A 56492-nucleotide genomic window follows, 5' to 3' on the forward strand; every position below is an offset into this window, starting at 1 on the left:
TATGAATGCGGCTTTCGCGATGCGCGCCACTTACGCGAGGCATTCACCCGGCGTTTGGGCGTGTCGCCCAGCCAATACCGGACCAGTTTCAGCCTGGGGCAGGGCGGCCCGGCGCTTGCTGATTAGCGCGTGGGACGGCAGGATGCTTGCCGTTCAGGGGTAGGGATCGCGCCGCTCGCCGTTCAAGGCTTGGTGCGGCGAGTCACACCCGTGTCAAAGCGTTCAACGCCCGGCCGGGCAGGGCGGTCGAAGCGTTCCACGCCGGGGCGCGCGGCGGGGCGGTCGAATCGTTCGACGCCCGGGCGGTTCAGCCGCTCGACGCCGGGGCGATCAAACCGTTCCACGCCGGGGCGATCAAACCGCTCGACGCCGGGCCGCGCAAAGCGCTCGACCCGTTGCGGCGTGGCCGTCTTGGCGGCCGCGCTTTGCGCCGCCTCTTGCTCACGCTTGGCGATGATCTCTTCGGCGCGCTGGTGGTGCGGCGCCATCTTGCGCACCATCACCCGGCCGTCGCGCGGGAAGTAGTTGATGCGGCGCGCGTGCACGTCGCCCAGATCCTGCGCCTTGACGGGGATGCCTTCGGTCTTGAGGTAGTTCAGGACGAACTCGCCGTTGCGCTCGCCGATGTTCATCTGCTGCATGGCCGCCAGCACCGCGCCGCCGCCGAACACCTTGGCTTCCAGGCGGTCGCGCGAGGCGCCGGCCTTGAGCAGTTCGTTGATCAGTACTTCCATCGCAAAGGCGCCGTAGCGCATGGTGGCCGATGCGGGCGACTGCATGTCGCCCTCGGGCAACATGAAGTGGTTCATGCCGCCCACGCCCGTGATCGGGTCGTGGATGCAAGCCGCCACGCAGGATCCCAGCACGGTCGAGATCATCATGTTCTCGTTGGTGACGTAGTACTCGTTCGGGAGCACTTTCACTGCCGGAGATTGGAACGCGCTGTCGTAGTAGTGACGCGTCGCGCGGGCTTCAAGAGCGGCCATTGGACTGATATCTGGGCAAAAACGGCGATTGAGACACTAGAAATGCGGGAAAAAGCGACAATTGTGACAAAACATGTAAAAAAATGTCGCTTTATTCTTGCATATCCCGGCAGTCAATGGGAGAAAACTGTGTAAACACGACCAAAGCGTCGTTTATTGGAACTTCCTCCTGACGCCCGCATGCAAAAAGCCTGTGCGGATGGCAGGCAACCATCCTACACAGGCTAGTTCGGGGTCTTTCCCCGGATCACGGGGATGAAGGGGGTTCAAACGGAGGTTTAGACCCGCTGGGCGGAACGATAGGGCGGCGAAAGAACCCCGAGCCGGACCGGCCTTCCAGGCCGGTCCGGCAGATCTGCCGGTCTAGAACCGCGTGCTGCGCGTGACCGACCAGCGCGCGGACAGCGCGCCGAGCGCGGCGGACGCCACCACCGCACCGATCAGGACGGGGGCGCCGGGCAGGTGCAGGGCAAATTCGGCCCCATAACTGCGGGCCAGCCCCAGCAGGGCTTCGTTCAGCGGAGACAGCGCAACGGACGCCACGCCAATCGCCAGCAGCGAAGCCAACGCGCCGGACAACGCGCCCAGGTACAGGAACGGCCGGCGCACGAACGATTCGGTGGCGCCGACCAGCCGCGCCACGCCGATTTCTTCGCGTTGCGACAGCGCCTGCATGCGTACGGTGTTGAACACGGTGGCCAGCACCACGACCGCCACGCACGCGGCCAGGAACCCCAGGCCGATCCGGGCAAACCGCAGAATGGCTTCCAGCCGCTGGACCCACGCGCTGTCCAGTTGCACCAGATCCACGTGGTTCCACTGCTTCCAGGCCGAAGCCAGCGTGTCGGCGCGTCCGGCCAGGTTGTCGCCGTCGGCCAGCGTGACGACGACCGCGTCGGGCAGCGGGTTACCCGGCAGCACGGCCAGCGCTTCCTGCCAGGCGGGGTTGGCGCGCAGGTCGGCCAGGGCGCTTTCGCGGCCCACGACGCGCACGGCGCGCACCTCTTGCGGATAGTCGGCTTGAATGCGCTTGGCGACGTCGGCCGCGGCGCCCGCAGGCGCATCCACGCGCATGAAGACGGTGACCTCCGGCGTGACGGACATTTCCCGCGCCACCGGTTGCACCGAGACCAGGATCGCGCTGCCCAGCAGCGGCAGCGCCAGCGCCAACGCCATGACCAGCAGGTTGGCGAGCGATGAGAAGGGTTGCTTGATCAGCCGGCGCAGGGTGACGAGAAGCGCGTAGCGGTGTTGGCGCAGCCAGGCGTTCATGCCGACTCTCCCGGATGACCGATGCCCGGCTCGGTGCGGCCGGGACGGACGGGCGCCGCCGTTGCGCCATGCGCGCCATGGGTGGCCGCGCCGTCCGGCGGCGTCGCGGGCCCGTGGGAGTCGGCGAACTTGCCCGGCTCGATCCGCAGCGTGCGGGTGGCGTAGCGCGCCATGAGTTCCTGGTCGTGCGAGGCGATCAGCGTAGTGACGCCGACGCGGTTGAAGTCGCGGAACACGTTCATGATGCGTTGCGCGTTGTCGTGATCGAGGTTGGCGGTGGGTTCGTCCGCGATCAGGATCGCGGGCCGGTTGACGATGGCGCGGGCGATCGCCAGGCGCTGTTGTTCGCCGCCCGAGAGCTCGATGGGATTGAGGTCTTCCTTGCCCGACAGCCCCACCTTGTCCAGGGCGGCACGGGCACGCGACGCTGCGGAATCCCAGGGGTGTCCCTGGACGGCCAGCGGCAGCATCACGTTTTCGAACGCGCTCCGGTCGAACAGCAGGTGCGTGTCCTGCAGGATGACGCCCACGGCGCGACGCAGATAGGGCCGGGCGCGCGCGGGCAGCTTGTCCAGACGCTGGCCGTTCACCTGGATCGAACCGCGGCTGGCGGGTTCAAGTCCGCCGATCAGCTTGAGCAGGGTGGACTTGCCGGCGCCGGAGGGCCCCGATACGAAAACGAATTCTCCCGCGCTCACGCGGAAGTTGATGTCGGCCAGGATATTGCGGCCGCGACCATATGATTTGAATACGTGCTGGAATTCGATCATGGCGGCTGTCAGATGAAGCCGCCATAGTAACTCGGGGACAGTAAGGTGGCCTACATCTCTTGGCGTGGCCGGGGCAGGCCGGCTTCATTCCACCGGCTGAAACATCCGTGCGCAAAGCTGAAAGCGCGTCCCTGTTTTTCGTCAAAAACAGCGTTTCATTTCATCCAGTGTCCCTATATTTCAAGGGAATTCCCGGATGCGCCGCGTGCTTTGCGGACGCTACCATCCGCCCCATGCGTGGGTCCAACCCGGCCCTAGCTTTGGATTCCGCTTCATCCCACACGGAGATCACGATGAAAGTACTGAAACTCGCTGCCATTGGCGCTGCCCTGTTTGCTGCATCCTCGGCTGCCAACGCTGGCGCAACCTTCGATAACGTCAAAAAGAAAGGGTTTGTCCAGTGTGGGGTTTCGACGGGCATTCCGGGTTTCTCCATCGCCGACAGCAAGGGCGAATACAAGGGCATCGACGTGGACATGTGCCGCGCCATCGCCGCGACCATGTTCGGCGATGCCAGCAAGGTCAAGTTCACGCCGCTGAACACCCAGCAACGCTTCACCGCGCTGCAGTCCGGTGAAATCGACGTGCTGACCCGCAACACCACCGTCACGCTGACGCGCGACACGACGCTCGGCCTGATCGGCGTGGGCGTGAACTACTACGACAGCCAGGGCGTCATGGTCTCCAAGGACCTGAACGTCAAGAGCGCAAAGGAACTGAACGGCGCCACCATCTGCGTGCAGCCGGGCACCACCACCGAACTGAACCTCGCTGACTGGTTCCGCAGCCAGAAGATCGAATTCAAGCCGGTCGTGATCGACAAGTACGACGAAATCATCCGCGCCTTCTCGGCCGGCCGTTGCGATGCGTTCACGACCGACAAGTCGCAGCTCGCCTCGACCCGCACCACCCTCGAGAACCCGGACAAGTTCGTCATCCTGCCGGAAGACTTCTCCAAGGAGCCGCTGGGCCCCATGGTCCGCCAGGGCGACGAGCAGTGGTTCAACATCGTGCGCTGGTCGCTGAACGCCATGCTGGAAGCCGAGGAATACGGCATCACCAAGGCCAACGTCGATGAAATGACCAAGAGCCCCAACCCCAACATCCAGCGCATCCTGGGCGTGACCCCGGGCATGGGCAAGAACCTGGGCGTGGACGACAAGTGGGCCTACAACATCATCAAGAGCGTGGGCAACTACGGTGAAAGCTTCGAATCCACGCTGGGCAAGAACAGCGCGATGAAGCTGGAGCGCGGCTTGAACGCTTCGTACAAGCAAGGTGGCTTGATGTACGGCTGGCCGGTGCGCTAACGCGCGGCTGCCTGGCATGGCGGAGCACGGCTCTCCGTCATGCCTAGGGCCTGTCTGCACAGGACGTGTATTCTGGACAGGCCCTAACCCGCCTTCGGGCGGGCGGCAGAAGTGGGTGGCGCGGCTTTTCCGGCATGCCACCCGGTGTCCGACTTCTGTAGATTCATCATGACGACTCCCAACAAAAACGCCCCGATTTCGGCACCCCCCCGGCGTCTGAACTGGAACGATCCCGGCGTACGCTCCGTGGTCTACCAGGTGATTGCGCTGACCGCGGTAGCCTGGGCCGTGTGGTTCCTGGTTTCAAACACGCTCCACAACCTGTCCGTGCGCAACATTGCCACGGGCTTCGGCTTCCTGAACCGCGAGGCCGGATTCGCCATTGGCGAAACCGCTGTCGCCTATTCCCCCTCAGACACTTACGGCCGCGCCATCGTGGTCGGCCTGCTCAACACGCTGCGCGTCGCCGTCCTCGGCATCGTGCTGGCGACTATCCTCGGCACGCTCATCGGCATCGGCCGCCTGTCCAAGAATTGGCTCGTCGCCAAGATCACCTCTGTGTATGTCGAGGTGATGCGCAACGTGCCGCTGCTGCTGCAGCTGTTCTTCTGGTATGCGCTGATCACCGAGAACATGCCGGGTCCGCGTCAGGCGCACAATCCGCTGCCGGGCGTGTTCATTTCCAACCGTGGCCTCAAGGTCCCGGCGCTGGAAGGCAACTCGTTCGACTGGATGCTCGGCGGACTGGGACTGGCGATCCTCGCGATCATCATCCTGGGTCACTACGGCAAGAAGCGCCACGAGGCCACCGGCCACATGTTCCCGCTGGGCCGCTGGGCCATTGGCCTTCTGATCGGCCTGCCGTTCATCGGCTGGCTGGTCAGCGGCGCGTCGCTGACGCTGAACATGCCGGAGCTCAAGGGCTTCAATTTCTCGGGCGGTCTCACGCTGTCTCCGGAATTCGCCGCGCTGCTGGCCGGTCTGGTGATCTACACGTCGGCGTTCATCGCCGAGGTGGTGCGCTCTGGCATCCAGGCGGTCAGCAACGGCCAATGGGAAGCCGCCGGCTCGCTGGGCCTGCCGCGCGCCAAGGTGCTGCGCCTGGTGATCCTGCCGCAGGCGCTGCGCGTGATCATCCCCCCGATGACCAGCCAGTACCTGAACCTGACGAAGAACAGCTCGCTGGCAGTCGCCATCGGCTACCCCGACATCGTGTCGGTGGTGAACACAACGTTGAACCAGACGGGCCAGGCCATCGAGGGCATTCTCATCATCATGGGCGCGTACCTCACGGTCAGCCTGTCGATCTCGATCTTCATGAACTGGTACAACAAGCGCATTGCGCTGGTGGAGCGTTGATATGAGCAGCACTACGCATACCCCCAGCGAGGCCCTGCCGCCGCCCAGCAATCAGACAGGACCGTGGGCGTGGCTTAAAACGCGCCTCTTCTCGTCGCCGCTGAACATCCTCATCACGGTGCTGCTGGCGTGGTTCCTGTTGATGTCCATCCCGGCGCTGGTCGAATGGGCCTTCATCAAGGCCAGCTTCGACGCGGCCAATGCCCAGGAGTGCCGCGCAGCCGGCGGCGCCTGCTGGGCGTTCATCATTGAAAAACACCGGCTGATCCTGTTCGGCACCTACCCCTACGATGAGCAATGGCGGCCGTTGATCGCCACCATCATCCTGGTGGCGGTGATCGTCTGCAGCGGCATCCGCCGCTTCTGGAACTGGAAGCTGGCCGTCATCTGGACCGTGGGCCTGACGGCCGTGGCGCTGCTGATGTGGGGCGGCGTGTTCGGCCTGACCTACGTGGAAAACGCGCGTTGGGGCGGCCTGCCGCTGACGCTCATCCTGTCCACGTTCGGCATCGCCTTCGCGTTCCCGATCGGCGTGCTGCTGGCCCTGGGCCGGCGCTCGAAGATGCCGGCCATCAAGGCGCTGTGCGTCGTGTACATCGAGCTGATCCGCGGCGTGCCGCTCATCAGCCTGCTGTTCATGTCGTCGGTGATGCTGCCGCTGTTCCTGCCGGAAGGCTTTTCGATCGACAAGCTCCTGCGCGCGCAGATCGCCATCATCATGTTCGCGGCGGCCTACATCGCCGAAACGGTGCGCGGCGGCCTGCAGGCCATTCCGAAGGGGCAGTACGAAGGCGCGGATTCGCTGGGCCTGAACTACTGGCAGCAGATGCGCAAGATCATCCTGCCGCAGGCGCTCAAGATCGTGATTCCGCCGCTGGTCAGCATTTTCATCGCGCTGTTCAAGGACACGTCGCTGGTGGTGATCATCGGCATTTTCGACCTGACGCTGGCGGCCAAGGCAGCCTTGTCCGACGCGGCATGGCGCGGATTCGGGGTGGAGGCGTACCTGTTCATTTCGCTGATCTACTTCGTCTTCTGCTTCTCCATGTCCAAATACAGCCAGGCGCTGGAAAAACGCCTGGCCACGGGTCACGCACGCTAGCAATTTGCCGCGCGTCCGCCGCAAGGCGGGCGCGCAAAGCGATACTTACGGGAGTACAGGCATGTCGGATGCCATTATTCGTTTGCAGGACGTGAACAAGTGGTACGGCCAGTTCCACGTGTTGCGCAACATCAACCTGGACGTCGCGCCAGGCGAGCGCATCGTGGTGTGCGGACCTTCGGGTTCGGGCAAGTCCACGATGATCCGCTGCATCAACCGCCTTGAAGAGCACCAGAAGGGCCACATCATCGTGGACGGCACGGAGCTCACCAATGACCTGAAGCACATCGAGACGATCCGCAAGGACGTGGGCATGGTGTTCCAGCATTTCAACCTTTTCCCGCACCTGACGGTGCTGGAAAACCTGACGCTGGGACCCATGTGGGTGTTGAAGAAGCCGCGCGCGGAAGCCGAGGCCACCGCAATGAAGTACCTTGAGCGGGTGCGCATTCCGGAACAGGCCAAGAAGTTTCCGGGCCAGTTGTCGGGCGGCCAGCAGCAGCGTGTGGCGATCGCGCGGTCGCTGTGCATGAACCCCAAGATCATGCTGTTCGATGAGCCGACGTCGGCGCTGGATCCGGAAATGGTGAAGGAAGTGCTGGACGTGATGGTCAGCCTGGCCCAGGAAAGCGGCATGACGATGATCTGCGTGACCCACGAAATGGGTTTCGCGCGCAAGGTCGCCAACCGCGTGATCTTCATGGACCGCGGCGAGATCATCGAACAGAACAACCCGGACGAGTTCTTCGACAACCCGCAGAACGAACGGACCAAGCTCTTCCTGAGCCAGATCCTGCACTGATCCGCCAAACCGCCTTCAGGCGGTTTTTCATTGGTGCGGACTGCCAATCCCGGGAATTCTGGGCGTTCTTGCCGGTAGCCCTTTGTTACCTCCGTCACGCCGGTGGGGTATGCTACTGACCGCCATTGATCCGGAGTGAGGAGAACACACCATGTCGAATACCCCCCGCAGCGCCGTGCGCCGCGCCCTGTTGCAAGGCGCCGTGGCGCTGGCCGCGACCCTGCCTTTCAGCGCCCCGGCGGTGGCTCAGGCCGCCGATTTCCCGACGAAGCCGATCCGCTTCGTCGTGCCTTACCCGCCCGGTGGCCCGCTGGACACGATGGCGCGCATGCTGGCCGAGAAGGTGCGCGGCTCGCTGGGTCAGCCGGTGATTGTGGAAAACCGTTCGGGCGCGGGCGGCAACATCGGCGCGGACCTGGTGGCGAAGGCGCAGCCTGACGGCTACACGCTGGTGATGGGCGCGGTGGCCACGCACGCGATCAATCCGTGGCTGTTCGCCAACCTGCCGTACGACCCGGTCAAGGATTTCGCGCCGGTGACGATCGTGGCGGCGGTGCCGAACGTGCTGGTGATGAATGTGGAGTTCGCCGAAAAGAACAAGATCGAGAAGCTGGCGGACCTGATCGATTACGCAAAGAAGAACCCGGGCAAGCTGAACTACGGTTCGGGCGGCAACGGCAGCGCGGGCCATCTGTCGGGCGAGCTCCTGAAGGCGCGCGCGGGCATCAACGTCGAGCACATCCCCTATCAAGGCGCGGCGCCGGCGCAACTGGCGCTGCTGTCGGGCCAGTCGGATTTCATGTTCGACAACCTGGCGGCGTCGGCGCCGCTGATCAAGGACGGCAAGGTCAAGGCGCTGGCCGTGACGACGGCGCAGCGTTCGTCGTTGCTGGCTGACGTGCCGACGGTTGAAGAATCGGGCGTGAAGGGCTTTGACCTGGGCACGTGGTTTGGCGTGTTCACGACGGGCGGCACGCCGGCGCCGGTGGTGGCCAAGCTGAACAAGGCGTATGCCGACGCGATGGCGCAGCCCGATGTGAAGCAGCGTCTGCTGACGATGGGTTCCGAGGCGGGCTCGATGACGCCTGAGGCGTTTGCCGCGTTCGTGAAGGCCGAGATGGCGAAGTATCAGGAGATCGTGAAGATCTCGGGCGCCAGCCTGAATTGATGGCGCTGGCAACGGGCGTCTTTAACCGGATGCCTGTTGCGATGCAGTTTCAACGCCCGCCGGGATGCTTTCCTGACGGGCGTTTTGCTTTCTGTTGATGCCAGCCGCCGCGCATGCCTACCAGCCCATCGCGTAAGCCGGCCGGCGCGGGTCCGCGCCGCCCCAGCGCACGCCGCTATCCAGATCGTGCCGGACCATGCAGACGGCGCCGGCCCGCCAGCTATGGCCGTTCCACCATTTCACGGTATGGCCCATTTCTGCGAGCGCGTCGCCCGCGCTGCGTGGGATCAGGTCTTCGATCATCAGCCGGCCCGGCATGGCGTTGTGCGGCTCGAACGACGACGGGAAGCTGAAGCTGGCAAAGCGCGGCGCCTCGACCGCCTGCTGCACGTCCATGCCGAACACCTCCATGTTCAGGAACGTCTGCAGCATGGCCTGGCACTGCACGTCGCCGCCCGGCGTGCCGAAAGGCATGACGTACTGGCCGGGCCGGATGGCGAGCGAGGGGTTGGGCGTGAGCCGCGGCCTGCGGCCCGGTCCGATGGCGCACGGATGGCCGGCCTCGGCCCAGGATTGGCTGCCGCGTCCCGACGCGCAGATGCCGGTGCCGGGAATGACGGGCACGTTGTAGGAGCCATCGCTGGGCGTGGCCGAAAACGCGTTGCCGTCCTTGTCGACGACCGCCACATAAGACGTATCCAGGCGCGGATCCGTGCGCGCCATGTCATCGGGCCCGGCCTCGCGCAGGTCGATGTCCCGCGCGTGGGGAAGCCGGCCCGCCGGCGGCATGTCGGGGCCCGCCCGATCCAGGGCGATCATGGCGAGCCGCGCGCGCGCATAGTCCTTTGACAGCAGCGCCGCTTGCGGCACCCGCGCATGGCGCGGATCGGCGTAATGCACCTCGCGATCGGCGAAGGCCAGTTTGATGGCTTCGGTCAGCAGATGCACATAGGGGGCGGAGTTGTGGCCCAGCGCGCGCAAGTCGCAAGGCTCCAGGATGTTCAGCATCTGCAGCAGCGAAGGGCCCTGGCACCAGAAACCGCAGCTATGCACCTGCGTGCCGTTGAAGTCGGTGGACAGCGCCGGCTCGACCTCCACAGCAAAGCCTCGCAAGTCCTCGTGGGTGATCAGCCCGCCTTCGTCGCGGTGATACTTGACGATCGCCGCAGCGATGTCGCCTTCGTAGAATGCGCGCCGCGCGGCGGCCAGGCCCGCCTGGCGGCTGTTTCCGGAATGCGCGCGCTCTTCGTCCGCCATGTACTGGATGCTGCGCGCCAGGTCGGCCTGGCGGAATAGCGATCCCGCCTCGGGCGGCTTGCCGCCGGGCAGGTAGATGGCCGCGCTGGAGGCCCACCGCGCGTAGTTCTTCTGGTTCTCGGCCAGCACTTCGGCCATCAGCGGATACATGACGAAGCCGTCTCGCGCCAGCCGGATGGCGCCGGCCGCGACCTCGCCGAAACGCATGGTGCCGAATCGTTCCAGCGCGGTGATCCACGCGTCGGGCGCCGCCGGCATGACGGTGCGCAGCACGCCCGCTGGGATCGTGCCGCCGTGCTTTTCCAGAAACGTCTCCAGCCGCGCGGCCTGCGGCCAATAGCCAAGCCCGGAAATGCTCCACACCTTTTGCGCCTTGGCCTGATAGACCAGGATAGGCGCGACGCCGCCGAAGTTGACGATGTCGCTCTGGACCACGCCCAATGCAATGCCGGCCGCCACGCCCGCGTCGACGGCGTTGCCGCCGGCCTGCAGGACGTCCATGCCTGCCTGCGTGGCCAGATAGTGGCCGGCCGAGATCATGTGATTCAGCCCGGCGAGCGCGGGGCGCATGGAGGTGGGGGCGCTTCCCGCGGTCAGGTCCGGGGCGTAGGGGGAATGGGACATCGAAGACTCCGGTCGGAAGAGGGGGCTTGCGTGCCTGCGCGGGCTCAATCGGTCATTGCGGGGTGATGCCCAGCTTTTGCGTCACGTCCTGCCAGCGCTTGAACTCGGCGTGCAGGAAGCGGCTGAATTCGTCGGGCGAGGTGCCTTGCACGATCACGTCGCGTCCTTCCATGGCGCTGCGCACGTCCGCGCTGGACAACGCGGACTTCGTGGCCTTGTACAGGCCGTCGACGATCTCCGGCGGCGTGCCCTTGGGCACCAGCAGTCCATACCAGGAACCGCCCACCAGATTCGGATAGCCGCTTTCCTTGGCGGTGGGAATCTCGGGCGCCCGGTTCAGGCGCTTTTCGCTGAAGATCGCCAGCGCCTTCAGCTTGCCGTTGCGGATGAAGGTCAGCGTGGTGCCCGGCGTGTCCAGCGTGTATTGCACCTGGCCGGCGATGACGTCGTTCAACAGCGCGGCGCTGCCGCGGTAGGGGACATGCGTGGTCTTGATCCCGGCATCCATGTTCAGTTGCTCGGAGAAAAAGAAATTGGCGGTCATGATGCCCGGCGACGCGTAGTTGATCTCGCCGGGATGGCTGCGCGCGTACTCCACAAGTTCAGGCAGCGTGTTGGGCGGAAAGGCCGGATTCGCGACCAGGATGAAGGGGCCGCCGCCGACCAGAGTGACCGGGATCAGGTCGTTCATCGGATCGTATTGCAGGTCCTTGACCGTAAGCGGCGCCCCGGTCAGCGGCGACGCCGTGGCGAACAGCACGGTGTAGCCGTCAGGCTCGGCCCGCACGACCTGCTGGGTGGCGATGGTGCCGCTGGCCCCCGCGCGGTTCTCGACCACGACGGGTTGCTTGATCTCCTGGCTGAGTTGCTGCGCCAGCATGCGCGCCACGGTGTCCGTGCCGCCGCCCGGCGGGTAGCCGACGATCATGCGTATCGGCTTGGCGGGCCACGCCTGGGCCGACGCCGCAAAGGGCAGTACGGCGGCCAGCAGGCCTGCAAGGCCGCACAAGGCAGCGAGGGCGCGGCGGCGCGCGGGACGTGTGGCGAGTGCTCGAATGATCATGGATGACTCCTGGATGCTTCTTGCTGGCCGGTGCCCTTGCAGATCCCGGCCGTTGTCGGATCCCGCGCCGCCTTGATGCGTGACAGCCCGGCTGCGGCGGCGCAGCCGGGTCATTGCCGGCCTATTTGTTGGCGGCCAGCCCCAGCTTGCGGACGATCTCCGCTTCCAGCGCGTACTGCTGCGCGGCATAGGCGGCGTAGTCCTTGCCGTTCATGTAGACCAGTTCCTGGCCGTATTGCGTCAGGATCTGCTTGAAGGCCTCGGATTCGGCCACCTGCTTGAAGACGGTATGCAGCTTGGCGACAACGGCGGGCGGCATGTCCTTGGGACCGGCAATGCCGAACGGCGCGTTGGCGGGCGGCGTGCCGTCAAGTTCGTGCAGCGTGGGCGTGTCCGGATACTGGGTGCTGCGATGTTCGCCCCAGGTCACCAGCATGCGCATCTTTCCCGATTGCACCTGCGGCTGCACGGTCGTCGAGCCGGCATATGCCGTCACCTGTCCGCCCATCACCGCCGTCAGCACTTCGGATTCGCCCTTGTACGGGATGTGGCGCCAGGTCACGCCGTTGCGTGCGGCGATGTCTTCCATCATCACGTTGGACGCGCTGCCGACGCTGGCCGTGCCGTAGGTGACCTCATTCGGATGCTGTTTCGCATAGCGGATGAAATCTGCCCACGTCTTGTGCGGCGAGCCCGCGGGCACCGCCACGCCCAGCGTGTAGCCGCTGAGCATCATGACGTAGGTGAAATCGCGTGTCGGGTCGTAGCCCATGTCCTGGATGTGCGGCATGCGATAGACCGGGCTGGGCAGGACGGCCAGCGTGTAGCCATCGGGACGCGCGGTCTTGATGGCGCGTGCGCCCATGGTTGCGCCGGCCCCGCCGCGGTTTTCGATGACGATGGCCTGGCCCAGTTCGGGCGCGGCCAGCTCGGCGAATTTGCGGATGACGGTGTCGGTGGAGCCGCCCGCCTGATAGGGCACGATGATGTGAATCGGCTGCGCGGGGAAGGGCGCGGCCGTGGCCAGGGGCGCTGCCAGAACAGCGCCGGCAAGCGCCAGCGCGCGCGGCGCGCGGGCCGCGCAAGCCAGCGCGGCGGTCAGGGTGCGGAGCAGTCGCGGGATCATGATGTTCTCCATTCGAATCAGGCAGTGGCCCAGGCCTGCGCGAACGCGCGTTGGAAGTTGCCGCCGAGTACGCCGGCGATCTGGCTGTCCGTCAGTCCGGCCTCGTGCAGCGCGTGGGTAAATGCGGGAAATTGCGCCGGCGTCGGCGTTTCGACGGGGTAGCGCGCTTCCATCACATCGCCAAAGGCATCAGAAAAGTCGCCGCCCGACTTCGCATATTTGGTGCGCGACATCACCATCACATGGCGCACGGCTTCGTAGGTGTCGACCGATGGAAAATCCGTGCCGATGCCCACGTGTTCATAGCCGACCAGTTCGCCGATGTACTTCACGTTCGCGACGAAGTCCGACAGCAGCGGCTGCTGGCGGGGATCGCCGCGCCAGCTCAGGTAGGCATGGATGCTGCATCCGACCACGCCGCCCGTCGCGGCGACCGCCTTGATGACGTCGTCCGACTTGTTGCGCGGCCGGGTGATCACGGCGTTGGCGTTGGCGTGGGTCAGCAGCACGGGCCTGGTGCTGTGCCGGGCGGCGTCCAGACAGGTCTGAGGCGCGCAATGGCTGAGATCGATGGCGATGCCCACGCGGTTCATCTCCGCAACCATCTTTACGCCCAGATCGCTCAGGCCGGCGTTGCGCTTTTCCAGGCATCCGTCGCCCAGCAGATTGGCCTCGTTGTAGGTCAGCTGAATGACGCGCATGCCCAATTCATAGAACAGGGCGACGCGGTCGATCTGGTCGCCCAAGGGTTTGCCGTTCTGCCAGCCCATGATGAGCCCCAGCTTGCCGGTCTGCTTGGCACGCGCAATGTCGTCGGCTGTTTCCACCAGCAGCCAGGACGAGTCCGGCGCAGCGCAGCGTTGGCGCCAGGCCATGCAGTCGCGCAGCGCCTGCTCGAAGTCCGCGCCCATGTCGCTGACGGTGACGTTGATGGCGCTGACGCCGCCGGCCAGCATGTCGCGGGTGCTGCCGTCGCTGAAGAAGACCAGACCGTCGACGACGGTGGCGCGGCGATGCAGGTCGGCGATGTGACTATCCATGGAAGAACTCCCCTTTTGTTGTATGCATGATTTCAATGTGTGCCCGTCAGGTCCCGTAGCGGCCGTAGCGGAACGGGTGCAGGTCGATGGCGGGCGTTTGGCCCTGGATCAACTGCGCCATCAACTCGCCCGCCGCCGGGCCGATGCCGAAACCGTGGCCCGAGAAACCGGAAGCAAGGTAGAGCCCGGGCAGGCCGGGCACCGCGTCCATGACAGGCATCGCGTCGGGCGTGACATCGATGTAGCCGGCCCAGGACTGCGCAATGCGTGCTTCGCGGAATGCGGGAAAGGCATGCACCAGCCGGCGCCAGGCTTGCGCCACGCCGCGACTGGACGGCGATGGATCCAGCACGCGATGCCGCTCGAAAGGCGATTCGCGGTCGGGCGGAAAATGGTTCGGGATCTTCAGTTCCTCGAAGAAGCGCTTGCCGAAACGCAGCCGCACGAAGCTGCTGTTGGCCCGCCACGCGCTGAAGAAATGCGGCATGAGGCGGAAGGTGTCGGGCACCACGTCCGCCATCGACGCGCCGAACTGCGACACCGAATAGCCGCCATCGGCACGTTTGCGACAGGTGAAGTCCTTGCCGTTGATCGCCGCCTGCGGTCCCGCGTCGAGCGGCGTCGTGCGCAGCACGGATCCACGCACCTTCAACTGCGGGAAGTCGGCGCCCAGATTGCCGCAAAAGAGCCGCGACCAGGCGCCGGCCGCCACCAGCACCGCCTGCGTGGCAACGCGGCCGTGCTCCGTGATCAGGGCGCTGACGCGGCCCGCGCTGCGCTCCACGCCGCGCACGGCGCAGTGCTCAACAATGTGTGCGCCCGCGGCGCGCGCCAGCGAGGCGATACCGCGCGTCGCCATCTGCGGTTCGGCGACCCCGTCCGTCGGGCTGTACATGGCGCCTGTCCAGGCACGTCCCGTCGACGGCAGCATGTCCTGCACCGTGCGGCGATCCAGCAGGCGCGCATCCACGCCATGCGCGCGTGCCCCGTCCAGCCACGCCTGATGGCCGGCCGCGTCCGCGTCGTTTTCCTGCAGATAGAAGATGCCGCTGCGGCGGAAACCAACGTCCACCTTTTCCTGGATCTCTGCCCATAGCCGGTTGGCGCGCTGCGCCAGCGGCACTTCCGGCAGATCGCGGCCCAGCGTGCGCACCCAGCCCCAATTGCGCGACGACTGCTCGCAGGCCAGCGTGCCTTTCTCGAACACGGCGACCCGCAGTCCGGCGCACGCGAGGGAATAGGCGGTGCTGATGCCGATGATGCCGCCACCAACGATGGCGACGTCGACCGAGGCCGGCAGCGCCGCGTCGGACGGGCCAGAAGCTGAAGCGGGCATTTGAGCGGCGGAGGGCGCCGGCGTTTGAGGCGGATGCGGTTGCATGAAGATCCGGTTTGATTAAATATCTCTATTCGATAACAATCTACGTATAACGATAACGGCGAGTATTTTTATACTGCTCGCCGGATCCGGCTACAACGTAAGGGTTTCCCTAGGCTGCTGACTTTCCGGCTCCCCGCGGGCAAACTCCGTCCCTGCTACCCAAACCGAATCCGAATGTCTGAACCTTCCGCCTTGTTGATCCAGTCGCTGGAAAAAGGGCTCGCCGTGCTCGAGTCCTTCCGGGGGCACGCCTCTTTGAGCCTTCAGGAGATGGCCCGCGAAAACGGCATCACCATCGGCTCGGCCCAGCGCGTGGCCTACACGCTGGAAAAGACCGGCTACCTGTTCAAGGATCCGCGCAGCAAGCGCTACAGCATGACGGTCAAGGCCGTGGGGCTGGGCTACAGCTATCTCTACCGGCAGCCCTTGTTCCAGCATGCGCATGCGGTGCTGCATCAGGTCAACCAGGAGTGCGGCGAGATCGTCAATCTGGCCGTGCCCGACGGCGACAACATGGTGTTCGTCATGCGCGTCGCGCCGGCCAGGCACATTCCCGAGTACCTGCCGGTGGGCACGCAGATTCCCTGCGTGGCGACCGCGTCGGGGCGCGCGCTATGGGCGTTGCTGCCGCCGGATGAACTCGATCTCAGGTTGCGTAGCGTGACGTGCGCGAAGTACACGCCGCACACCACCACCGATATCGACCGGCTGCGCGCGTTGATCGACGAGGCAAGACGGAATCAGTACGCCTATGCCGACGAAGAGTTCTTCGCGGGGGATTTGAATGTCGCGGCGGTGATTTATGGCGACAACGGCGATCCGCTGGGTGCGGTCAACATATCCGTGCCGAAGCCGCGCTGGTCGCTGGCGCGTGCGCGGGAGGAACTGGGGCCGCTGGTGATCCGGGCAGCCAGGGCGATCAGCAAGCGCAATTGAGGCCGACCGCCCGGGATGCCGGGAATTACCAGCGATAGCGCAACGTCGCCATGACCGTGCGTTCTGCGCCCCAATAGCAACTCACGGCTGTTCCCAGGCAGTTGGCCACGTAACGCTTGTCGAACAGGTTGGACACGTTCAACGCGACTTGCGCGCCAGCGAGCGTGGGGCTGGCGCGGCCCAGATCGTAGCGGATCGCGGCATCGACCAGCGTCACGGCGGGGATGGCGTAGTTGTTGTTCAGGTCGCCATAGAAGCCGCCGCGGTACGTCACCCCCGCGCCCAGGCCCACGCCCTGCAACGGGCCGTCGCGCAGCGTGTAGTCGGCCCACAGGGCGGCCTGATGGCGCGGCACGAAGTTGAGCTGATTGCCGCGCTGCGCGGGATTGTTGCTCTTGGTGATCTCGCTGTCGCTCAGCGCGTACGACATCGTCAGATCCAGGCCGTTGTCGAAACTGGCCTTGCCCTCCAGCTCCAGTCCCTGCACCTGAACCTGGCCGGTCTGCACGACAAAGCTGGTATTGACCGGGTCCGGCGTGCTGACGTTGTTCTGGTTGATCTGGAACGCCGACAGCGTCACGAAGCTGGCGTAGCCGTTGGGCTGGAACTTGATGCCGGCCTCGTACTGCTCGCCGGTCGTCGGCTTGAGCGGCGAGCCGTCGCGCATCACGCCGGTCACGGGCTGGAAAGACGTGGAATAGCTGAGATAGGGCGCCAGGCCGTTGTCAAAGCGATACGTGACGCCAAGCCGGCCGGTGAAGCGGTTGGCGTCGGCATCGCGCGAGGTCCATGCCCACTGCCCGGCGCTGCCGCGCGCGCCGGTATCGGTGGTGCCCTCGGTCCAGTCGTAACGGCCCACCAACGTGAATAGCAGACGGTCAAGTTCGATCTGGTCCTGCGCGTACACGCCCAACTGGTTGCGCGTCATGTTGATCTTGGTGGCCGTGGGCGGGCGCGTCACCGGTGTGCCGTAGTCGGGGTTGAACACGTCGAACAGCGGCGACGCTGGCGGCAGCATCAGCCCCAGGCTGCTTTCGTTGTAGCGGGATTTTTCCCGCAGGTAATCCAGGCCGAAGGTGAGGTCGTGGCGTGTGGGGCCGGCCGTGAATTTGGCGTTCACCTGATTGTCGATCTGGAACGCATGCGATGTCTCGGGGAAGGCCCACGCGTAACGGATCGCCTGGGTCTCGGACGCCATCGCGCCGATCTGCACGCGGCGGGTGTTGGTGTCCACGTTGGTGTAGCGGGCGCTTTGCCGCACGCTCCAGGTGTCGTTCAGGCGGTGGTCCAACGTGTAGCCCACCATGGTCTGCTCGTTGGTGAAGATGTCGTAGCCGGGTTCGCCCACGAAGCGGTCGCGCGGAATGTAGCCAGCGCTGCTTTTCTCCAGCGTGCCGATGACCGGCAACACGGGCGCGCCGCCGCCGCCGTGGCTGGTGATCTTCTGGTACTGCACGTTCAGATTCAGGCTGGTGTCGGACGACGGGCGCCAGGTGAAGCTGGGCGCGATGAACTGGCGTTCATCGTCGACGTGCTGGTACTGCGTATCGCTATCGCGCAAGGTGCCGGTCAGGCGATACAGAAATTTGCCTTCGTCGTCGGCCGGACCGGAAAAGTCGAAGGAGCCCTGGTACCGGTTGAAGCTGCCCGCCTGCAGGACGACTTCATTGATCGGCTCGGCGGTGGGTCGCTTGCTGGTCATGTTCACCAGCCCGCCCGGGGCGCTCTGGCCGTAAAGGCCGGACGACGGTCCCTTCAGGATCTCTATCCGTTCCAGGCCATAGGTGTCGATGCGCGGCTGCGCGTATCCCCGCGCGCCGAAGGGCAGAAGCAGGCCATCCAGATAGCGCGCCGGGGTGAACCCGCGGATGGTCAGCCAGTCATAGCGCACGTCGTTGTCGCCGTACTGGGCGAAGATGCCCGGCGTGTAGCGGACGGCCTGCGCCAGCGAGGTGACGCCACGCCAGTCCATTTCATTGCGGGTGATGACGTTGATGGTCTGGGGCGTGTCGATCAGGGCCGCGTCCGACTTGGTGCCGGACCGGCTGCGCGTGGCGACGAAGTCGGCGCCGGAGGTCGGCGACGCATCGCTCGATCCCTGCACCACAACCGGCGACAACGTGGAGACATCGGCGGCCGCCGAAGGAGCGGGTTGCGCGCCGACGGACGCGGACGCCGCAAAGGCGGCGAGCAATGCCAACGGCAACGGCTTGACGGAGAAGGACACGGGGTTACCACCTGATCAATTTATAATTAACAAGAATCATTCTTGTGCGACGGCATGATTCCAGAACACCCGCCGGATGTCTGACGATTTCGCGGCGCCCATTGACGGTTTTGCTGCACTCGGCGCAATTGCGCTTGTTTCCCATGTCCGCTGAGCTCTCGCTTGACCCGTACACCGCTCCCGCCAAGCCTCACGAATGGTGGCGAGGGACACTTCCCACCGTGCCCGCGACGCAAGACTGGGAAAACGTCATCCAGTGCGTGGTGCGCGTCGAGGAAGGCGTCAGTGTGGTGGTGCTGGACGGCTGCCCATCGGCGGCGCTGACAATTCCCGCGCCGGGCGCGCCGGTGTTCGGCATGCAGGTATGGCTGGAGGGCGACGCCGTGCTGGCGTTGGACGGCGGCAAACCGCTGAAGGTGACCGGGGGCGCGGCGCTGCTCTTCAACCACGAACAGCCGTTGGGTTGGACCACGCACCTTTACGCGAATCGGCGCGTCCGGATGCTGGATATCCGATACACGCCTGATGCGCTCGCCCGGGCAGGCGACTCGGCGCCCATCACCCTGCTGACCCAACGGTTTCGCCACGACGTCAGCGTGCCGACCCACGGATCGTTGGTCGCAATGCTGGACGCGCCGGCCAGCCTGCTGACGTTGGCCACCGACATTTCCCGCAACGCGCCGACGGCGCCCGAGGCGCGACGGATCTGGTACCGCGCCAAGTCGCTCGAGACGCTGGCTGCCTTTGTGGAATTGCTTTCCGTGCAGCAAGTGCTGAAGGGACCCGCCGCAGAGGAGCGTCAGCAGGTGCAGCAAGCTTGCCGCTTGCTGCGGGAACGCTGCTCGGAACAGTGGCCGCCGGGGCGTGTTGCGCGGATGGTGGGCTTGTCCGAAAGGCGGCTGCAGGAATTGATGCGCGAAACCGTCGGCCGTTCGGTGCACGCCTATCTGAGCGACGCGCGGCTGGTTCGCGCCTCGGACCTGCTGCGCAGCGGCATGAGCGTCACGCAGGTGGCCGGCGACTTGGGCTACTCAAGCCTCAGTCATTTCAGCAAGATCTTCAAGGCGCGATACGGCGCATCGCCACGCGCCTGGTAAGGCGCTGAATATGCTCAGCGGCACGTCGATCAATCGATGCGCATCAAACCGCCGGCCCCTTGATCAGCCACTGCAGCATCCTCCGCAGCGAATCCCGGTCATACTCCGCATCGATAAGCCGGTACTGCTCCGGATCACGATTCACCCACGAATCGGTCACCGTCCACGCATCGCCGTCCTGCTCAAGCCGCAGTGCATAAATCCAGTTGCCGGTCCAACTGCGATGCAAACGCAGCCAGCCGTCGTGCAGGTAGATGAACCATTTGTCTTCCATCTCCTTCGGCACGAAGCCCTGTTGCAAGCGGGCGTACTCGTCGGCGGTAAAACGCCCCTGAAAATGCAGCGGTTCACGCTGCGCCGGCGCGGGCAGGTGCTTCCAGGAGTCTGGGGTGGCGATGGGCATGTGTGGGCTTCTGTTCTATGCTGGATTTTTCGCATACTACCAAGGCCCCGCCATGCACCTTCAAGCCGCCATTCCGATCCTGCGCATTTTCTCCGTGGAAAAGGCGCGCGACTTCTATCTGGATTTCCTGGGGTTCACCTGGGACTGGGAGCACCGCTTCGAGGCGGGTTTTCCGCTGTACGCACAGGTGCATCGCGGGGATCTGGTGCTGCATCTGTCCGAGCATCATGGCGACGCGACGCCGGGGTCGGCCGTATTCGTGCGGATGCAGGGCGTAGATGAATTCCACGCGGAGGTCAGCGCCAGGCAGTATGCCTACATGCGGCCCGGCGTCGAGGAGATGCCTTGGGGGCGCGTGATGGCGGTGATCGATCCGTTTGGCAATCGGCTCAGCTTTTGCGAGTCACAGGACTAGCGGCCTGCGCCTAGACCCCCAGATAGCGGTGCGCCAGGTCGGGCTGCGCGGCCAGTTCGGCGGGGCTGCCTTGCCAGACGACGCGGCCTTTTTCCAGGACGTGGTGGCGGTCAACCAGGGTCGCCATTTCCTTGAGGTTCTTGTCGATCACAAGAATGGTCTGGCCTTCTTCCTTCAAGCGGCGCAGGCAGTTCCAGATTTCCTGGCGGATCAGGGGCGCGAGGCCTTCGGTGGCTTCGTCCAGGATGAGCAGGCGCGGGTTGATGAGCAGGGCGCGGCCGACAGCCAGCATCTGCTGTTCGCCGCCGGATAGCGTTCGAGCGGATTGGGTGCGGCGTTCTTTCAGGCGCGGGAACAGGTCGAAGACGCGGCCGACGTGCCAGCCTGCGTGCGTGTTGCGGGCGGTGGCGACGAGGTTTTCTTCGACGGTTAGCGATCCAAACACGCGGCGGCCTTCGGGGACGAGACCGATGCCTAGCTGCGCGATGCGGTGCGGGGCCATGCCGGTGATGGGTTTGCCGTCGAGCAGGATGGCGCCGCCCTGCGCGGGCAACATGCCCATCAGCGTCTTGACGGTCGTGGTCTTGCCCATGCCGTTGCGGCCGATCAGCGAGACAACCTGCCGAGGCGCGATGTCCAGGTCGACGCCAAAAAGCACTTTGCTGGCGCCGTAGCCGCCTTGCAGTTGGTTCACTTGCAGCATCAGTCCTCCTCGCCCAGATAGGCGGCGCGCACGTCGGGATGGCGGCGCACCTCGTCGGGCGTGCCGGTGAAGATGGTCTTGCCGTAGACCAGCACGGTGACGCGGTCGGCCAGCGCGAAGACGGCGTCCATGTCGTGTTCGACCAGCAGGATGGCGTAGCGGCCCTTCAAGGTCTGGAGCAGCGCCGTCATGCGTTGCGATTCCTCGGCGCCCATGCCGGCCATCGGTTCGTCCAGCAACAGCACGGAGGCGTCCAGCGACAGCGCCATGGCAATTTCGAGCTGGCGCTTTTCACCGTGCGCCAGCGCGGACACGCGCACGCCGGCGCGTCCGGCCAGACCGACACGTTCGAGCGCATCGCGCGCCGGTTCGCGCAGCCGGGCCATGCGCCGCGCGTTGCGCCACAGGTTGAAACCGCCCGGGCTGTGCGCCTGCACGGCCATGGCGACGTTGTCTTCGGCGCTGAAGTCGGGGTAGAGCTGGCTGATCTGAAACGAACGGGCCAGGCCCGCGGCGGGGCGCCGGTAGGCGGGCATGCGTGTGATGTCGGCGCCGTCAAGCCAGATGCTGCCGGCATCGGGCAGGATTTCACCGCTGATCTGCGATAGCAGCGTGGTCTTGCCCGCGCCATTGGGGCCGATGAGGGCGTGCAGCTCGCCGGGCCGGACCGCGAGGTCGACGCCCTGCGTGGCGTGTACCGCGCCAAAGGATTTCTGCAGGCCGCGGATCTCCAGTTTAGGGTGGGTCATTGCTTGCCTCCCACGAGCCAGCCGTACACGCCGCGTTTGCCGAAGAGCACCACCAGCACCAGCACAGGTCCCAGGATCAGCATCCAATGCTCGGTCCAGCCGGTGGCGACCTGCTCCAGGCCGAGGTACACGGCCACGCCGAGCACCGGGCCGAAGATCGAACCCATCCCGCCCAGGATGACCATGGCCATGAGTTCGCCGGACTTCTGCCAGGCGGACATGTCCGGGCTGACAAAGAGCGCGTAATTGGCCCACAGCGCGCCGGCAAGCCCGGTCCCGGCAGCCGACAGCACGAACGCCGTGAGGCGATAGCGCAGCGGCGCGAGGCCCAGGGCGATGCTGCGGCGCGGATTCTGCTTGATGCTCTGCAGTGCCATGCCGAACGGCGAATTGACGATGCGCCGGCACACGATGATCCAAAGGGTCATGAGCGCCAGGCACACGTAGTAGAAGGTGGCCGGATCGTTCACGTTCAGCCCCGGCAACGTGTTGCGCGCATCGATCGACAGGCCGTCGTCACCGCCGTAGATCATCAGTCCGACAAGGATGAAGTACAGCATCTGCCCGAAGGCGAGCGTGATCATGATGAACTGCACGCCGGACGTGCGCAGCGACAGAAAGCCCACAACCAGCCCGGCCAGCGCGGCAACCGCGACGGCGAGCGGCCACATGACCAGCGCGGCATTGCTGCCGCTCCAGCCAAAGATCGTCTCGCCCATGTTGACGTGGAAGGCAGCGATGCCGATGACGTAGCCGCCTAGCCCGAAGAATGCGGCGTGGCCGAAGCTGACCATGGCGCCGTAGCCCAGGATCAGATCCAGACTGACAGCTGCGATGGCATAAATGAGAAATCGCGTCATGAGGTTGACGAGAAAGCTCTCGCCCGTGTCTTGCGCGATGGCCGGCACCAGTACAAAGAGCAACAGCCCGATCGCGTTGACGACGACGCCGCGGGTGATGCGCGGTCTGCCAGCAGAGGAAATGTCTGACACCCTCGACGCGTCGTCACGGTTTGGAGTGCCGCCTCGGGTGTCGGACACCGATGCGCCCGCGCCGCCGGTGTCAGATAGCGGTCCGGCAGCGGGATTCGTTGAAGTGGGTCTGGTCATGAATATCTTTCCTAGCGCTGGGCCGGCACCAGTCCGCGCGGCTTGAACAGCAGCACGATGGCCATCAGGATGTAGATGCTGGCGGACACGAGGCTTGAACTCGCGGAGTCCGAGAGCTCGGGCGGCAGCAGGCGCGACATCCAGAAGGGGATGTAGGCGCGCCCCAGCGCATCGGTCATGCCGATCATCAGCGACCCCACCAGCGCGCCGCGCACGGAGCCGACGCCGCCCACCACGATGACGACGAACGTGGTGATGAGAATGCGCTCGCCCATGCCGATCTCCACTGCCAGCAAAGGCGCGGCCATGACACCCGCAAAGCCGCAGAGCAGGGCGCCGAGCGTGAAGATCAAAGTGAAGAGGCGCTGGATGTTGACGCCCAGCGCGTCGACCATCTCGCCGTCGTCGGCGCCGGCGCGCACCAGCATCCCGACCCGCGTACGCGAGATCAGCAGCCACAGACCCACCGCCACCAGCGCGCCCGCACCGATGAAGGCGAGCCGCATGACGGGATAGTTCAAGCCGGGCAGAAGCGCGACGGATCCCGACAGAAAAGGCGGGATGTCCATGAAGGGCGGGCTGCGGCCGAACAGCACGGTCACCAGTTCATTGGTGAACAGGGTCAGACCCAGCGTGGCCAGCACCTGATCCAGGTGATCGCGCCGGTACAGGTGGCGGATGACCAGCAGTTCGACGATCAGCCCGTACAGCGCCGCGCCGGCCAGCGCAGCCAGCAGGGCGGCCGCGAACGAGCCCGTGGACGCCGCCGCGCTGGCCGCGCAGAACGCGCCCACCATGTAGAACGAACCGTGCGTCAGGTTGATGACGTTCATGATGCCGAACACCAGCGTCAATCCCGCCGACAACAAAAACAGCAAGGCGCTGTACTGCAGGCCGTTCAGGACCTGCTCCAGGAACATCAGCATTGCGACTCCTTCTCGGGAGAGCCTGAATGGCTAGGCCGCGCGGCGCCAGCGAGCCCGGCGCCGCGTGCCTTGTGCCGCGTCATGGCATCTTGCAGTCCGCGGCATGCACGTCCGTGTGGTCGCGGGCAAGCACCTTCAGATTCTTGTAGACCAGCTTGCCGTCGGGACCCGCTTCAATGTGCAGCAGATACCAGTCTTGGATCGGATGCTGGTTCGGGCCGAACTTGAATTTGCCGCGCACGCTGGGAAAGTCCGCGCGCCGCAACGCATTGCGGAAGTCGTCGGGTTTGCCGGTGATGTCGCCGTCCACGGCTTTCAACGCGGAGCCGATCAGATTGGCGGTGTCGTAGGCCTGGGCCGCGTAGGCGGTGGGCGCGCGGTTGTAGGCCTTGGTGAAGGCTTCGACGAAGTGCTTGCTCTGCGGGTTGTCCAAGTCGGCGCTCCACAGCGAGCTCAGGTAAAAGCCCTTGCCCGCGGTGCCGGTGGCGGCCAGCATGCGGTCGTCCATCGAGTAAATGGGCGTGATCATCTTGATCTTGTCCGCCAGGCCCGAGTTGGAAAACTGCTTGGTCAGGTTGATGCCCGCGCCGCCCGGATGGAACTGGAAGATGGCGTCGGGATTGAGCGAGCGGATGCGCGCCAGCTCCACCGAGAAGTCGGCCTGCTCGAGCTTGGTGTAGATTTCGTCGGCGATCTCGCCTTTGTAGGTGCGCTTGAAGCCGGCGATGGCGTCTCGGCCGGCCTGGTAGTTCGGGGCCATGATGACCACGCGCTTGGCGTCCAGCTCATTGGCCGCCATGCCGGCGGTGTCGGCGTACGAGTCGTTCTGGAACGCCACCGAGAAGTAATTGGGGTTGCAGGCCTTGCCGGCGAAGTTGGACGGGCCGGCGTTCAGGCTGACGTAGAAGGCGCCAGCGTTGAGCACGGTAGGCCCGACGGCGGCCATGACGTTCGAGAAATTGATGCCGGTGAACAGCCGCACGCCGCCTTGCACCATCTTGTCGGCGATCTGCTTGGCGTTGGCAGGTTTGAGCGCGTCGTCCTCGACGCGCACGTTGACCGGCACGCCGCCCAGCTTGCCGCCGCCTTCCTTGACGGCCAGCATGAAGGCGTCGCGCTCGTCTTCGCCGATGTAGCCGGCAGGCGTGGACAGCGTGCCGATGAATCCGATATCCACAGGTTTCTGCTGGGCGCTGGCCGCGTACGAGGCCAATGAAAGCATGACGGCGGCTGCGCCGCGGATGGTGCTTTTGTGCATGGTTGTCTCCTCTTGTTCTGATGCTTGTATGCCGCGTGCTCTTTGGCAAGCGGCGTTTTCCCTGCTGTGTCTTTTGCTGCGACTATTGCTGCAACTATTGCTGCGTCATTCTCTGCAGCTTTTGCTGCGTCCTTTATTGCCGCGCCGTCTATTGCGGCGCGCTTCCCGCCAGGCAGTTCTCCACCTTCCACCCATACAGCCACTGCAATGCGTCATAGAACTGGGCCTGGCTGCGCCCCGTCCACAGCATGTTGCGCACGGTGCGCTCCACGCCGCGCGCGTGATAGAGCCTGCCCATTTCGCGTGTCGACCACACCACGCGCGCACTGCGCGGGATGCGAACCGATTCGTACAACCGGAAGGCGGCGGGCAGGTCGTGCTCGCACTGCCTGATGGCCTCGCCCAGCGTCACGGCGTCTTCCAGCGCCATGCAGGCGCCCTGAGCCATGTATTGCGTCATGGGATGCGCGGCATCGCCCAGGATCGTGACGCGGCCCTCGCCCCACTGTTCCACCGGCTCGCGATCGGCGGTCGCCCAGCGCTTCCATGACGTCGGACGGTCCAGCATCTGATGCGGCGTCGGGTGTATGCCCTGGAAGTACGACAGCACCTCGTCCTTGCTGCCTTCCCGCACGCCCCATTCTTCCTGCTCGCGGCTATGGAAGGTGACGACCAGGTTGTATTGCTGCCCGCCGCGCAGCGGATAGTGCACCAGGTGGCAATGCGGCCCGGCCCACAGCACCGGGGCGTTGATGCGCAGCTCCCGGGGCATGTTCTCTTCTTCGACCACCGCGCGGTAGACCACGTGACCTGTGACGCGCGCCGGATCGCCCACCATGCGCTCGCGGATCACGGACTTGACGCCGTCTGCGCCCACCACCGCGTCGGCGCGGTAGCGGTTGCCGTGCGTGTCCACGACTTCCACGCCGTAATCGTCCTGCGTCATGCTGGCGATCTGCGTAGACGTGCGGAACTGGATCAGCGGGTCCTGCTGCACGGCCTCCAGAATGGACAGATGGATGTCGGCGCGATGAATCACCGCATACGGGCCGCCAAACCGTGCTCGGAACGCTTCGCCGGTGTCGATGCGCACGACCTCCCTGGCGTCCACCGCATCCATCATGATGATGTGGTCGGTGAAGACCGCGCGCTCGCGCGCCGTGCGGCCCACGCCCAGGGCATCCAGCGCCGCGAAGGCATTGGGGCCAAGCTGGATGCCGGCGCCGATCTCGCCGATGTGCGCGGCCTGCTCCAGCAGTTGCACGGCAATGCCCTGCCGCGTCAGCGCCAGCGCAGCCGCCAGCCCGCCAATGCCGCCGCCCACGACGATCACGGTTTGCGTCTTCGGGTTTGCCGCCTGGTTCGTAGTCATGTCGGAATCTCGCGGGTCAGTCGTGGCCGCCCAGGAAGGCGCCCTGTTGCTTCAATTGCGCCTGCAGCGCGGAAATGGAAACGTCGCCGGGCGCAATGCCGTCGCGCAGCGCCATCGCGGATGCGGTGCCGGCGGCTTCGCCCATCACGAAGCAGCTGCCGCTGACGCGCGCCGCCGACTGCCCCTCGTGCGTCATCGACGCGCAGCGGCCAGCCACCAGCACGTTGCTGGCCACGCCCGGTCCGCGCCGCGGCACCATCATGCGAAACGGCAGCTGGTTGTAGCCGCGCGATTCGGGGATGGGCGGCCACACCCACTTCACGTCGCCCGCCGTGTGCATTTCCAACGGCCAGCCGTTCACGCCGATGCTGTCCGGAAAATCCGCGCAGCCCAGCACGTGCTCCTTAGTCAGCACGGCCTCGCCGACGATGCGGCGCGTTTCGCGGATGCCAAGCTGCGGCGCGATGTCCAGCACATAGGCCTGTTCAAAACCGGGCACCTTGGCGCGCAGAAACGCCAGGTAGTTCATGATCTGTCGGCGGCCTTCCAGCTCGCCTGCCGACAGGGACTCCGCGTCGGTGCCGTCCGCCGCGCTGCCGTCCGCATTGGCAAGCTGCGTGACGTTGACGCGCCATTCGTAGTCGTGCTTTTGCGGCCGCACGATGGCACCTTTGCGCGGAAACGTGAATTCACCGCTGGCGGCTGCGTCGTCCATCAGCGCCGGGATGGTTTTCCAGGCCTCCTGCGCACGCGCGCCGTCCACATTGCCCACCTTGAACATCAGCGTGGGGTAGAGCATGTGGCCGTGGGCGTCGCCCTTTTCAAACGGCAGGCCCCCCCAATTCGCGATATCGGCGTCGCCCGAGCAGTCGATGAAGATCTTTGCGCGGACGGCGCAGCGGCCGGACTTGGTTTCCAGAAACAGCGCATCGACCCGGCCCTGATCGTCACGCGTCAAACCCGTGGCGAGCGCGTGGAACAGCACCTGCGCGCCGCTGTCATGCACCAGGCCATCCGCCGCGCACTTGAAGGCCGAGATGTCGTAGGCCTGCGCGTGGATCTTGCCCAGGATCAGGTGCGGATCGTTCAGCCCGTCCATCGCGCGCATGCGGTCCAGCAGGTCGTCGGTCATGCCGTGCACCACCTGCCGGATGTCGCCGTGGATGTTGGCGTGCAATCCGCAGAAGTTGGATACGCCCGCGGCGGTGCCCATGCCGCCCAGGAAGCCGTATCGCTCCACCAGCAGCACGCTCGCGCCGTTGCGCGCGGCGCTGGCGGCCGCCAGCACCCCGGCGGGGCCGCCGCCCAGGACGACGACCTCGTACTCGCCATACAGCGGCACCTGACGGGCGGGTTCGGTGATGACCATCTGACTCTCCTTGCGTTCATTGCAGCCGGCGTGCGGCGTCCTTCTTGGCCCACTTCTTGGCCCACTTCCTGGCCGCTTATCGGCACAGTTATTGGCCCTTGATCCCCAGCTTCTTGATCAGGGGCTCCCAGCGCTTCAATTCGTCATCCATGTAGCCGCGGAATTGCGCGGGCGTATCGCCCACCGGATCCATGAACTGCGCCTGCAGCCGCTTGGCCACCTCGGGATCGTGAATCGCCTGGATCAGCGCGTCGGACAGCTTCTTCTGCACGTCGGCCGGCGTCTTGGACGACACCACAAAGCCGATCCACGCCGAGCCCTCGATCCCCTGCACACCCACTTCCGCCAGCGTCGGAATGTCGGGAAGCAGCGCGGACCGCTTGGACGACGTCACCGCCAGCGCCTTCAACCGGCCATCCTTCACCATCGGCATCACCGCAATGGGCGGCAGCGCGGCAAACTGGGTGTCGCCCGACAGCAGCGACGTCAGCGCCGCCGGCGAGGACGGGTAGGGCACGTGCGTGGCGCGCGCGCCGATCTGCTGCAGCAGCAGTTCGACCGCCAGATGCGACACCGTGCCCGCGCCCGGCGACGGGAAGTTGTACTTGTCCGGATTCTTTTTCAGCGCGTCCAGCAGCTGTCCAATGTTGCCGATGCCGGCCGAGGCCGGGACGACCAGCACGTTGGGCTGATGCACCGCCAGCGTCAGCGGCGCCAGGTCCGTGGCGGGCGCGTAGGGCAGCTTGTCGAACAACAGCGTGTTGTTCACCAGCGGGCCGGTGATCGACACGCCGAAGGTGTAGCCGTCCGGCTTGGCGTTGGCGATGGCGAACGTGCCGATGTTGCCGCTGGCGCCCGGCTTGTTTTCCACAACGATGGTCTGGCCGAGGATTGCGCCCGCCTTTTCGGTGACGATGCGGGCCACCTGGTCGGGGCTGGAGCCCGGGCCGAATGGCACGACCGCCTTGAGCGGCTGCGTCGGCCAGGCATCGGCGGCAGTTGCATTGGCGGCCAGCGGCGCCAGCACGGCAAGGCTTAGTGCCGCAATGCGTCGCGCCACTGCGCGGCCAGGCAGCAAGGTCGAAGCTTCAAGCATGCGCGTCTCCCACGTCCTTCATGGTGTCGAAGTAGGTCTGTTCATTGGCGATGAAGGCGGCGACCATCGCGCGATAGGTGGCGTCCACCACCTGCTCCAGGTTGGAGAAGCCCTGGTTGTGGCGCTGGGCGAGCGCCCGGGCCTTTTCAAATACCTGGGCTTGACGCGCGGGCGCGCTCACTTGAAAGGCGTCGCGTTTGAATCGCGCGGCGTCCTTCACGTACATCGCGCGTTCGGCGATCAGCCGCACGATTTCATCGTCCAGCCGGTCGATGTTGGCGCGCACGTCGGCCAGATTGGCGCACAGCGGGCGATAGGCCGGATCGGTGTACTCGCGCAGCGGCGCGCCGTGGGTGTCGGGTTCTTTGCTCACTGGGTGTAGTCCGGTTGCTGTGCAGGCGCGGCCTGCTGGAAGGCGGGTTGCGCATTGCAGTGTTCGACGATGCGCAGGATGCGCGGATAGGCGGACAGGTCGCAGCCCATGCGCTGCGCGTTGGCCACCTGCGGCACCAGGCAGCAGTCTGCCAGCGTGGGCGCGTCACCAAAGCAGTACGCGCCGTGCCCGTGACGCGCCAGCAGCGCTTCCACTGCCGTCAGGCCTTCGCGGATCCAGTGGTGATACCAGGCGTTCTTCTGTGCGTCCGTCGCGCCCAGCACTTCCTGCAGATAGCGAAGGATGCGCATGTTGTTGACCGGATGGATGTCGCACGAGATGGCGTGGGACAGTTCCAGCACGCGCGCGCGCGCCAGCGCGTCGGCCGGAATCAGCCGCGGCTCGGGATGCGTGGCGTCCAGATAGTCGATGATGGCGAGTGACTGCGAAAGCTGCACATCGCCGTCGATCAGAAGCGGCACGCCGGCCGACGGATTGCGCGCCACATAGTCTGGTGCTCGCTGCTCCTGCTTGCGCAGGTTCACGGGCAGGTATCCGTAGGACAGACCTTTTAGCGCAAGCGCGATGCGCACGCGGTAGGAGGTCGAACTGTTGAAGAAGTTGTGCAGTTGCATGGATGGGGCGTTTCGTGAGGACGGTTGGCCGTGGGCGGATCTTTCAGGGACGTTCGGGGCAGGAACGTTGGTGCCGGAAACACTCATTCGGCCGTGATGCCGGTTCGGGCGACGACGTCGTCCCAGCGCTTGGCGTCACGGGCGATGAGGGATCCAAAATCGGCAGGCGTTGACGTGGCCGGCACCATGCCCTGCGCATCGAATGCCGTGGCGGTCGCGGGCGTCTGCAAGATGGCGTTGATCGCCTGGTTCATGCGGTCGACGATGGCGGGCGGCGTGCCTTTGGGCGCCAGGACCCCATACCACATGTCCACGTCGGCCCCCTGCAGTCCGGCTTCCGTCAGCGTGGGCACGTCCGGCAGCTGCGGCAGGCGCTTCGGGCTGCCGGTGGCGATCACCTTGAGTTTGCCGCCCTTCACCTGCGGCAGCGCCACGTGAACGGGTAGGAACATGTAGTCGAGCCGTCCGCCGAGCATGTCGGTGACGGCGCCCGCCGTGCCCTTGTACGGCACGTGCAGCAGGCTGGCGCCGGTGCGGTCCAGAAACAGCGCCATCGAAAGGTGATGGGGCGTGCCCACGCCGGGCGTGCCGTAGCTCAGTTTGCCCGGCGCGGCCTTGGCCGCCTGCACCACGTCGGCGACGGTGTTGGCGGAATTGGACGGATGCGTGACCAGCAGCAGCGAGCCCCACGAGGTCAGGCCGACCGGCGCAAAGTCCTGTTGCGGATCAAAGCGCAGCTTGCCCTTGTAGAGGCTGCTGTTCATGACGAACGTGTTGACCGTGACCAGGAATGTGTAGCCATCGGGGTTGGCGCGCGCGACCTTTTCGCTGCCGATATTGCCGCTGGCGCCGGCCAGGTTCTCGACGACGACGGGTTGCCCCAGCGTCTGCGGCAAGCTGGCCGCCAACTGGCGGGCAATCAGGTCGATGCCGGTGCCGGGTGTGAAGGGCACCACAAGCGTGATGGGGCGGTCGGGCCAGGCGGCGTGGCTCGCCGCGGCCGCAAGGGACAGCGCCGCGGCAGCCAGAACACGTAGCAACTTCAACATGGGTTGTCTCCTTGTTTGTCGCCGGTCATGCGCCGGCTTTGAAGGGCGGCGGGTCTTGGGACCCGCTCGCCGGGGCACTGAGGTCCGGCTACTGCTACACGTAAGGCGCGCGCTCCTTCAAGGCGACCGGGTCAAAGCCCGCCACCTCCTTGTAGCGACGCGATATCCCTTCCAATTCCTCGCGGCTGATGACGTCCTCGATCCGCGTATAAGGCTTGTCCGCCGAACGCACGTGGACTTCACGCAGGATCGCGTCCGGCGGGTTGCTGCGATTGGTCAGCACGACGCGCGTCGTGGCTTCGACTCGGGCGCGGTCGTACTGCTGCAAGGCATCGGGCGTCAGGCCCAGGCGCTTGAACTGGCCGGTCAGGTAGCGGGCGTCCACCACGGCCTGGCCCGCGCCGTTCGAGCCGCGCGGCACCATCGGGTGGGCCGCGTCGCCCAGCAACGTCATGCGGCCCCGCGTCCACGTGGGCAGCGGATCCTGGTCGACCATGGGGTACTCCAGAATCGAGTCTGCGTCCTGAATCAGCTTGGCCACGTCGAGCCAGTCGAAGTGCCAGTCGGCAAAGGCCGGAAAGAAGTCCTCGAGCCTGCCGCTGCGGTTCCAGTCGCGCACGGCAGGTTGCTCGGCTTCGATCTCGGCGACCCAGTTCACAAGCTGGTTGCCGTCCGCGTCAATGCTGTCGCGAATCGGGTAGATCACCATCTTGCCGGTGGACAGCCAGCCGGCGCGCACCATGCTCGCGCCCGACAGAAAGGGTTTGCAGCGCGTCGTGCCACGCCACATGTTCACGCCGGAGTAGCGCGGCGCGCCTTCCTGCGGGTAGAGCTGCTTGCGCAATACCGAGTGAATGCCGTCGCAGCCGACGGCAATGCGGCCGCGCACGAACGGCAGCGCATTGCCGTCGTTGTCTTGAAAGCTGGCCGTGACGCTGTCGGCGTCCTGCGTCACGCCCGTGCAGCGGGCGTTCACCACGACGCTGTCCTGGCCCAGACGGTCGCGCACGGCATCCAGCAACGCCATTTGCAGGTCGCCGCGGTGGATGGAGTACTGGGGCCAGTCGTATCCGGCGTCGGTGCCCGCCGGTTCGCCATAGATGAACTGGCCGTGCCGCGTGTAGAACACGGACTCACGCGTGCGCACGGCAATCGCGTCCAACGCGGGCAAAAGGCCCAATTCATCCAGTTCGCGGGTGGCGTGCGGCAGTAGATTGATGCCCACGCCCAGCGGCTTGATCTCTCGCACGGCTTCGAAAACGCGGCAGGAAATGCCTGCCTGATGCAGGCTCAGCGCCAGCACCAGGCCGCCGACGCCCGCGCCGACGATGATGACATCGGTGTCGGTGCGCATCGTCACACCATCTGCACGCTGAGCGTGCCCAGGCCGTCGACGCCGCCGACCATCCGGTCGCCCCGCACCACGGGTCCCACGCCTTCGGGCGTGCCGGTGTAGATGAGGTCGCCGGCTTCAAGACGGAAGTACTTGGAGAGGTACGCGATGGTTTCGGCAATGGACCAGATCAGCTTGCCGATGTCGCTGCGCTGCTTGTCCGCGCCATTGACCTGCAGCCAGATGCCGGCCTTCTCGATGTCCTTTACCGATTGCGCGGGATGCAGCGGGCCTATGGGCGCGCTCTGGTCAAAGGCCTTGCCCAGTTCCCACGGGCGGCCGGCCTCGCGCATCTTCATCTGCAGGTCGCGGCGCGTCATGTCCAGGCCGACGGCGTAGCCATACACGTGCTGCATGGCCTCGTCGACGGAAATGTTGGCGCCGCCCTTGCCGATAGCCGCGACGAGTTCGATCTCGTAATGCAGATTGGCCGTTTCCGGCGGGTAGGGCAGTGAAAGCGTGCTGCCTTCGGCAACGGGCACGACGGCGTCGGCGGGCTTGCAGAAGAAGAACGGCGGTTCGCGGTCGGGGTCAAAGCCCATTTCGCGCGCATGGGCGGCGTAGTTGCGGCCAACGCAATAAACGCGGCGTACAGGAAAGCTGTCCTGGCTGCCGGCGATGGGCACGGCGACGGGGGAGGCGGGGGCAAACACAAACGACATGGAGCATCCTTTGAAGACGGGATGGAGAGTCAGGCGCGCGAGGTGGGCGATCGGCACGCGCCGGTCAGGCGACGCGTTCTTCGCGCCACAGGCCCAGCGCGTCCTGCACCGGGCGGTCGGAATAGCTGAAGAGCGTGGCGTCTTCCAGCGCGGCAAGCTGCACAGGCATCCAGGACGGCGCGACGAAGACATCGCGCGGTCCGAAATGGAATTCCTGGTCGCCGATGCGCGCGGTGCCGCGACCCTCGACAACGCTGTAGACGGTTGAGTCGGTCGTGCGCGTGGTCTTGCCCTGAAAGCCCGCGGGCAGGAACTGCATGAACGTGGCCATCGTGGGCATGGGGTAGCCACCCGTGGCGGGATTCAGGTAGCGCAGCTTGACGCCGTCCCACGGGTCGAGTTCACCGTGACGGTAGAGCGCATCCAGCGCTTCGCGGCTGCGTTCGTACGGGTAGTTGAAGATGGGTGAGGTGCCGCTCGAAACCTGGTGACGCACGGGCGCCATGTTGTGGCCAAAGCGGGCCATGCTGTCGCCTTCGGGCCGCGTGACGGGCTGGGTGGCGGACGGATAGTTCTCTGCAAAGCCCGCGTCCAGAAAGCGCAGCAGCGGAATGTCCAGACCATCCAGCCAGACCACGGGCTCGCCGCCTTCGACGGTTTCCGCATTGCCGTGGTCATGCCAGGTCCATGATGGCGTGATGATGAAGTCGCCCGGGTGCATGGTGGTGCGTTCGCCGTTGACGGCAGTGTAGGCGCCGCGCCCTTCCACGATAAAGCGCAGGGCCGATTGCGTGTGACGGTGGCTTGGCGCGATCTCACCCGGCAGGATCAGTTGCAGTCCTGCGTACAGGCTTTGCGTGATGCTGGCCTGGCCCGGCAGACCCGGGTTTTCCAGAATCAACACCCGGCGCACGGCTTCTTCTGCCGTGATCAGCGATCCGGACGCCATGACGTCGTCGCGTACATCGTCATATTTCCACAGCGCTGGCACGCAGCGCGGCGCGGGCTGGCGGGGCACCAGGTTGTGCAGCGACTCCCACAGGGGCGCCATGTGTTTCTTGGCGATGCGCGCGTAGTAAAGGGCGCGGTCCGAGGCAGCGCTGTCCGCGCCGGTGGAATGACCGTCGTGCATGGTTGTCTCCTGTATGTCCGGCTATTGCCGGCTTCTACGGGCGGCCGCCGCGTGGGTTCGCAGCTGGTCCTGGTATGGAGACGATTATGCGAGCAGGAGCTATGCAGTTTGAAATGAAATTATCTTATTATCCATACCAATAACCATATACATACGAGACAAACCTCCCACCAAGAGGGCCTGCATGGACTGGACCCACCGCCTGCGGCTGCGCAATCTGAAGATGCTGCTCAGCCTGGCCCAGACCCGCAACATCAGCCACTCGGCCGCCATGCTCAATACGACGCAGCCGGGTCTATCGAAGTGGCTGAAGGATCTGGAAGACGACATCGGACTGCCGCTCTTCGAGCGCCACGCGCGCGGCCTGCGCCCCACGCCGCATGGCGACGTGCTGATCGCGCATGCGCAGCGTGTGGAGTCGCAACTGGATCGCGCCAGCGCGGACATGGCGGCGCTGCGCGAGGGCGGCGGTGGACGCGTCGTGATCGGCGCATCGGGCGCGTCCGCGTCCGACACGGTGCCGCTGGCCGTGATGAAGCTGCTCGAGCGCATGCCGCAGGCGCGCGTCAAGCTGGTGGAGGGCACGACGGATCGCCTGCTGGCGCAACTGGCGCAAGGGGATCTGGATATCGTCGTGGGGCGCTCGGCGCCCGAGCATCACGATCCGGCGATCCGCTTCGAGGCGCTTTATCTGGAGCCCATCCACCTCGTGGCGCGGCCCCGCCATCCGCTGTTCGCGGTGGAGCAGCCAAGCTGGCAGGATCTGCTGTCCTATCGCTGGATTCTGTGGCCCAAGGGCACGCCCATCCGCAACGCAGTAGACGCCGCGCTCGCCGCAGCAGGCCAGGCGCCGCCGCCGGACCATATCGAGTCGAACTCGGTGACGGTCAACCTGACCCTCATCAACAACAGCGACATGATCGGCGTCGCCTCGCACCGTGCCGCGCTGCGGTTTTCGCAGATGCGGGCGATGCGCATCATCCCCGTAAGGCTGTCGGGATTCGGCTCGGTGGCGATGTATTGGCGCGAGGATGCGTTCCGGCCGGTTGCGGTTGAGGAGGCCATGGCGGCGCTGAGAAATACGGTGGCCGAGCACGCGCCAGGAGTGACCCGGCTATGACTCCCGCGCCCGCCTCCGGCCTGAATGCCCTGATCGAACAGTGCCAGCGGCTGGAAGCGGCGCTGAACGCGGGCAAGGACCCGGGGACGGCGGCGTCGATGCATCGCTTCGTCGCGGAAATGGAAGCGGAAGAGGGCCGCGCGCCGCCAGGAACGTGGTCGCCGCTGGTGCTGTCCGTGCTGGTGATGGCGGGCGGACTGGGCGTCGGGATTGAACTGTTGAGTCTGCTGCTGCGGTTCGTGGGACCGGCAATGGCAGCGTTCGCGCTGGTGGCGGTGTGCGCGGGAACCGCGCTCGCGCTAGCGATCGGGATGGTGCTGATGATGGCGGGACGGGTGCAGGGCGTGGTGCTGTTGAAGCGGGTCTGTATCGGGTTGATCGTTGTGGGTAGCTTCGGCGGGATCGCCTGGACGCAGGGCGACGTCAGGGCCGTGGGGCCGGTGGTTGCGGTGCTTGGCGGATTGGGCGCCTGGCTGGTGATGAATTCGTCGGGGTTTTATGTGTTTGTGGGGTATCGGGTGGCGTTGCGGTGTTTGGCGCGGCGGGTATAGCGATTACGAGCCATCTGTGTTGTCGCTTGAAGGGCGCCGCGCAATGCGCGGCATCTCCTAGCGCCCAAGCGCTTCCGGCGGTGGTGGCGCACCGCGGACGTTGAAGACGCGGCACACCGCGTACCAGCACAGCGCGGAGAACATGTTGTAGGGAAAGAGCACGAACCACAAGGGCAGCAGCCAGGTTTTCTTGCCTTGCAGCTCGCCCGGTTCGCCTGTGCGCCAAGGCGCGTAGTGGCGCCAGGCTTCGGCTGGGGTCATGCAGATACGGTGGAGCGGGGCGTACCACCAGTTGGGCTCTCCCGGCGCGGGCAACCTGTCGGGGCCTTCTTCCATGAACTACCGGATGTATTCCCACACCTGTGCGACGTATCGCGGGTCTGGGTCGCTGCTGTTGTTACTGTCAACGCAGAGGACGACACGGTCCTTCTCTTGATCGGCCGCAGGCTTGGGGCCGAAGGCGAGGGCAAAGTTGGTGGTAAATCCAGCGCCGCCAAATTCATTGCGTACGAATACGCCACCCTCAGTCTGCGCCCAGTCGAACTGGATTAGGGTCTTGTTGCGCAGATAAATGACTTGTTTGAGTTTTAGGTTGAAGTAGAAATTGGTCAAGCGCTTGATCAAAAAGATTCGGTACCAAAGAAATGGGGCAAAGACAAAAGAACTGATGAGGACTATAAAGGCCAAGTAGTAATCAAGTCGGTGCTCAAACGCGAATATGTCTGAGTCTGTCCAGATATACGTGTTGACGCCGAGGAGAACCATAGTCAGCGATGTGTACATCTTTGCCATGAACACGGAATCGCCAATCCATGGGTTGCGCAACGTCAATACATTGCAATCAGCGCTGACAAACTGATCATGAATTGCCGGATCGATGCCTACTTTTCGCTCTGGAGAATAGGTCCAGGTAATTGCCATCGTTCAGGCGATTGCGTTTATCTCGTCCCAAATGACTTAATGAAAAACTGGCTGTCCCACGTGTGAAAGTACAAGGTCGCGAATCACGGTGCGGTTCTCGACTCGGCATCCATTTCAGCCGGCCACTGCACTTTGGGCGCGAGGCGCAGGCTGATGTTGTACCAAGGCACGTCATTGTGATCGCGTGGCGGATCTGGAGGTGGAAGCGCTGAAGGACCTTGCTGCATGTATGTGCAGATATATGCCCACGCAAACTCGTCCGCGCCCATTGTGCTCAGGGGAAAGCGATCAATGACCTTATTGGTCCCGGGCTGGACGATGGAAAGAACCACACCCCCTTTCAAGATGAGCGCGCCTTGCGGTGTGACGGCGCGTTTGTGCCAGCGCTCGGCGCGCACTTGGCACCAGTCGTATGCCGCGGGAGCGACGTGCCAGCGCTCAAACGGGTTCCACCATCGATAGTGAAAGTTGTAGGCGTATAGCCGTTGGCGCGCACGATTGAACCTAAGCGGAAGGTCTCGAGGAGGTGAGATGTCCACCCGAATAGACAATGAAGCCATCCATACACACGCTGCCACGCAAAAAAAGCCTGTCCAAACAATGAAGGGATCTTTGAATGTATAGAACTGAGGCGGCGCAATTAAGATGTATAAGCCTATTACTGCAACTAAAATTCCCAGCCAGAATAGAATTCCTCGTGCGAGCGCAGAGCTTCTCGATACTTCGAGGTATATATCATCCAAATGGTTAGGAGCATTTCCTTCGAGAGCAAGCGGTGCGGTCGGCTTGCAGAGCGGAGCGGGCAAGTCTGCTATCCAGCCACTGCATGGAGGGAATAGTTTGGGGCCTGTCATTGCTAGTGTTTCCCTTTTTGTGTATCTGTTTTATCTTCTTGGCAAAGCAGGTGAGCGAATCCCGCGCTGTCACTTTTATCGGGCCAGAAACGTGCTTCTAGCTTTACTGCATGTACGCTGTGGTTCATACGCAGCGCGATGGCGCCCTCAATTATCAAAGTCCCAGATTTTTTATCCGCATGGATGATTGGGGCCGTTGTATTCAAGAAATAGTCAGGATTTTTTACGGGCGTCGATGATGGGATTTCGGCCAGCTGTTTGTCGCTCACGTCGGCAACCATAATTTGCCCTTGCGGGTCGCCGGGGCGATAGACTGTTAAAGTCCATTGGTAGCGAGATGAGGTTTCGTCATAACCCGGAAGGGCTATCCGATAAACAATATATTCTCCAATCCATATTCGACCTCTTTTCCAGTCCGTCTGGCCATCCACGGGAAATGGGGCATCCCCTTTGAGATACAGTTCAGTCTTTACCTCGATCTCAGCTGTCATCCCGAGCACTGCGGCATTAAGAGCCCCAACGGCAGTATCGAAGTCTGATTCTGTGGTCCATCGTCTATGTTCGCTTGGTGAACCCCATCGACTGTATCGAGCCCACATTTCGAGAGACGATGATTTAGCTTTTCTTGCCTGGCTAGCCAAGGCATATGCAATCAACCCTAGAGCTATGGCGATACCGACAGGCCCTAGCAGACTCGCTTCGAACGCAATCGCTCCGAAAATTCCTGCGACCGAAGAGATAGCTGCGGTTGCTGTAGCAAAGCCATAAAGAACATGAGATTTCGCATCTCCGTCGGATCGTGCACGCATGGCGGCGAACATATGTTGGGCTCCATCCATTAGCCCCGAAACCGCCGCGATAGCGCCTCCGAATTGCGCGATACGAAGCCCAAGCATGACGGTCTTCGCACCTCCTCTCGCGTGAACAGTGATGGTCATATCCGGCCGCAGTAATTGAATCCCCACGCCAACGACCTCCACGCCCGCACCCATCACCCCAATCGAGGATGACCACACGGCCGCCAATGCCTCGGCACTGCCACTTCCGGGCGTGGTGTGCAACGCGGCATAGTTTTTCTGCAGGCTGTCTTGCTGAAACCACAGGCTGCCGAGTCCAAGCAGCAGATTCGCACCTGTAGGTGCTGCTGAAACGACTGCAGTGCGCATCTTCTGCATCGCTCCCTTGGCGAGATCTCTCGCTTGCTCAGCGCCAATCGCGAGCGATCCCACCATTTGAACAGCGCGGTTCTGGAGCGTGGCAGCGCCTACCCTTACGTTGCGAACGGCTCCGCCGACGCCTTCAGTGGCGGTGCGTCGCAGCTCTTCAAGACGTTTCCCTAGCTCCTCGGCACTTTCCAGCGACCAAATTATCAAGTCGATGGCCTTGCCGTGGTTGCCGGGAACCGCAATGGCAATGAAGCCGCTCACCACCATGGCGCGAATCTTTTTCGCTGCCGGCTTGCGGAAGTTCTCGTCAATGTGCGCGACGAACTTATCAATGCCTTCCTGCAGCGTCTCGTTGAGCAGCGAAAGATACTCGCCGAGTTGCAGGGATACGATGATCTGAGTCACGTGCTGACCCGAATATCGGAGGAAGGCTGCACTGTGCAGATGTCCGACCAGCGCGTGCGTTTGGGAGGCTAGTTGCTGTCCCAACGCGTTACTGGCGTTGCCCATGGCGGCAAGCATCTGTCCGATGGCCTCTTGCACGGGCGCGACCATCAGAGTCTTGCCTTCTGCTGTACCGATGACGGTCTTGATGGTGTCGTACGCCTTGCCAACGTCATTGCCCGTCAGCGCGGTTTGCAGCTGGTTCAGCAGAGCCATGTCCTTCGCCACCAGAGCCTGATACAGGTGGCTCTCTCGATTTTCCAACTGTGCTTTCCACAGCCGTTGCGTCGCGCCCAATTTCTCATCGCCTTTCTTTATGACTTCCGTGGGGCCACCGGCAAGGCAAAGCGCGAGCATCCGGATAAAACCCTCCGTCGAACGCCAGGACGTGGCGCTGTAGTCATACTGGACGGCAAGCTGGAAAGGACTGGATAGGTATTCTCTGGCGTACAACTCGCCAACTCGGTCGACAGCCTTTTGCCAATTGTCCTGCGCGGCCAGATAGGTTTCCTCGAAGGTGGCTCGAGCCCGCTCGTCGTAGCGCTCCTCTAGGCGTTCTTTTGCCTCGTCCTGTTTGTTCTTTGCTATGCGCTCGGCTTCTCCTGGGATATGCACCTGCGGATAGCCCACCTTTAGTCCCGCGATGCTGTTGTTGTGCCTACGACGATTCTCTTCCGCTGCCTGCGCCTCTTCCTCTGCTTCCGCCTTAGCCCAAACGGCCTGCAGTTCCTTGATGCCAAGCAGCGCCTGGGAAGTAAAGAACTCAAATCGTCGCTGCGGCTCGGCGCGCCACTCCTGCATCTCTCTAAACAAATTGAGGCGTTGCGCATTGCACTCTTGCACCACGCCGATTGGATCGGGCAGAACCAACGCCAGGACGCCTTTTGGAAGTTTTTCCCGCTGAACGATGGTCCGGACGTGGCCTTCCGTTGCCCCAAGCCGATGATTGCGCGAGTAGAACCCGTGAACGCTATCGAAATCGCCGGGGCCGACCTCGGCATACTCCAACACGGAGTCCAACCCAAGGTTGTCTTCGGTCATTGCAATACCGACGCTGGTCGGGTCGTCGCGTGCGCTTTTCAGATCAAGCTTGTAGAAGCGGTCCTTCGGATCCGGCCCGCCGGCGGCCTTGCCACACAAGTATTGATTCAGGACACTCTCGGGCCAGGGATCATTTGCGATGGCGATCCATGCGGTTGAGAATTTCCCGGTGTCGATATTGATAAAGGATGCGGGGACGTCGTGATCCTTGTTGACGCAGTCCTGGCTCAGGGGGCTGGGCTCATCCCGTGGGACTTGATAGGGACGAAACTGGCGGAGCGCGCCTTCAGGCGTAACCTCGTAGGCCTGCCACTCCATCTCATCAAGCAGTACATAAAGGTATCCCTGCCGCAAGATGCGAGGCTGGTCCAACTTCATCTGAACCGTTGCTGGCTTGTCGCTGCCGTTAGGCTGTTGGCGGTATGTTTGTCCGGGTGCCGGCGCGTACGCGGCGCGCAAAGGAAGAATGGGTAGGCCAGTGCGCTCGCATGCTTTGCATGCGTCCGTCGGATTGGGCGCAGCATGGCTGATCGTTCTGCCCAACGTCGTGCTGATGCTCATGAATAGTTCTCCGTCCTGGGCAATGAGGCAAAAATTCGCTTCCACGCGGCGTTGTCGTACGCTTGGAAGCAGTCTTCCAGAGCGTGTTTGCCTTTGACTGCGTCAAGAATGTCCCGTTGGATGTCTGGATGCTTGGGCAGTAGCGGGTGAACGCAAACCCGATACAGGCTGAGCGCGAAGATGTCGCGCTCATTCCGCAGTCCTAACTGTTGGGCGTCACGGATCAGCCGAAAGGCATGCACACCCGCCTGCGGGGGTAGAGGACTCGAGCCATTCCAGCGCCATGGTGCGAACGAAAGTGCCTGACCTTGGGCTAGCCGCCACATGCCAAGAAAGTCACTCACCAATTGCGCCGCATGCTGGGTATGGCGAACCAATTCCGTGTAATCCTCGCTTGCCGTCGCCGGCTTGCTCCGGAGTACGGAAAAGCTCCCCCAGCTTGTTGGGAACAACCAGGCACTGATCGGCGCGAGCATGGCCCCCGCTTGGGGGCCGAGTGCGCCGGCCAACAACTCCAGACGCACGGGTTCGAACCACGGGGTTGTCGCTTTTCGTACGCTGGACGAGGTGATTCGGCATTGTGTGGCAATGTGGTGTGCAGTTGGCCCCAGGCGTTCTGGGCTGGCCAGCCACCCGCAGACATAACGCTTGCCGTAATCGAGGTCTTCCTGCGTCTGGAGCGCACTGAGTTCCAGGAGACGCTGCGGTGCCGCAGCCCCGGGAGTACCAAGCTGCACCAGGGCTGGACAGAGCCCCGGCGCGTGCGCCAGGTCTGGCCTCAAAACGCGGGTCACCGCGTCTGTGCCCAGCTCGTGCACCAGTGACTCGATGGCTAACGGCCGCGTCGTGCCGCATGCTGCCAACGGGTCAACAAGCAGATAGAGATAATCGCCAGGCGAGCGGATTTGCTCGGCGAACGTGACGACAGGCGCCGCAATCATCGGTTGCGCTCCGCACAATCCGCGTCCAAGCCTTCAAACGCAACCCCGGACAGGGCGAGGGTGTTACCACCGCCACCCCCCTTCTGGCTCATAGGCCCCTTGATCACGATGGCGATCCCGTCAAGCGTGATCCCCGACCCATCGATCCGTATCGTTCCCCCCGGCCCTTTCAACGTCAGGCTCTCCGCCGCCTGCACCTCATAAACCTTCGTACGCTGCAGGATCGCCTCCCCGGCCTGCAATTCCGAGCGCCCCTCGACCGTATGCTCCTGATGCCCGCCAATACTTACCCAATGATTCGCCGCGGTCTTATCGCGGCGGTTATTGCCCACTTCCTCGGTACGGTCCTTGGTGGTGTAGATCGTGTGATTGCGCCCCACGGTCAAAAAGTCATCCCGCCCGATGTCGTGCCGCCGGTCCTGGCCGATGTTGACCTGCTCGTCGTTGCCCACCGTCTCCTTGCGGTCGTGGCCGATGGTGATGGTTTCATCGTTCTCGACCTGCTCGCTGCGGTCGTGCCCCACAAACGTCGACTCGTCGTTGTTGACGTGGATGTTCTGATCCTTCTGCGCGTGGACGTAGATTTCTTCCTGATCCTTCTCATCCTCGAAGCGCAGTTCGTTGTACCCCTCGCCTTTGTGGGTCTTGCTCTTGATCGTCATTCGCGTCTTGTGGCGCGGCAGTTCGTAGGGCGGCAACTGCAGGCGGTTGTAGACGCGGCCGGTGATCACGGGCTGGTCGGGGTCGCCGTCGAAGTAAGAGACGATGACTTCCTGACCGATGCGCGGGATGGCCATGTGGCCCCAGGTGGCGCCGGCGATGTTCTGCGAGACGCGAATCCAGCAGGAGCTGTACTCGTCCTCCTTGCCGAGCCGGTCCCAGGGGAACTGGACCTTCACCCGGCCGTATTCGTCGGTATAGATTTCTTCATTGGGCGGGCCGACCACCACAGCGTTTTGCGGACCGTCGATGCGGGGTCTGGGTAGCGGTTCCGCGCGCCATTCGGCGTCGTCCGGGACCAGCTCCGCCTCGTAGCTGTAGTGCGTTCCCAGCTGGGCTTGTGCGCTTTCCTCGGCCTGACTTGTGTGCTGGATGCCACGGTGGACGATGCGCACCGGGCGCCAGCCGCGGTTCAGATCTTCGCGCGGATGACCGGTCAGGCTAAATGAAATGCCCGGCTGGAGCCGCGGGTCATCGCCTTCAACGAAAGCGACGCGCGAATCGTGGCGATGGCCGCGCAGGCGGTTCTCGGCGAACGGTCTGCCGGCTTCGTCGAACTTGGCGCGCGCCGGGTAGTCATAGCGTTCATAGCGGCGGCCCTGATGGTCCAGATCTCGTCCGTCACGGCTGTGCTGGTGGGTGTAGCGCGGATGGTGAAACGTGTAGTCGCGCTGGGTCTGGCGCGCGGTGCGTACGTTCTCGGTGTAGGAAAATCGCCGCAGCGCTGGCTGCGGCTGGTCGCCGCCGGGTGTGGGGTTGTACAGCACCGGCTCGTCGCCCACGCGGCCGTGTATGAATAGCCGGTCGCTGTGGACCAGTTGATGGCCTTCGGCACCATGACGGAAGGAATAGAAGAAGCCTTCCTCGCGCATGATGCGCTCGACAAAGTCGTAGTCCGTGTCGCCCGCTTGCACGCAGTATTCGCGCGCCAGATGTTCGGTGGTGCCGCGCAGTTCGTAATCCTGGGTAAGACCATGCGCCTTGAGCACCGCCTCGGTGATTTGCGGCACGCTCTGGCGTTGGAAGATGCGCCAGTCGGAACTGAGCTTTAGCCGCGCCAGGCGCGGCTCGACAATCGCCGAGTAGCGCGTACGCCGAAAGCCCGTGTCGCCCTGGACGAACGACGAGACCGCGCCGTGGACGTAGCGAACGGGCGCGGCGCCGTGCCAGATCGTAAGCAACGCGGCGCGGTCCAGCACCACGCCAAAATCGATGGCCGGGTTGCCGCTGGCCAGGTCCACTTCCAGCAGGAAGGTCTCGGACAACCCCTCCTGCAGCGTGAATTCGACGACCTCAAAGGACTCGTCGCCGATGGCGAATGTAAAGCGCAGATCAGATTGCGTGGGCATGGTGTCTTTATCTCCGTTTCGGTGCGAGCCGGGTCACTGCTTGAGGATGCTCTCTAGCGAATCCAACACCATCTGCGTGGCGGCGCCGAGTTTCAGGGAGAAGTACAGATAGGCGCCGGCGATAACGGCCGCCGCCACCGCCCAAGGCGTCCACAGCGGCCACTGGCGGTGAAGCTTGCGACGAAGCCTGGCGATGTTGGCGGGTGCGTCCACCAGCCGCTCGGGCGCGTCTCCTCGCAGTTGCCGAAGCTGCTCATGCAGCTTGGTGATGATGGCGTTGAGCGTGTCTTTGTTGTTGTGCTGCTGGCCATACTTGCCCTGGTATCCCAGGCACAGGCACAGATACTTGAACTCGAGCGCATCGCGGTACTTGGCCGCGTCCATTTGCATGCGCGCCAGCACCGTGAAGAACTTCTCGCCGCCCCAGGTTTCGTTGTGGTGGTAGCTGAGCAGTGACCGGCCCTTCCAGCGCGATCCCACCCCCCACGGCGTGGCCATCACCGCCTCGTCGATGAAGGCGCAAAGGGCATAGCGGAATGACAGCTGCGTCGCCCCGTCGTAGCCAAGCTGCCGGACTTCTTCGGACAGCGCAGTGATATGGTCCCGGACGTTCTCATAGAGCCGGCTGACCTCTTCCTGCGGCAGGTCCATCATGCGGCGTAGGCGAATCACCAGACCGAAGAGCGGTTGGGCGATGTCCACCAGCGGGTTGATGCTATGGCCACGCAATTGAAACTGCAGGTCCTCGTCCGCATTGATGCGAAAGACGCCGTCGTACAGGACGCTTTCTGGGTCACGAACGATGGGCTCACGCGGCGCGCGCATGAAGTCCTCGGGCACCTCGGGCAGGGCGGAACGATTGGAGGGCTTGTCGGTACGGTCGTTGCCGACCACCACGGTTTGGCTCATCTCATTGACTCCGAATGGCCCAGAACTGCAACTCCAGCTCCGGGAAGTCGCCGGTGATGTGGAAGCCGAAGCCGGTTGACCCTTGTGGCATCAGGCGCTGCCAATGCGGATGGGACCGGTCGAGCTGGAAGTAGGTGAAGCCGGCATGGAAAGGCAGATGGCGCGGCGCGACGGGCAATGTCATTAGCGGAACGCCGGGCAACTGCAGGCGGATCAACTCCTGCAGCAGTTGATGCGACGCCACCTTGGCCTGGCGCACGAACTGTTGCCGCATCTGCTCCAGGGGCATGCGCGCACGGACCGCCAGGATGAAGTCGGCGCTTTGCAGCAGGCTGGGGTCGTGAATTTGCGCGGTGTAGACGCCGTGTCCCTGCATGTCCAGCGGTAGCGACACGGCGCGGGGCTGCAGCACGGTGCTGAGCACGCGGCGCAGGGTTTCCTTCAGCATGCGGAACGAGGTCTGCGGCGAGTCGTGCTGATACGCGGGATAGTCCTGCGGCAACCGGCCCTCGTCGGTGAAGGTGGTGAGTTCGCCGCAGGCTTGACCGCACGCCAGATACGCATCGACCGGACGGACGTCCGCGTCGCGGGCCAGATGCCGGAACAGATGCTGCCAGCGGTTCAGCGACTGCAGCAGGTTGAAGTCGGTGATATCCGCGACCCCGGATTGGCCCGGAGATCCGATCCGGTGCGCGATGCTTTTCGCGCGCTCGTGCATCAGCGCGGCGATCTCTTCCATGAAATGCGCCAGCGGCCGAATGGCCTGCAGATACATGCCCGTGATGTGAAAGTCGCTGTCCAGCAGCAGGCTGCCATCGGGGCGGCGGTCCAGAATGCGGGTCAGCGCCAGACCGGTGAAAGCGCTGCGGTCGTCGCGCTCCAGCGCCAGTTGCAGGTTGGGCACGGCCAGCGCGATGGGCGTGTGATTGCCCTGATGGCTATGGGTGTCGCGGATGTCTTCCGTGCGATGGATGTAGCGGGCGTTGCCCAGCGTATCGGGCCAGCGGACCTCGGATATCCCGTCGGATCGCAGCGGCAAGGTCAGATACACCGTCTGGTTGGCGGCGGTCGCATCCAGAATCGACAGCGGTTCGGGTGGCGGCTGGTCGTGCGGGATGTTGAAGGCGGTGCCGTCGGGCATGATGCCGCGGGCCCGCACGATGGAGATCTTGCCGAACGACAGGAACTCCTGATTCAGCTCCAGCTCGGAAAAGCCGTAGCAATATCGGCTGCCCATGCGCACGTTGATGTAGTGCTCAAGGTATCGGTCTGTCTGCTGGAAATGCTGGGGTTTGACGAATTGCCCTTCGCCCCAAACGACGGGATTGCGGCTGGTCATGGCTGTTTTCTCGCTTGATTGCGCGGGCGCGGAGCGGTCCTTTCGGGCCGGTAGTTTTCGTCGGTGATGGCGACGCGCGTGTCTTGCAGGGTGACCAGCAAGGCGTACCTGCGGCTGCGCGGTTCCACCCGGAAGACGTCGTACCAACGTTGCGCGTCGGGTGCGTTGAAGGCTGCGACGACGGCGACGTAATGGGTGTCTTCGTCCAGCTCGTGATAGTTGATGAACTTGAATTGGCCGGGCGCGAGCATGTAGTCGTCGGCCGTGATGTAGGTGCTTCCTAGCGCCTTCTTTGGGGCGTTGCGGACCAGGTCGGGGTCGGCGTTCTCCAGCAGTGAATCGTCCTTGAGCTGAATTACGCGAAAGGCGATGGGCGTGGCGTTGACGTGATCCTGGACCGCAAGCGCCGCTGCGGGCGCTAGGGGCACGCCATCGCGATACTGGCCCAATGCGACATCGAGGTCGGGGCTGGTCGCGCCAACGCCAATCTCCGCAGCCGAATCCTGCGCGTCTTCACTTTTGCGCAAGTGCCATTGCACAGGGAAGGGGGCTCGGCTCGTCGCCACGCTGTCTGCCCACAGGCGTTCAAGCGCGGGACTGACCGCGACGGAGCGCGGCTTGAATGTTTTGGTGAATCCGGACCTGACCAACGTATTCGGCCGGTCTTCAGACGCCGCCGCCGTAGAGGCCTCTTGATGCAGGTGGTCGAGCAATGTCTGCAGACTGTGGACCAGGTCTTCGCGGGATTCGCCCTGCACATTGACCGAGAACGACCGGTCATCCGACACAGCCGGGGCCGGATCGACGTCCGGCTCGGCGACGGGATTGGGATTTACGTCCTTGGCGGCGTACAGACTCAGCGCCACCTGCGTCGGCTGATCTTCGGGCGGGCCTACCTGAATGCTGGGATCCATCAGGACCTGACCCGTCTTCGTGAGCACGTTGCCGACCGTGGTGCAGCCGGACAGCAACGCCCCGATGCACAAGAGTCCAACTGCTGGCCTCATGGCTCTTCCTTGCGCAGCGCCTGGTCGTAGGCCTGATCAAAGACTTCCCAGAACAGTTTGTCGAACCCCTGCTGCCGGCTGGATTTGAGCTCTTCGTAGTAATGCCGGTACATCTGCCATGCCCAGTCTCCGGGCAGTGCCTCGGAGTGCTGGCCGGACCGGTACCGGGCGAAGCGGCGTTCAAGCTGGTCGGGCGCGAATGCCTGCAGCAATGCGTTCAGGCCCGCGGTAACGGCCTTGAGCATGGCACGATGCTGTTCACCGATCTGCTCCAGCGATTCCTCGACGGCGGCGGTGGGCGACAGGTGAACCATGCTGCGGTCCCGAGAAAAAAGCGCGCGCACGGTTTCCGGGTAGGTCTGCGCGAGGCGCAGCGGATTGTCTTCGATAGGCTGCAGGGTGCGTTTGGCCAGCGCCAGTCCCTGGCCTTCCGGTGTACGGTGCAGCGCGGCGAGTCCGCGGATGAGCGCGGCGAGGGTGGTGCCGGCCTCGAACAGCAAGGCATGCGCGGCGTGCGGGTCCAACGCTCCTACCGGCGCGCCCAGACCCTCGACCAGCGGCCCCACAAGGCCCGCCGCATCGCCAGTCTGACTGAACTGACTCTGGATCCATTGATCGGATGCGCCAGGGGCTGCAGAAGAAGGGGGGGGTCCCGACATGGGGCGATCTCCGAAGGCATGCAAAGGGGAGCCGGATACGGCTTCGAATCGGGTGGTGGACAGGTCGGCCTGCGCGGCCAATTGGGTTTGTCCGTAGTGCCGGGAATCCAGCACAGCGGCATCGCCGGACGAGGCGGAATCCGAGCGAGCCGCCTCTTCAAGCGCCAGCAAGGGATCCAGGCGTCCCTGCGACGGCGTCTCCGACAAGGCGTGGAACTCGCGCCAACCATGCTCGTCGGCCTGGTTTGGCGTAGGGACATCGTTGCGGTGCTTGGGAAGGGCGTCGATAGGTTCATTCGACGTCCCCAGCAACTCGGTCACATCATGTTCAGCCAGATGCCGGGCAGGGTCTGGCAGGTTGTAGGTCTCGTCATCCAGGTTGACCGTCAGGCGATAGGGACCGACATGAAGGATGTCTCCCCCGCGCAGCCGGGCGCCGACAAGTGCGCCCAGCGGATCCGTCTGGTCGTTCACTCGCGTCTGGCCGCAGCGGTCAATGACGAAGTAACTGCCGTCCTCGTAGCGAACCTCGCAGTGAATGGACTGCACGCGGCCAGACCGGTCATGCAGGATCCAGTCCGCCCCGTTGGCGCCGATCGTGCCGCCAGCGGTGTCAAACATGCACCGGGGCTGGCTCCCTTTCTGCAGGACTTGCGGGTTATCGACCACCAGGGCGAGACGATGATTGGAGGATGTCGGTTTCATGTGCGCAGAGTGACTCTGACGGGCGGCGGAAGGGGCGTGGCCGGCTGTTCGAGAAAGCTGGTCCACCCCAATTGGGTGCCGTCGGCGTGCCGAAGATTGAAGGGAGGAACTTCGTCCTGACGCAGGCCAAGTTCGAGGTCGCAGGGCACCGGGTCACGGAGCAGGAACACGACCAGCTGGCGCAGGCGCTCGAAGTTTTCGCCTGCCGGCAGGAATTCCCGGAAACGGTCCTGGCTCAGGCCCGATATCACGATGACGAAGCTGCAGTGCCGGGTACGGACGCTGTCGCCGATCTGGAAACTTTCGCTGAGCTGGCCGTTGCGCCGGCCGAGCCGGATGCGGTCGGCGTCGTCGATGAGCGTGTGGCGCAGTTCGAAATCGCGGATCTGCACGTCCTTCAGATCGAAGCAATGCGCGATCAGCCCGGCCAGCATGGTCGGCGAGCGGCTGCGCAGGACCACGGCGCCTGCGAAGCTCAGCAGCCGGCTCCAGGCGATTGGCGTGTCGCCGCGGGTCGCGTCATGCTTCAGGCCGATCAACGCGAAGATCCGCCGCGAGAACTGATCGTCCGCACCGCGCCGGAAGCGGATGTAGTACCGGTACTTGCGCCAGGCCTGGTGCAGCAGCGTCAGCAGGCGATGATTGAAGAAGTCCAGGAATGCCGGGCGGATGCCCACGCCTTGGCCGGCCTCGTAGGCCAGACGGTCCAGGTAATAGCTGGGCAGCGGGGAATCCGTGCCGTGCATGCCGAAGAACGTGGCCTGCACCCGGTACTGGTGCGGAACGTGATTTTCCAGCCGTTCGGCCAGGGCGACGTCGGAGGCCGGAAAGCCAAGCCCGGCGTGATTGCCGAGCAAAACGCGCTGGTGATCGGCATCGAAGCTGTCGGGCGATTCCAGATCGTCCTCGTGCAGCGCATGCAGGCGTTCCAGAAGGCAGAAGAAGTCATGCCTTTTGGCCTCGGCCAGCAATGCGTCGCTTAGATCAGGGGCTGCGTGCCGCTGCGCATGGGCCATGCGTAGTGCTCCTGATTGGTGGAGTTGATCGCTTCCAGCACGTGGAACGACGACAGGCTGGCGTACAGCGACAGGAAGTGGCTGAGCACCGTGCCGAACAGGTAGAGATCGCCCTCGCAGGAGAAGCCGTTCTGGTCCAGCTTCAAAAGGGTGCGGGTGCCCCGGATCGGCAGGCCCTTGTACATCCGGTCAATGGGCTTGCTGACCACTTCCTGCAGGCCGTCCAGGCGCTTTTGCGTGGTGCGGGCGCGCTGAATATCGTGGTGTGCCGAGAAGTCGTAGTTGCCGATGATCGCCTTCAGCGGTTCGGCCGACAGCAGCGACAGGTAAGTGGGCGAGAGGTTGGAGATCAGGCTCCAGTGCAGATCGCCATCCAGGACCGGACGGTACGGCGGCGTGGGCGTGGTCAGGTTTCTGAAGCGGACAAACGCCGGGGTGTCCCGCAACCCCTCGCGGATATCGCCCACGCCCAGCGCCAGCGGGTAATCGCGGTTGGTGCACGTCAGCGCGAGCGACACCGTCTCTTCCCGCCCGATGTATTGGTGATCGTCTCCGCGCACGAAGGCGATGCGGTGCTCGACGCCGGAATCGACCAGGGATGACGACAGGCGCGTGCGGTAATACAGCGTGGTGCGGCCGCGTTCGTGTTCGATCTGATGGCGCAGCGATTCGAAGGGTTCGTAGGTGCGCAGCCATTCGCCGGGTTGCGCGCTGTCGCCGTTCTTCCATCCATCGACCTTGTCGATACTGAAGATTTCGTACGCATCGGCCCGCTGCCCGCCGGGCATGAGGCGGTGCTCGGCAGCCTTGCCGGTCAGGCGGATGGGTTCGGCATCGTGTTCGAACAGGTTTACCGCGGGCGTGCAGTACAGCGCGATGTCGCCCTTGCGTACGCGCACGTCCGCCGGCATGGGCCGCGTGAAGTGGAACTCGATGCGCACGTTTGTCGTGGGCTGGTCCGGCCAGAATTCGAGCAGGTTCGTCAGGGAGAAAAAGTAGAAGCGCCTGGGAAAAAGAAAATATTCCTGGAGGATGCGGTAGCCATCCATGGCGTTCTTGGGGTACGGCAGCAATGCAGCGTCGGAATGGAATCCGGGAAAGCCGATCTGATTGACCGGTATGTGGCGCACCGTACCTGCGGACTCCATGCGGATCTCGCCCAGGTACTTCGCCAGCCACAGGTAGAGCGTCTGCGCGCTGTAATCGCTGCCGCTCAGATAAAAATCCAGTTTGTCGCAGCCAAAGGTGTTGGGCGGGTTCTGGCTCAGGGTGGCGAGGTCGACGCGGACAATCGACTTTTCAAGCGAATGGCCGTCATTGACGTCCGCAACGTCGAACGGGAATATCAACACGTCCTGGCAGGTGCGGAACCGGCACTGCACGCCGTCCACGGGCCGCGACTGAATGCCGGTGCCGCGCGGCACGGTCTGGCGGCCGGTGATGGAATGGTCGGTGGGTTCGAACTGCATGATGGTGGCGCTGGGCAGCGGCCGCAGATAGTTGGGCCATAGCATCTGCAGCATCGAATGCGTCAATTCAGGAAAATCGTCCTCGATCTTGAGGCGCAGCTTTGCGGTCAGGAAGGCAAAGCCTTCCATGAGGCGCTCGACGTCGGGGTCGGTCGCTTCCTCGCCAAGAAACGGCGCCAGCTGCGGGTTGTTGCGTGCGAAGACGCGCCGCAAGCGGCGCAGGTAATCCAGTTCCTCGCGGAATTTTCCCTTCAGTGGCATCCGGTCAGCCTCCCATGGCTACGTGCTAGGTCACCCTGACCTGTCGGCCTTGATGGTGAAAGAGCAGGCTGATTTCCACCTGCTCTTCCAGGTTGTTCACCGGCACCCGGCAGACCAGCCGAAAGCCGAGGTTCAGCGACGCGTCCGTCCCGGGAAGCGGTCTGACTTCGACAACGCGCGCGCGTGGCTCGTAGGCGGCCACCGCGGCGTGGATGTCCAGACAGACCTGTTGGCGCAGGTCGACGGCGCCGATGGCCGCGTCGTTCAGATCGCGCAATCCCAAGCCAGGGCTGCTCTGCGAGCTGCCCTGGCGGGAATTGAGGATCCATTCCAACTGGCGCTTGATGGCGCGGATACGCTCGGCCGCCATTTCCTGGCGGGTGCGGGTGCGCCGCGGCGGAAGGTCCGGATCGAGGCGTTCGAACAGGCTTCCGCGCCCTGGGGACCGGGGCATGGCTCAGCTCCCTGTCAGTCCTTATCCAGGCGGCCGACCAGCGACAGTTCGAAGCTGGCGCCCATGTACTTGAAGTGCGGGCGAACCGACAGCGCAACCTGATACCAGCCAGGATTGCCGGCCACGTCTTGCACGACGACCCGGGCGGCGCGCAGCGGACGGCGGCTTCGGACGTCGCTGGTGGGGCTTTCCTGGTCGGCGACATACTGGCGCAGCCAGTTGTTGAGTTCGCGCTCCAGGTCTTGGCGTTCCTTCCAGCTGCCGATCTGCTCGCGCTGCAGCACTTTGATGTAGTGCGCCAGGCGATTGATGATGAACATGTAGGGAAGCTGCGTGCCAAGCATGTAGTTGGTCTGCGCGGCCAGGCCTTCGGGCGTCTTCTGGAACACCTTGGGCTTTTGCACCGAGTTGGCCGAGAAGAACGCGGCGTTGTCGCTGTCTTTGCGCATGGTCAGCGGAATGAAGCCTTCGCTGGACAGTTCGAATTCCTTGCGGTCGGAGACCAGGACTTCCGTGGGGATCTTGGCCTGCAGCTGTCCCAAGGATTCGTACAGGTGCATGGGCAGGTCTTCCACCGCGCCGCCGGACTGCGGGCCGATGATGTTCGGGCACCAGCGGAACTTGGCGAAGCTGTTGGTGACGCGGCTGCCCATCAGGAATGCGGTGTTGCCCCACAGGTAGTTGCGGTGATCGCCGTCGATGGTTTCTTCGTAGGCGAAGCTGCGCACGGGGTTTTCCAGCGGGTCGTACGGCTGGCGCAGCAGGTAGCGAGGCATGGTCAGGCCCAGGTAGCGCGAGTCTTCGGATTCACGCAGGCTGCGCCATTTGGCAAAGCGCGGGCCTTCGAAGATGTCTTTGACTTCCTTCAGGTTGGGCAGCTCTTCGAAGGATTCCAGATTGAGCATTTCGGGTCCGGCCGCGCCAAGGAAGGGCGCATGCGCCATGGCGCCGACGGAGGCCAGGTAGCCCAGCAGCTTGATGTCGGGCGCGGAGGGACCGAAGTTGTAGTTGCCGATCATGCAGCCGATCGGCTGGCCGCCGAATTGGCCGTAGCCCGCGGTGTACACATGCTTGTACAAGCCGCTGCGGGTGATGTCGGCAGCGCTTTCAAAGTCTTCCAGCAGTTCGTCCTTGGTGACCGGCACGAACACGACCTGGATGTTTTCGCGGAAGTCCGTGCGCTGCACGAAGTCGAACAAGGCGCGCCAGATGGATTCAAGCTGCTGGAATTCCGGCTGATGAAGAATGGCGTCCATTTGCTTGCTGAGCTTGCGGTCGATCGCGGCAAGCATCTGGTCCACCAGTTGCTTGTTGATCGGTTGCTCGCGGGAGTCGGACTTGAGCATCTCGGACACGAATGCGGCGACACCGCGCTCGGCGACCGCATAGCCCTCCTGGCTGGGCTCGATGCGGGTCTGGGCCATGATTTGCGCCAGCAATCCCCCTGGGGGCTGGCTGGCGGCGTGTTCCTGGATCTCGGCGGTTTGGGCTTTGGTCATCGGTGCGTCCTTGAAAACCTGAAGAGTGCGGTTGAGACGGTGCCGGGCATCACGCCTGCGGCGCCGCCAGGAGTTGGTCGAGTTCCTGGGCCAGCTTGCCGCGTGCGCTGTCGTCACCCAGCAGGGTCTGGATCTGCTTGCGGAACGCCGGGATGTTGCCCATGGGGCCCTTCAGCGCTACGAGCGCTTCGCGCAGTTCCAGCAGGCTCTTCAGTTCGGGGACCTGGCGGGCAATCGCGTCAGGACCGAAATCCTTGATGTTCTTGAATTGCAGGTTGACGCTGAGCGTGTCGCTTTCGCTGCCTTCTTCGAGCGTGGCCGGGACGTCGACTTTGAGGCTGAGGCCGGCTTCGGCCATGACTTCGTTGAAGGTGTCCTTATTGATCTGGACAGCGGGGCGATCTTCCAGCGGCGTTTCGTCGGCATGCCCCTTGAAGTCTCCGAGCACCATCACTTTGAGCGGGAGTTCAATTTCCTCTTGCTCGTCGCCTGTGGCGGGGATATAGCGGATATTGATCCGTTCTTTTGGTGCAACTGAACCGACTTTCGATGCCATGGGTCACTCCTTTTAGATATTCAAACGACGCTAGCGCATGGAGATATGAAGCAAAAAAAAGCTGCCTATTCTGATCCGCGGGTTAAAGCTTCGAACATATGAAAAGTTCGAAAAAGCTGTTGCGATTGTTCGGATTCATATGGGAAATATGCGCGGCAATAAGAAAAGAAAGTCGGCCGGCTGATATTCGAATTAGTCCGATTGATGCGCTCCTCGGGCTGTGGTTTCTTAATGCGCTCGGTTTCTGTAGCGCTTAAACAATAAATGGTGAGAAAACCCATGGCCACGAGGAATATCCGGCATGATTTCCGTTGATCTGTCTGCCTTGCTTGACCGATTGCACCCGGTGGCGCGACACGCGCTCGAGGAAGCCGGCAGTCTCTGCATCCGCCAGCACGGCGCAGAGGTCACGGTTGCCCACCTGCTCTATAAATTTCTGGAACAGCCAAAATGTGATGTGCGCTGCGTTCTGGCAAATACGGAATTCGATCTGGATGCGTTGCGCGAGGCGTTAGCCAGCACGTTTCCGAAACTCGACGCAGGGCTGGGGCATGCATATCCCTCGTTTTCTCCCTTGCTGCTCGAATTGATGCAGGACGCCTGGCTATTAAGCTCGGTGGAATTGGAGCAAACCGAAATACGGACTGGCGCGCTGCTGCTGGCCGCGTTGCTGAATCCGGGGCGATACCTGCCGTTTCCCGCGATCCGGTTGTTCGAATCGATTAATCGCGAAACGCTGCGCAAACGTTTTCGCGAATTGCTGGCCGGTTCGTCGGAAGCGCCCGTCCTGGAAGATGTCTCGCCAGCGCAATCGGCAACGGCGGCCTCCGACAGCGCGCTCAGCAAATACGGCCAAGATTTCACGGCCCAGGCGCGCGCGGGCAAAATCGATCCGGTTTTGTGCCGGGACGCCGAGATCGATCTGATGATCGACATTCTTTCGCGCCGCCGCAAAAACAATCCGATTGTGGTGGGCGAAGCTGGCGTCGGAAAAAGCGCCGTGGTCGAGGGCCTGGCACGGCGCATTGTCGAGCAGCGCGTTCCTGCGCCGCTGCGCGACGTGACGTTGTGGGGGCTGGATCTAGGCGCCCTCCAAGCCGGCGCCTCTGTCAAAGGCGAGTTCGAAAAGCGCTTGAAGGCTGTCATCGACGAGGTCAAGCATGCGTCCAAGCCCATCATCCTGTTTATCGACGAGGCGCACACGCTGATCGGGGCCGGTAACGCGGCAGGCGGCAGCGATGCGGCGAATCTCCTGAAGCCCGCTCTCGCGCGCGGAGAACTGCGCACGATCGCCGCCACGACCTGGTCCGAATACAAAAAATACTTCGAAAAGGATCCCGCGCTCACGCGGCGTTTTCAACTGGTGAAACTGGACGCGCCCAGCGTGGAGCAGGCCGTGCATATCCTGCGCGGCCTGCGTGGCATTTATGAGGACGCGCATCAGGTCTATATCGCCGACGATGCGCTGAAGGCTGCTGCGGCGTTGTCGGCACGTTATCTCTCTGGCCGCCAATTGCCGGACAAGGCGATCGACGTTCTGGACACGGCATGCGCCCGAGTGGCGACGGCGTTGGCCGAATCACCGCGACGCCTCGCTTCACTGGAAAACGAACTGCGGCAGGTGGATGCCGAGGCCGACCAGCTCTGGCGGGATGCCCGCGCCGGACGAAAGCCGGATACCGGCAGGCTGGCCGCGCTGGATGTCGCGCGGCAGCAGATTCAGGACTCCATCGAACAGATGCAGGCCGCGTGGCAGCGGCAGAAGACGCTGATTGACGAGATCATTTCCCTGCGCGCGGGCGAGATCCAGGAAGACACGTCACAGCGGCTGGAAGCGCTGGTCGCGCAATTGGCCGACCTTCAACGCAGCGGCGCCTTGTTGTATGCAGACGTGGGCGCCGAGCAGATTGCTCAGGTGATTGCGGACTGGACCGGAATTCCCGCCGCCACAATCAACAGCGACCAGTTCCACCGCCTGGACAAGCTGCCCGAGACGCTACGTCAACGCGTCAAGGGGCAGAACGCCGCCATCGACACGGTGCACCGGCGCCTGTTGACCGCCATGGCCGATCTGCGGCGCCCCGGGACACCGATGGGCGCCTTCCTGCTGGTGGGGCCAAGCGGGGTGGGGAAAACAGAAACTGGCTTGGCCGTCGCCGACGCGTTGTTTGGCGGCGAGCAGTTCCTGACCACTATCAACATGTCGGAGTATCAAGAGAAGCACACCGTGTCGCGCCTGTTGGGGGCCCCGCCGGGATACGTCGGTTACGGCGAAGGCGGTGTACTGACCGAGGCCATCCGTAAGCGGCCCTATTCGGTGGTGCTGCTGGATGAAGTCGAGAAGGCGCACCCGGAGGTGCTCAACATCTTCTATCAGGCCTTCGACAAAGGCGAGCTTGCCGACGGCGAAGGCCGTCGCATCGACTGCCAGAACGTGCTGTTCTTCCTGACCTCGAACCTGGGCTTCGATCAGGACGGCGGCCCGCTTGCCGACCTCGACACCGAGGTGCTGCGCGAACACCTTGCAAGATTCTTCAAGCCGGCACTGTTGGCGCGCATGCAGGTCGTGCCATTTTGCTATCTGGACGAGGCCACGCTTGCCGAAATCGTCGAAAGCCGCCTGCAACGCATCGAAAGACAGTTCAGCGACCGCTACAGCGCGAAATTGACGATCGAGACATCAGCACGGGATGAATTGCGCGCGCGTTGCCTGCGTCACCAGAATGGCGCACGGCTGCTGGATGCCAGCATCGACGGCGACATGCTGCCGCCGTTGTCGCTGGCTG

General features: G+C 63.9%; 51 protein-coding genes (2 of these 51 running past the window's edge). 12 read left to right on the forward strand and 39 right to left on the reverse strand.

The genetic code is table 11. From position 1 onward, the window contains the following. Positions 1 to 126, forward strand: partial view of a GlxA family transcriptional regulator gene (locus HV681_RS05885; protein WP_175122197.1) — the end only. 858 nt of this gene lie to the left of the window's left edge; the window shows 126 of its 984 coding nt (coding positions 859-984); its start codon lies beyond the left edge, outside the window; it ends in the stop codon at positions 124 to 126. A gap of 56 nt (positions 127 to 182) precedes the next feature. Here HV681_RS05885 and cheD read toward each other — a convergent pair whose 3' ends face one another. The 3 genes from cheD to HV681_RS05900 all read right to left on the reverse strand — a co-directional run bounded on the left by cheD (position 183) and on the right by HV681_RS05900 (position 3028). Continuing rightward, positions 183 to 986 (reverse strand): chemoreceptor glutamine deamidase CheD, encoded by an 804-nt coding sequence (gene cheD, locus HV681_RS05890; protein WP_175122198.1) that lies wholly within the window; start codon positions 984 to 986, stop codon positions 183 to 185. A gap of 363 nt (positions 987 to 1349) precedes the next feature. Then, entirely contained in the window at positions 1350 to 2258 is a 909-nt protein-coding gene (locus HV681_RS05895) for a cell division protein FtsX (RefSeq protein WP_175122199.1), read from the reverse strand. Continuing rightward, entirely contained in the window at positions 2255 to 3028 is a 774-nt protein-coding gene (locus HV681_RS05900) for a cell division ATP-binding protein FtsE (protein ID WP_175122200.1), read from the reverse strand. The genes HV681_RS05895 and HV681_RS05900 overlap by 4 nt, the downstream gene beginning before the upstream one ends. Positions 3029 to 3321: 293 nt before the next feature. Here HV681_RS05900 and HV681_RS05905 point away from each other — a divergent pair, with 293 nt between their 5' ends. The 5 genes from HV681_RS05905 (at position 3322) to HV681_RS05925 (ending at position 8769) form a co-directional block, all read left to right on the forward strand. Further along, a complete protein-coding gene (locus tag HV681_RS05905; protein ID WP_105240917.1) occupies positions 3322 to 4338 on the forward strand; it encodes an amino acid ABC transporter substrate-binding protein in 1017 nt (338 codons plus the stop codon). 168 nt (positions 4339 to 4506) lie between these two features. Beyond that, positions 4507 to 5697, forward strand: a complete 1191-nt coding sequence (locus HV681_RS05910; RefSeq protein WP_175122201.1) for an amino acid ABC transporter permease — start codon at positions 4507 to 4509, stop codon at positions 5695 to 5697. A 1-nt stretch (position 5698) separates the two neighbouring features. Continuing rightward, on the forward strand, positions 5699 to 6799 hold the full coding sequence (locus HV681_RS05915; RefSeq protein ID WP_175122202.1) for an amino acid ABC transporter permease: 1101 nt from the start codon (positions 5699 to 5701) through the stop codon (positions 6797 to 6799). A 61-nt stretch (positions 6800 to 6860) separates the two neighbouring features. Continuing rightward, positions 6861 to 7601, forward strand: coding sequence for an amino acid ABC transporter ATP-binding protein (locus HV681_RS05920; RefSeq protein WP_056559723.1), 741 nt, complete (start codon positions 6861 to 6863; stop codon positions 7599 to 7601). Between the two features lie 151 nt (positions 7602 to 7752). After that, positions 7753 to 8769, forward strand: coding sequence for a Bug family tripartite tricarboxylate transporter substrate binding protein (locus HV681_RS05925; RefSeq protein WP_175122203.1), 1017 nt, complete (start codon positions 7753 to 7755; stop codon positions 8767 to 8769). Between the two features lie 117 nt (positions 8770 to 8886). On the opposite strand, the gene HV681_RS05930 is transcribed toward HV681_RS05925, so the two are convergent. The 5 genes from HV681_RS05930 to HV681_RS05950 all read right to left on the reverse strand — a co-directional run bounded on the left by HV681_RS05930 (position 8887) and on the right by HV681_RS05950 (position 15215). Further along, positions 8887 to 10650 carry a gamma-glutamyltransferase family protein gene (locus HV681_RS05930; RefSeq protein WP_175122204.1) on the reverse strand — a complete coding sequence of 588 codons (1764 nt, stop codon included), beginning with the start codon at positions 10648 to 10650 and terminating at the stop codon, positions 8887 to 8889. 52 nt (positions 10651 to 10702) lie between these two features. After that, positions 10703 to 11713, reverse strand: coding sequence for a Bug family tripartite tricarboxylate transporter substrate binding protein (locus HV681_RS05935; RefSeq protein WP_175122205.1), 1011 nt, complete (start codon positions 11711 to 11713; stop codon positions 10703 to 10705). 121 nt (positions 11714 to 11834) lie between these two features. Further along, positions 11835 to 12839, reverse strand: coding sequence for a tripartite tricarboxylate transporter substrate binding protein (locus HV681_RS05940; protein ID WP_175122206.1), 1005 nt, complete (start codon positions 12837 to 12839; stop codon positions 11835 to 11837). Positions 12840 to 12856: 17 nt separating this feature from the next. Continuing rightward, entirely contained in the window at positions 12857 to 13879 is a 1023-nt protein-coding gene (locus HV681_RS05945) for a dipeptidase (protein ID WP_175122207.1), read from the reverse strand. Positions 13880 to 13925: 46 nt separating this feature from the next. Next, the gene (locus HV681_RS05950) at positions 13926 to 15215 is read right to left on the reverse strand and encodes an NAD(P)/FAD-dependent oxidoreductase (protein ID WP_254594892.1); all 1290 of its coding nucleotides are present in this window, start codon (positions 15213 to 15215) and stop codon (positions 13926 to 13928) included. A gap of 219 nt (positions 15216 to 15434) precedes the next feature. Between HV681_RS05950 and HV681_RS05955 the strand changes: the two genes are divergently transcribed. Beyond that, complete coding sequence (locus HV681_RS05955) at positions 15435 to 16196, forward strand: IclR family transcriptional regulator (protein ID WP_175122209.1); 762 nt, start codon at positions 15435 to 15437, stop codon at positions 16194 to 16196. 25 nt (positions 16197 to 16221) lie between these two features. On the opposite strand, the gene HV681_RS05960 is transcribed toward HV681_RS05955, so the two are convergent. After that, positions 16222 to 18423, reverse strand: a complete 2202-nt coding sequence (locus HV681_RS05960) for a TonB-dependent siderophore receptor (protein ID WP_175122210.1) — start codon at positions 18421 to 18423, stop codon at positions 16222 to 16224. Between the two features lie 143 nt (positions 18424 to 18566). Here HV681_RS05960 and HV681_RS05965 point away from each other — a divergent pair, with 143 nt between their 5' ends. Continuing rightward, positions 18567 to 19520, forward strand: coding sequence for a helix-turn-helix transcriptional regulator (locus HV681_RS05965; RefSeq protein ID WP_175122211.1), 954 nt, complete (start codon positions 18567 to 18569; stop codon positions 19518 to 19520). Between the two features lie 43 nt (positions 19521 to 19563). Here the strand turns inward: HV681_RS05965 and HV681_RS05970 are convergent, their stop codons facing one another. Further along, a complete protein-coding gene (locus HV681_RS05970) occupies positions 19564 to 19923 on the reverse strand; it encodes a hypothetical protein (protein WP_175122212.1) in 360 nt (119 codons plus the stop codon). A 52-nt stretch (positions 19924 to 19975) separates the two neighbouring features. Between HV681_RS05970 and HV681_RS05975 the strand changes: the two genes are divergently transcribed. Next, positions 19976 to 20338 (forward strand): glyoxalase superfamily protein, encoded by a 363-nt coding sequence (locus tag HV681_RS05975; RefSeq protein WP_175122213.1) that lies wholly within the window; start codon positions 19976 to 19978, stop codon positions 20336 to 20338. Positions 20339 to 20348: 10 nt separating this feature from the next. Here the strand turns inward: HV681_RS05975 and HV681_RS05980 are convergent, their stop codons facing one another. The 14 genes from HV681_RS05980 to gtdA all read right to left on the reverse strand — a co-directional run bounded on the left by HV681_RS05980 (position 20349) and on the right by gtdA (position 34164). Beyond that, the gene (locus tag HV681_RS05980; RefSeq protein WP_175122214.1) at positions 20349 to 21041 is read right to left on the reverse strand and encodes an ABC transporter ATP-binding protein; all 693 of its coding nucleotides are present in this window, start codon (positions 21039 to 21041) and stop codon (positions 20349 to 20351) included. Continuing rightward, complete coding sequence (locus tag HV681_RS05985; protein WP_175122215.1) at positions 21041 to 21790, reverse strand: ABC transporter ATP-binding protein; 750 nt, start codon at positions 21788 to 21790, stop codon at positions 21041 to 21043. The genes HV681_RS05980 and HV681_RS05985 overlap by 1 nt, the downstream gene beginning before the upstream one ends. Continuing rightward, on the reverse strand, positions 21787 to 22749 hold the full coding sequence (locus tag HV681_RS05990) for a branched-chain amino acid ABC transporter permease (protein ID WP_175122782.1): 963 nt from the start codon (positions 22747 to 22749) through the stop codon (positions 21787 to 21789). Before HV681_RS05990 ends, HV681_RS05985 begins: the two co-directional genes overlap by 4 nt. A 161-nt stretch (positions 22750 to 22910) precedes the next feature. Continuing rightward, positions 22911 to 23825 (reverse strand): branched-chain amino acid ABC transporter permease, encoded by a 915-nt coding sequence (locus HV681_RS05995; protein ID WP_175122216.1) that lies wholly within the window; start codon positions 23823 to 23825, stop codon positions 22911 to 22913. Between the two features lie 79 nt (positions 23826 to 23904). Then, a complete protein-coding gene (locus HV681_RS06000; protein WP_175122217.1) occupies positions 23905 to 25083 on the reverse strand; it encodes an ABC transporter substrate-binding protein in 1179 nt (392 codons plus the stop codon). Positions 25084 to 25231: 148 nt separating this feature from the next. Next, the gene (locus HV681_RS06005; protein WP_175122218.1) at positions 25232 to 26455 is read right to left on the reverse strand and encodes a 3-hydroxybenzoate 6-monooxygenase; all 1224 of its coding nucleotides are present in this window, start codon (positions 26453 to 26455) and stop codon (positions 25232 to 25234) included. Positions 26456 to 26471: 16 nt separating this feature from the next. Then, positions 26472 to 27824 carry an FAD-dependent oxidoreductase gene (locus HV681_RS06010; RefSeq protein WP_175122219.1) on the reverse strand — a complete coding sequence of 451 codons (1353 nt, stop codon included), beginning with the start codon at positions 27822 to 27824 and terminating at the stop codon, positions 26472 to 26474. Positions 27825 to 27912: 88 nt separating this feature from the next. Then, the gene (locus HV681_RS06015) at positions 27913 to 28920 is read right to left on the reverse strand and encodes a Bug family tripartite tricarboxylate transporter substrate binding protein (RefSeq protein ID WP_175122220.1); all 1008 of its coding nucleotides are present in this window, start codon (positions 28918 to 28920) and stop codon (positions 27913 to 27915) included. Beyond that, entirely contained in the window at positions 28913 to 29293 is a 381-nt protein-coding gene (locus HV681_RS06020) for a chorismate mutase (RefSeq protein ID WP_175122221.1), read from the reverse strand. Before HV681_RS06020 ends, HV681_RS06015 begins: the two co-directional genes overlap by 8 nt. After that, complete coding sequence (gene maiA / locus HV681_RS06025) at positions 29290 to 29928, reverse strand: maleylacetoacetate isomerase (RefSeq protein WP_175122222.1); 639 nt, start codon at positions 29926 to 29928, stop codon at positions 29290 to 29292. Before maiA ends, HV681_RS06020 begins: the two co-directional genes overlap by 4 nt. Before the next feature lie 83 nt (positions 29929 to 30011). Beyond that, complete coding sequence (locus tag HV681_RS06030; protein WP_175122223.1) at positions 30012 to 30977, reverse strand: tripartite tricarboxylate transporter substrate binding protein; 966 nt, start codon at positions 30975 to 30977, stop codon at positions 30012 to 30014. A 94-nt stretch (positions 30978 to 31071) separates the two neighbouring features. Beyond that, positions 31072 to 32331: a flavin-dependent oxidoreductase gene (locus tag HV681_RS06035; RefSeq protein ID WP_175122783.1), complete on the reverse strand. Its 1260-nt coding sequence runs from the start codon at positions 32329 to 32331 to the stop codon at positions 31072 to 31074. Between the two features lie 2 nt (positions 32332 to 32333). After that, entirely contained in the window at positions 32334 to 33032 is a 699-nt protein-coding gene (locus HV681_RS06040; protein ID WP_175122224.1) for a fumarylacetoacetate hydrolase family protein, read from the reverse strand. 64 nt (positions 33033 to 33096) lie between these two features. After that, entirely contained in the window at positions 33097 to 34164 is a 1068-nt protein-coding gene (gene gtdA, locus HV681_RS06045; RefSeq protein ID WP_175122225.1) for a gentisate 1,2-dioxygenase, read from the reverse strand. A gap of 184 nt (positions 34165 to 34348) precedes the next feature. Here gtdA and HV681_RS06050 point away from each other — a divergent pair, with 184 nt between their 5' ends. Both HV681_RS06050 and HV681_RS06055 read left to right on the forward strand, forming a co-directional pair. After that, on the forward strand, positions 34349 to 35284 hold the full coding sequence (locus HV681_RS06050) for a LysR family transcriptional regulator (protein ID WP_105240897.1): 936 nt from the start codon (positions 34349 to 34351) through the stop codon (positions 35282 to 35284). Then, the gene (locus HV681_RS06055; protein WP_175122226.1) at positions 35281 to 35835 is read left to right on the forward strand and encodes a hypothetical protein; all 555 of its coding nucleotides are present in this window, start codon (positions 35281 to 35283) and stop codon (positions 35833 to 35835) included. Before HV681_RS06050 ends, HV681_RS06055 begins: the two co-directional genes overlap by 4 nt. Before the next feature lie 57 nt (positions 35836 to 35892). Here HV681_RS06055 and HV681_RS27795 read toward each other — a convergent pair whose 3' ends face one another. The 15 genes from HV681_RS27795 to tssB all read right to left on the reverse strand — a co-directional run bounded on the left by HV681_RS27795 (position 35893) and on the right by tssB (position 53706). Continuing rightward, on the reverse strand, positions 35893 to 36171 hold the full coding sequence (locus HV681_RS27795) for a hypothetical protein (RefSeq protein WP_175122227.1): 279 nt from the start codon (positions 36169 to 36171) through the stop codon (positions 35893 to 35895). A 3-nt stretch (positions 36172 to 36174) separates the two neighbouring features. Then, positions 36175 to 36756, reverse strand: coding sequence for a hypothetical protein (locus tag HV681_RS27800; protein WP_175122228.1), 582 nt, complete (start codon positions 36754 to 36756; stop codon positions 36175 to 36177). A gap of 83 nt (positions 36757 to 36839) precedes the next feature. Next, positions 36840 to 37562, reverse strand: a complete 723-nt coding sequence (locus HV681_RS27805; RefSeq protein WP_254594893.1) for a DUF6708 domain-containing protein — start codon at positions 37560 to 37562, stop codon at positions 36840 to 36842. A gap of 50 nt (positions 37563 to 37612) precedes the next feature. Beyond that, positions 37613 to 40822: a T6SS effector BTH_I2691 family protein gene (locus HV681_RS06075; RefSeq protein WP_175122229.1), complete on the reverse strand. Its 3210-nt coding sequence runs from the start codon at positions 40820 to 40822 to the stop codon at positions 37613 to 37615. Further along, the gene (locus HV681_RS06080) at positions 40819 to 41763 is read right to left on the reverse strand and encodes a hypothetical protein (RefSeq protein WP_175122230.1); all 945 of its coding nucleotides are present in this window, start codon (positions 41761 to 41763) and stop codon (positions 40819 to 40821) included. Before HV681_RS06080 ends, HV681_RS06075 begins: the two co-directional genes overlap by 4 nt. Next, positions 41760 to 43832, reverse strand: a complete 2073-nt coding sequence (locus HV681_RS06085) for a type VI secretion system Vgr family protein (RefSeq protein ID WP_175122231.1) — start codon at positions 43830 to 43832, stop codon at positions 41760 to 41762. Before HV681_RS06085 ends, HV681_RS06080 begins: the two co-directional genes overlap by 4 nt. 33 nt (positions 43833 to 43865) lie before the next feature. After that, positions 43866 to 44741 carry a type IVB secretion system protein IcmH/DotU gene (gene icmH, locus HV681_RS06090; protein WP_175122232.1) on the reverse strand — a complete coding sequence of 292 codons (876 nt, stop codon included), beginning with the start codon at positions 44739 to 44741 and terminating at the stop codon, positions 43866 to 43868. A gap of 1 nt (position 44742) precedes the next feature. Continuing rightward, a complete protein-coding gene (gene tssK, locus HV681_RS06095) occupies positions 44743 to 46080 on the reverse strand; it encodes a type VI secretion system baseplate subunit TssK (protein ID WP_175122233.1) in 1338 nt (445 codons plus the stop codon). Further along, positions 46077 to 47087 carry a type VI secretion system lipoprotein TssJ gene (gene tssJ, locus HV681_RS06100; protein ID WP_175122234.1) on the reverse strand — a complete coding sequence of 337 codons (1011 nt, stop codon included), beginning with the start codon at positions 47085 to 47087 and terminating at the stop codon, positions 46077 to 46079. Before tssJ ends, tssK begins: the two co-directional genes overlap by 4 nt. Then, positions 47084 to 48451 carry a type VI secretion system-associated FHA domain protein TagH gene (gene tagH, locus HV681_RS06105; RefSeq protein WP_175122235.1) on the reverse strand — a complete coding sequence of 456 codons (1368 nt, stop codon included), beginning with the start codon at positions 48449 to 48451 and terminating at the stop codon, positions 47084 to 47086. Before tagH ends, tssJ begins: the two co-directional genes overlap by 4 nt. Then, positions 48448 to 49467 carry a type VI secretion system baseplate subunit TssG gene (gene tssG, locus HV681_RS06110; protein ID WP_175122236.1) on the reverse strand — a complete coding sequence of 340 codons (1020 nt, stop codon included), beginning with the start codon at positions 49465 to 49467 and terminating at the stop codon, positions 48448 to 48450. Before tssG ends, tagH begins: the two co-directional genes overlap by 4 nt. Beyond that, entirely contained in the window at positions 49431 to 51197 is a 1767-nt protein-coding gene (gene tssF / locus HV681_RS06115) for a type VI secretion system baseplate subunit TssF (protein ID WP_175122237.1), read from the reverse strand. The genes tssG and tssF overlap by 37 nt, the downstream gene beginning before the upstream one ends. Positions 51198 to 51222: 25 nt before the next feature. Then, positions 51223 to 51651 (reverse strand): type VI secretion system baseplate subunit TssE, encoded by a 429-nt coding sequence (gene tssE / locus HV681_RS06120; RefSeq protein WP_175122238.1) that lies wholly within the window; start codon positions 51649 to 51651, stop codon positions 51223 to 51225. 14 nt (positions 51652 to 51665) lie between these two features. Continuing rightward, complete coding sequence (tssC, locus tag HV681_RS06125) at positions 51666 to 53150, reverse strand: type VI secretion system contractile sheath large subunit (RefSeq protein ID WP_175122239.1); 1485 nt, start codon at positions 53148 to 53150, stop codon at positions 51666 to 51668. A 49-nt stretch (positions 53151 to 53199) separates the two neighbouring features. Next, positions 53200 to 53706 carry a type VI secretion system contractile sheath small subunit gene (gene tssB, locus HV681_RS06130; protein ID WP_105240884.1) on the reverse strand — a complete coding sequence of 169 codons (507 nt, stop codon included), beginning with the start codon at positions 53704 to 53706 and terminating at the stop codon, positions 53200 to 53202. 301 nt (positions 53707 to 54007) lie between these two features. On the opposite strand from tssB, the gene tssH reads away from it, so the two are divergent. Continuing rightward, positions 54008 to 56492, forward strand: partial view of a type VI secretion system ATPase TssH gene (gene tssH, locus HV681_RS06135; RefSeq protein WP_175122240.1) — the 5' portion only. The gene runs 86 nt beyond the window's last position; only the first 2485 of its 2571 coding nucleotides appear in the window; the start codon lies at positions 54008 to 54010; its stop codon lies beyond the right edge, outside the window.

It is taken from the genome of Achromobacter animicus (assembly GCF_902859585.1).
In the GTDB taxonomy this organism is placed as follows: Bacteria; Pseudomonadota; Gammaproteobacteria; order Burkholderiales; family Burkholderiaceae_B; genus Achromobacter; species Achromobacter animicus.

What these genes read in the sequence shown, in the direction of transcription:
- cheD (WP_175122198.1), bottom strand. Translation starts at nt 986, where the DNA reads ATGGCCGCTCTTGAAGCCCGCGCGACGCGTCACTACTACGACAGCGCG.
- HV681_RS05895 (WP_175122199.1), bottom strand. Translation starts at nt 2,258, where the DNA reads ATGAACGCCTGGCTGCGCCAACACCGCTACGCGCTTCTCGTCACCCTG.
- HV681_RS05900 (WP_175122200.1), bottom strand. Translation starts at nt 3,028, where the DNA reads ATGATCGAATTCCAGCACGTATTCAAATCATATGGTCGCGGCCGCAAT.
- HV681_RS05905 (WP_105240917.1), top strand. Translation starts at nt 3,322, where the DNA reads ATGAAAGTACTGAAACTCGCTGCCATTGGCGCTGCCCTGTTTGCTGCA.
- HV681_RS05910 (WP_175122201.1), top strand. Translation starts at nt 4,507, where the DNA reads ATGACGACTCCCAACAAAAACGCCCCGATTTCGGCACCCCCCCGGCGT.
- HV681_RS05915 (WP_175122202.1), top strand. Translation starts at nt 5,699, where the DNA reads ATGAGCAGCACTACGCATACCCCCAGCGAGGCCCTGCCGCCGCCCAGC.
- HV681_RS05920 (WP_056559723.1), top strand. Translation starts at nt 6,861, where the DNA reads ATGTCGGATGCCATTATTCGTTTGCAGGACGTGAACAAGTGGTACGGC.
- HV681_RS05925 (WP_175122203.1), top strand. Translation starts at nt 7,753, where the DNA reads ATGTCGAATACCCCCCGCAGCGCCGTGCGCCGCGCCCTGTTGCAAGGC.
- HV681_RS05930 (WP_175122204.1), bottom strand. Translation starts at nt 10,650, where the DNA reads ATGTCCCATTCCCCCTACGCCCCGGACCTGACCGCGGGAAGCGCCCCC.
- HV681_RS05935 (WP_175122205.1), bottom strand. Translation starts at nt 11,713, where the DNA reads ATGATCATTCGAGCACTCGCCACACGTCCCGCGCGCCGCCGCGCCCTC.
- HV681_RS05940 (WP_175122206.1), bottom strand. Translation starts at nt 12,839, where the DNA reads ATGATCCCGCGACTGCTCCGCACCCTGACCGCCGCGCTGGCTTGCGCG.
- HV681_RS05945 (WP_175122207.1), bottom strand. Translation starts at nt 13,879, where the DNA reads ATGGATAGTCACATCGCCGACCTGCATCGCCGCGCCACCGTCGTCGAC.
- HV681_RS05950 (WP_254594892.1), bottom strand. Translation starts at nt 15,215, where the DNA reads ATGCCCGCTTCAGCTTCTGGCCCGTCCGACGCGGCGCTGCCGGCCTCG.
- HV681_RS05955 (WP_175122209.1), top strand. Translation starts at nt 15,435, where the DNA reads ATGTCTGAACCTTCCGCCTTGTTGATCCAGTCGCTGGAAAAAGGGCTC.
- HV681_RS05965 (WP_175122211.1), top strand. Translation starts at nt 18,567, where the DNA reads ATGTCCGCTGAGCTCTCGCTTGACCCGTACACCGCTCCCGCCAAGCCT.
- HV681_RS05970 (WP_175122212.1), bottom strand. Translation starts at nt 19,923, where the DNA reads ATGCCCATCGCCACCCCAGACTCCTGGAAGCACCTGCCCGCGCCGGCG.
- HV681_RS05975 (WP_175122213.1), top strand. Translation starts at nt 19,976, where the DNA reads ATGCACCTTCAAGCCGCCATTCCGATCCTGCGCATTTTCTCCGTGGAA.
- HV681_RS05980 (WP_175122214.1), bottom strand. Translation starts at nt 21,041, where the DNA reads ATGCTGCAAGTGAACCAACTGCAAGGCGGCTACGGCGCCAGCAAAGTG.
- HV681_RS05985 (WP_175122215.1), bottom strand. Translation starts at nt 21,790, where the DNA reads ATGACCCACCCTAAACTGGAGATCCGCGGCCTGCAGAAATCCTTTGGC.
- HV681_RS05995 (WP_175122216.1), bottom strand. Translation starts at nt 23,825, where the DNA reads ATGCTGATGTTCCTGGAGCAGGTCCTGAACGGCCTGCAGTACAGCGCC.
- HV681_RS06000 (WP_175122217.1), bottom strand. Translation starts at nt 25,083, where the DNA reads ATGCACAAAAGCACCATCCGCGGCGCAGCCGCCGTCATGCTTTCATTG.
- HV681_RS06005 (WP_175122218.1), bottom strand. Translation starts at nt 26,455, where the DNA reads ATGACTACGAACCAGGCGGCAAACCCGAAGACGCAAACCGTGATCGTC.
- HV681_RS06010 (WP_175122219.1), bottom strand. Translation starts at nt 27,824, where the DNA reads ATGGTCATCACCGAACCCGCCCGTCAGGTGCCGCTGTATGGCGAGTAC.
- HV681_RS06015 (WP_175122220.1), bottom strand. Translation starts at nt 28,920, where the DNA reads ATGCTTGAAGCTTCGACCTTGCTGCCTGGCCGCGCAGTGGCGCGACGC.
- maiA (WP_175122222.1), bottom strand. Translation starts at nt 29,928, where the DNA reads ATGCAACTGCACAACTTCTTCAACAGTTCGACCTCCTACCGCGTGCGC.
- HV681_RS06030 (WP_175122223.1), bottom strand. Translation starts at nt 30,977, where the DNA reads ATGTTGAAGTTGCTACGTGTTCTGGCTGCCGCGGCGCTGTCCCTTGCG.
- HV681_RS06035 (WP_175122783.1), bottom strand. Translation starts at nt 32,331, where the DNA reads ATGCGCACCGACACCGATGTCATCATCGTCGGCGCGGGCGTCGGCGGC.
- HV681_RS06040 (WP_175122224.1), bottom strand. Translation starts at nt 33,032, where the DNA reads ATGTCGTTTGTGTTTGCCCCCGCCTCCCCCGTCGCCGTGCCCATCGCC.
- gtdA (WP_175122225.1), bottom strand. Translation starts at nt 34,164, where the DNA reads ATGCACGACGGTCATTCCACCGGCGCGGACAGCGCTGCCTCGGACCGC.
- HV681_RS06050 (WP_105240897.1), top strand. Translation starts at nt 34,349, where the DNA reads ATGGACTGGACCCACCGCCTGCGGCTGCGCAATCTGAAGATGCTGCTC.
- HV681_RS06055 (WP_175122226.1), top strand. Translation starts at nt 35,281, where the DNA reads ATGACTCCCGCGCCCGCCTCCGGCCTGAATGCCCTGATCGAACAGTGC.
- HV681_RS27795 (WP_175122227.1), bottom strand. Translation starts at nt 36,171, where the DNA reads ATGGAAGAAGGCCCCGACAGGTTGCCCGCGCCGGGAGAGCCCAACTGG.
- HV681_RS27800 (WP_175122228.1), bottom strand. Translation starts at nt 36,756, where the DNA reads ATGGCAATTACCTGGACCTATTCTCCAGAGCGAAAAGTAGGCATCGAT.
- HV681_RS06075 (WP_175122229.1), bottom strand. Translation starts at nt 40,822, where the DNA reads ATGAGCATCAGCACGACGTTGGGCAGAACGATCAGCCATGCTGCGCCC.
- HV681_RS06080 (WP_175122230.1), bottom strand. Translation starts at nt 41,763, where the DNA reads ATGATTGCGGCGCCTGTCGTCACGTTCGCCGAGCAAATCCGCTCGCCT.
- HV681_RS06085 (WP_175122231.1), bottom strand. Translation starts at nt 43,832, where the DNA reads ATGCCCACGCAATCTGATCTGCGCTTTACATTCGCCATCGGCGACGAG.
- icmH (WP_175122232.1), bottom strand. Translation starts at nt 44,741, where the DNA reads ATGAGCCAAACCGTGGTGGTCGGCAACGACCGTACCGACAAGCCCTCC.
- tssK (WP_175122233.1), bottom strand. Translation starts at nt 46,080, where the DNA reads ATGACCAGCCGCAATCCCGTCGTTTGGGGCGAAGGGCAATTCGTCAAA.
- tssJ (WP_175122234.1), bottom strand. Translation starts at nt 47,087, where the DNA reads ATGAGGCCAGCAGTTGGACTCTTGTGCATCGGGGCGTTGCTGTCCGGC.
- tagH (WP_175122235.1), bottom strand. Translation starts at nt 48,451, where the DNA reads ATGAAACCGACATCCTCCAATCATCGTCTCGCCCTGGTGGTCGATAAC.
- tssG (WP_175122236.1), bottom strand. Translation starts at nt 49,467, where the DNA reads ATGGCCCATGCGCAGCGGCACGCAGCCCCTGATCTAAGCGACGCATTG.
- tssF (WP_175122237.1), bottom strand. Translation starts at nt 51,197, where the DNA reads ATGCCACTGAAGGGAAAATTCCGCGAGGAACTGGATTACCTGCGCCGC.
- tssE (WP_175122238.1), bottom strand. Translation starts at nt 51,651, where the DNA reads ATGCCCCGGTCCCCAGGGCGCGGAAGCCTGTTCGAACGCCTCGATCCG.
- tssC (WP_175122239.1), bottom strand. Translation starts at nt 53,150, where the DNA reads ATGACCAAAGCCCAAACCGCCGAGATCCAGGAACACGCCGCCAGCCAG.
- tssB (WP_105240884.1), bottom strand. Translation starts at nt 53,706, where the DNA reads ATGGCATCGAAAGTCGGTTCAGTTGCACCAAAAGAACGGATCAATATC.